The organism is Acetomicrobium mobile (assembly GCF_937920065.1).
In genome coordinates this window covers 1-56,390 of sequence record NZ_CALETC010000067.1, presented here as the reverse complement: position 1 = coordinate 56,390, position 56,390 = coordinate 1, and the positions used below count along the sequence as shown (strand labels likewise).

65 protein-coding genes (1 of these 65 running past the window's edge) are annotated in these 56,390 nt (G+C 47.0%); 55 read left to right on the top strand and 10 right to left on the bottom strand.

Features of this window, described 5'->3' with window-relative positions:
- The 4 genes in view from Q7P41_RS02690 to Q7P41_RS02675 are tightly spaced (at most 38 nt apart) and all read right to left on the bottom strand, a layout consistent with a single transcriptional unit that may run on beyond the window.
- On the bottom strand, window positions 1-193 hold the 5' portion of the coding sequence (locus Q7P41_RS02690; RefSeq protein ID WP_303881930.1) for a 1-(5-phosphoribosyl)-5-[(5-phosphoribosylamino)methylideneamino] imidazole-4-carboxamide isomerase. It extends 521 nt beyond the left edge of the window; only the first 193 of its 714 coding nucleotides appear in the window; it begins with the start codon at window positions 191-193; the stop codon falls past the left edge of the window.
- Window positions 194-231: 38 nt separating this feature from the next.
- Window positions 232-798: an imidazoleglycerol-phosphate dehydratase gene (locus Q7P41_RS02685; protein WP_303881928.1), complete on the bottom strand. Its 567-nt coding sequence runs from the start codon at window positions 796-798 to the stop codon at window positions 232-234.
- On the bottom strand, window positions 791-1,438 hold the full coding sequence (gene hisG / locus Q7P41_RS02680; protein ID WP_303881926.1) for an ATP phosphoribosyltransferase: 648 nt from the start codon (window positions 1,436-1,438) through the stop codon (window positions 791-793). The genes Q7P41_RS02685 and hisG overlap by 8 nt, the downstream gene beginning before the upstream one ends.
- Window positions 1,431-2,639: an ATP phosphoribosyltransferase regulatory subunit gene (locus tag Q7P41_RS02675; RefSeq protein ID WP_303881924.1), complete on the bottom strand. Its 1,209-nt coding sequence runs from the start codon at window positions 2,637-2,639 to the stop codon at window positions 1,431-1,433. The genes hisG and Q7P41_RS02675 overlap by 8 nt, the downstream gene beginning before the upstream one ends.
- Window positions 2,640-2,905: 266 nt before the next feature.
- Here Q7P41_RS02675 and radA point away from each other — a divergent pair, with 266 nt between their 5' ends.
- The 5 genes from radA (at window position 2,906) to Q7P41_RS02650 (ending at window position 9,834) form a co-directional block, all read left to right on the top strand.
- Entirely contained in the window at window positions 2,906-4,246 is a 1,341-nt protein-coding gene (gene radA, locus Q7P41_RS02670) for a DNA repair protein RadA (RefSeq protein ID WP_303881923.1), read from the top strand.
- Window positions 4,243-5,568, top strand: coding sequence for a nodulation protein NfeD (locus tag Q7P41_RS02665; protein WP_303881922.1), 1,326 nt, complete (start codon window positions 4,243-4,245; stop codon window positions 5,566-5,568). The genes radA and Q7P41_RS02665 overlap by 4 nt, the downstream gene beginning before the upstream one ends.
- Window positions 5,549-6,358 carry a slipin family protein gene (locus Q7P41_RS02660; protein ID WP_303881920.1) on the top strand — a complete coding sequence of 270 codons (810 nt, stop codon included), beginning with the start codon at window positions 5,549-5,551 and terminating at the stop codon, window positions 6,356-6,358. The genes Q7P41_RS02665 and Q7P41_RS02660 overlap by 20 nt, the downstream gene beginning before the upstream one ends.
- A gap of 66 nt (window positions 6,359-6,424) precedes the next feature.
- Window positions 6,425-8,899: a leucine--tRNA ligase gene (gene leuS / locus Q7P41_RS02655; RefSeq protein ID WP_303881918.1), complete on the top strand. Its 2,475-nt coding sequence runs from the start codon at window positions 6,425-6,427 to the stop codon at window positions 8,897-8,899.
- Window positions 8,899-9,834 carry a DNA polymerase III subunit delta gene (locus Q7P41_RS02650; protein ID WP_303881917.1) on the top strand — a complete coding sequence of 312 codons (936 nt, stop codon included), beginning with the start codon at window positions 8,899-8,901 and terminating at the stop codon, window positions 9,832-9,834. Before leuS ends, Q7P41_RS02650 begins: the two co-directional genes overlap by 1 nt.
- On the opposite strand, the gene rpsT is transcribed toward Q7P41_RS02650, so the two are convergent.
- Complete coding sequence (rpsT, locus tag Q7P41_RS02645; protein WP_303881916.1) at window positions 9,819-10,121, bottom strand: 30S ribosomal protein S20; 303 nt, start codon at window positions 10,119-10,121, stop codon at window positions 9,819-9,821. The genes Q7P41_RS02650 and rpsT overlap by 16 nt on opposite strands.
- A gap of 151 nt (window positions 10,122-10,272) precedes the next feature.
- Here rpsT and Q7P41_RS02640 point away from each other — a divergent pair, with 151 nt between their 5' ends.
- The 11 genes from Q7P41_RS02640 to coaD all read left to right on the top strand — a co-directional run bounded on the left by Q7P41_RS02640 (window position 10,273) and on the right by coaD (window position 17,757).
- Window positions 10,273-11,205: a DUF445 domain-containing protein gene (locus Q7P41_RS02640; protein WP_303881914.1), complete on the top strand. Its 933-nt coding sequence runs from the start codon at window positions 10,273-10,275 to the stop codon at window positions 11,203-11,205.
- A gap of 128 nt (window positions 11,206-11,333) precedes the next feature.
- Window positions 11,334-11,471, top strand: coding sequence for a 50S ribosomal protein L34 (rpmH, locus tag Q7P41_RS02635; protein WP_303881913.1), 138 nt, complete (start codon window positions 11,334-11,336; stop codon window positions 11,469-11,471).
- A gap of 5 nt (window positions 11,472-11,476) precedes the next feature.
- Window positions 11,477-11,881 (top strand): ribonuclease P protein component, encoded by a 405-nt coding sequence (gene rnpA / locus Q7P41_RS02630; RefSeq protein WP_303881912.1) that lies wholly within the window; start codon window positions 11,477-11,479, stop codon window positions 11,879-11,881.
- Window positions 11,874-12,125: a membrane protein insertion efficiency factor YidD gene (yidD, locus tag Q7P41_RS02625; protein WP_303881910.1), complete on the top strand. Its 252-nt coding sequence runs from the start codon at window positions 11,874-11,876 to the stop codon at window positions 12,123-12,125. Before rnpA ends, yidD begins: the two co-directional genes overlap by 8 nt.
- Window positions 12,126-12,134: 9 nt before the next feature.
- The gene (locus Q7P41_RS02620; RefSeq protein ID WP_303881909.1) at window positions 12,135-12,935 is read left to right on the top strand and encodes a YidC/Oxa1 family membrane protein insertase; all 801 of its coding nucleotides are present in this window, start codon (window positions 12,135-12,137) and stop codon (window positions 12,933-12,935) included.
- A gap of 22 nt (window positions 12,936-12,957) precedes the next feature.
- Window positions 12,958-13,611 (top strand): RNA-binding cell elongation regulator Jag/EloR, encoded by a 654-nt coding sequence (jag, locus tag Q7P41_RS02615; protein WP_303881907.1) that lies wholly within the window; start codon window positions 12,958-12,960, stop codon window positions 13,609-13,611.
- A 133-nt stretch (window positions 13,612-13,744) separates the two neighbouring features.
- The gene (gene rpsO / locus Q7P41_RS02610) at window positions 13,745-14,005 is read left to right on the top strand and encodes a 30S ribosomal protein S15 (protein ID WP_303881906.1); all 261 of its coding nucleotides are present in this window, start codon (window positions 13,745-13,747) and stop codon (window positions 14,003-14,005) included.
- A 41-nt stretch (window positions 14,006-14,046) separates the two neighbouring features.
- Window positions 14,047-16,260 carry a polyribonucleotide nucleotidyltransferase gene (locus Q7P41_RS02605; protein ID WP_303881904.1) on the top strand — a complete coding sequence of 738 codons (2,214 nt, stop codon included), beginning with the start codon at window positions 14,047-14,049 and terminating at the stop codon, window positions 16,258-16,260.
- Between the two features lie 2 nt (window positions 16,261-16,262).
- Window positions 16,263-16,715 carry a dUTP diphosphatase gene (gene dut, locus Q7P41_RS02600; protein ID WP_303881902.1) on the top strand — a complete coding sequence of 151 codons (453 nt, stop codon included), beginning with the start codon at window positions 16,263-16,265 and terminating at the stop codon, window positions 16,713-16,715.
- Between the two features lie 41 nt (window positions 16,716-16,756).
- A complete protein-coding gene (locus Q7P41_RS02595) occupies window positions 16,757-17,263 on the top strand; it encodes an RsmD family RNA methyltransferase (RefSeq protein WP_303881901.1) in 507 nt (168 codons plus the stop codon).
- 2 nt (window positions 17,264-17,265) lie between these two features.
- Window positions 17,266-17,757: a pantetheine-phosphate adenylyltransferase gene (gene coaD, locus Q7P41_RS02590; RefSeq protein ID WP_303881899.1), complete on the top strand. Its 492-nt coding sequence runs from the start codon at window positions 17,266-17,268 to the stop codon at window positions 17,755-17,757.
- On the opposite strand, the gene Q7P41_RS02585 is transcribed toward coaD, so the two are convergent.
- Window positions 17,750-18,958, bottom strand: coding sequence for a nucleotidyltransferase (locus Q7P41_RS02585; RefSeq protein ID WP_303881898.1), 1,209 nt, complete (start codon window positions 18,956-18,958; stop codon window positions 17,750-17,752). The genes coaD and Q7P41_RS02585 overlap by 8 nt on opposite strands.
- A 48-nt stretch (window positions 18,959-19,006) precedes the next feature.
- Here Q7P41_RS02585 and Q7P41_RS02580 point away from each other — a divergent pair, with 48 nt between their 5' ends.
- The 11 genes from Q7P41_RS02580 to fabF all read left to right on the top strand — a co-directional run bounded on the left by Q7P41_RS02580 (window position 19,007) and on the right by fabF (window position 28,137).
- A complete protein-coding gene (locus Q7P41_RS02580) occupies window positions 19,007-20,212 on the top strand; it encodes an acetate/propionate family kinase (RefSeq protein ID WP_303881897.1) in 1,206 nt (401 codons plus the stop codon).
- A 41-nt stretch (window positions 20,213-20,253) separates the two neighbouring features.
- Complete coding sequence (locus Q7P41_RS02575) at window positions 20,254-20,880, top strand: DUF177 domain-containing protein (RefSeq protein ID WP_303881896.1); 627 nt, start codon at window positions 20,254-20,256, stop codon at window positions 20,878-20,880.
- The gene (gene rpmF, locus Q7P41_RS02570; protein ID WP_303881895.1) at window positions 20,837-21,034 is read left to right on the top strand and encodes a 50S ribosomal protein L32; all 198 of its coding nucleotides are present in this window, start codon (window positions 20,837-20,839) and stop codon (window positions 21,032-21,034) included. The genes Q7P41_RS02575 and rpmF overlap by 44 nt, the downstream gene beginning before the upstream one ends.
- Before the next feature lie 207 nt (window positions 21,035-21,241).
- Window positions 21,242-21,808, top strand: coding sequence for a transcription factor FapR (fapR, locus tag Q7P41_RS02565; RefSeq protein WP_303881894.1), 567 nt, complete (start codon window positions 21,242-21,244; stop codon window positions 21,806-21,808).
- 55 nt (window positions 21,809-21,863) lie between these two features.
- Window positions 21,864-22,865, top strand: coding sequence for a phosphate acyltransferase PlsX (plsX, locus tag Q7P41_RS02560; protein WP_303881893.1), 1,002 nt, complete (start codon window positions 21,864-21,866; stop codon window positions 22,863-22,865).
- A gap of 1 nt (window position 22,866) precedes the next feature.
- On the top strand, window positions 22,867-23,865 hold the full coding sequence (locus Q7P41_RS02555; RefSeq protein ID WP_303881891.1) for a 3-oxoacyl-ACP synthase III family protein: 999 nt from the start codon (window positions 22,867-22,869) through the stop codon (window positions 23,863-23,865).
- Between the two features lie 11 nt (window positions 23,866-23,876).
- On the top strand, window positions 23,877-24,833 hold the full coding sequence (gene fabK / locus Q7P41_RS02550; RefSeq protein WP_303881889.1) for an enoyl-[acyl-carrier-protein] reductase FabK: 957 nt from the start codon (window positions 23,877-23,879) through the stop codon (window positions 24,831-24,833).
- Between the two features lie 19 nt (window positions 24,834-24,852).
- Window positions 24,853-25,806, top strand: a complete 954-nt coding sequence (fabD, locus tag Q7P41_RS02545) for an ACP S-malonyltransferase (protein WP_303881888.1) — start codon at window positions 24,853-24,855, stop codon at window positions 25,804-25,806.
- Window positions 25,803-26,549, top strand: a complete 747-nt coding sequence (gene fabG / locus Q7P41_RS02540) for a 3-oxoacyl-[acyl-carrier-protein] reductase (RefSeq protein ID WP_303881886.1) — start codon at window positions 25,803-25,805, stop codon at window positions 26,547-26,549. Before fabD ends, fabG begins: the two co-directional genes overlap by 4 nt.
- A gap of 25 nt (window positions 26,550-26,574) precedes the next feature.
- A complete protein-coding gene (gene acpP / locus Q7P41_RS02535; RefSeq protein ID WP_303881884.1) occupies window positions 26,575-26,826 on the top strand; it encodes an acyl carrier protein in 252 nt (83 codons plus the stop codon).
- A gap of 72 nt (window positions 26,827-26,898) precedes the next feature.
- Complete coding sequence (gene fabF / locus Q7P41_RS02530; protein ID WP_303881882.1) at window positions 26,899-28,137, top strand: beta-ketoacyl-ACP synthase II; 1,239 nt, start codon at window positions 26,899-26,901, stop codon at window positions 28,135-28,137.
- Between the two features lie 157 nt (window positions 28,138-28,294).
- Here the strand turns inward: fabF and Q7P41_RS02525 are convergent, their stop codons facing one another.
- Entirely contained in the window at window positions 28,295-28,450 is a 156-nt protein-coding gene (locus Q7P41_RS02525) for a hypothetical protein (RefSeq protein ID WP_303881881.1), read from the bottom strand.
- Window positions 28,451-28,497: 47 nt separating this feature from the next.
- Here Q7P41_RS02525 and pyrR point away from each other — a divergent pair, with 47 nt between their 5' ends.
- From pyrR to Q7P41_RS02485, 8 genes are all read left to right on the top strand, one after another.
- The gene (pyrR, locus tag Q7P41_RS02520; RefSeq protein ID WP_303881880.1) at window positions 28,498-29,037 is read left to right on the top strand and encodes a bifunctional pyr operon transcriptional regulator/uracil phosphoribosyltransferase PyrR; all 540 of its coding nucleotides are present in this window, start codon (window positions 28,498-28,500) and stop codon (window positions 29,035-29,037) included.
- A 16-nt stretch (window positions 29,038-29,053) separates the two neighbouring features.
- Window positions 29,054-29,983: an aspartate carbamoyltransferase catalytic subunit gene (locus Q7P41_RS02515; RefSeq protein WP_303881879.1), complete on the top strand. Its 930-nt coding sequence runs from the start codon at window positions 29,054-29,056 to the stop codon at window positions 29,981-29,983.
- Window positions 29,980-31,293, top strand: coding sequence for a dihydroorotase (locus tag Q7P41_RS02510; RefSeq protein ID WP_303881877.1), 1,314 nt, complete (start codon window positions 29,980-29,982; stop codon window positions 31,291-31,293). The genes Q7P41_RS02515 and Q7P41_RS02510 overlap by 4 nt, the downstream gene beginning before the upstream one ends.
- A complete protein-coding gene (locus Q7P41_RS02505) occupies window positions 31,283-32,059 on the top strand; it encodes an FAD-binding oxidoreductase (protein WP_303881875.1) in 777 nt (258 codons plus the stop codon). Before Q7P41_RS02510 ends, Q7P41_RS02505 begins: the two co-directional genes overlap by 11 nt.
- Complete coding sequence (locus Q7P41_RS02500) at window positions 32,046-32,996, top strand: dihydroorotate dehydrogenase (protein ID WP_303881874.1); 951 nt, start codon at window positions 32,046-32,048, stop codon at window positions 32,994-32,996. Before Q7P41_RS02505 ends, Q7P41_RS02500 begins: the two co-directional genes overlap by 14 nt.
- Window positions 32,997-33,001: 5 nt before the next feature.
- On the top strand, window positions 33,002-33,673 hold the full coding sequence (pyrF, locus tag Q7P41_RS02495) for an orotidine-5'-phosphate decarboxylase (RefSeq protein ID WP_303881936.1): 672 nt from the start codon (window positions 33,002-33,004) through the stop codon (window positions 33,671-33,673).
- 2 nt (window positions 33,674-33,675) lie between these two features.
- A complete protein-coding gene (gene pyrE, locus Q7P41_RS02490) occupies window positions 33,676-34,257 on the top strand; it encodes an orotate phosphoribosyltransferase (protein ID WP_303881873.1) in 582 nt (193 codons plus the stop codon).
- A 107-nt stretch (window positions 34,258-34,364) separates the two neighbouring features.
- Window positions 34,365-35,150 carry a hypothetical protein gene (locus tag Q7P41_RS02485; protein ID WP_303881872.1) on the top strand — a complete coding sequence of 262 codons (786 nt, stop codon included), beginning with the start codon at window positions 34,365-34,367 and terminating at the stop codon, window positions 35,148-35,150.
- On the opposite strand, the gene selD is transcribed toward Q7P41_RS02485, so the two are convergent.
- Window positions 35,151-36,197, bottom strand: a complete 1,047-nt coding sequence (gene selD / locus Q7P41_RS02480; protein ID WP_303881871.1) for a selenide, water dikinase SelD — start codon at window positions 36,195-36,197, stop codon at window positions 35,151-35,153.
- Window positions 36,194-36,973, bottom strand: a complete 780-nt coding sequence (locus Q7P41_RS02475; protein ID WP_303881869.1) for a biotin--[acetyl-CoA-carboxylase] ligase — start codon at window positions 36,971-36,973, stop codon at window positions 36,194-36,196. The genes selD and Q7P41_RS02475 overlap by 4 nt, the downstream gene beginning before the upstream one ends.
- A 109-nt stretch (window positions 36,974-37,082) precedes the next feature.
- On the opposite strand from Q7P41_RS02475, the gene prfB reads away from it, so the two are divergent.
- The 15 genes from prfB to Q7P41_RS02400 all read left to right on the top strand — a co-directional run bounded on the left by prfB (window position 37,083) and on the right by Q7P41_RS02400 (window position 51,879).
- Window positions 37,083-38,202, top strand: a protein-coding gene (prfB, locus tag Q7P41_RS02470) for a peptide chain release factor 2 (protein WP_303881867.1) whose coding sequence is annotated in 2 segments (ribosomal slippage) — window positions 37,083-37,148 and window positions 37,150-38,202 — 1,119 coding nt in all. Because the reading frame shifts where the segments join, the coding sequence is not laid out codon by codon here.
- 2 nt (window positions 38,203-38,204) lie between these two features.
- Window positions 38,205-39,974 carry a SpoIVB peptidase S55 domain-containing protein gene (locus tag Q7P41_RS02465; RefSeq protein ID WP_303881866.1) on the top strand — a complete coding sequence of 590 codons (1,770 nt, stop codon included), beginning with the start codon at window positions 38,205-38,207 and terminating at the stop codon, window positions 39,972-39,974.
- A 29-nt stretch (window positions 39,975-40,003) separates the two neighbouring features.
- A complete protein-coding gene (locus Q7P41_RS02460) occupies window positions 40,004-40,783 on the top strand; it encodes an ABC transporter permease (protein ID WP_303881865.1) in 780 nt (259 codons plus the stop codon).
- Complete coding sequence (locus Q7P41_RS02455; protein WP_303881863.1) at window positions 40,783-41,550, top strand: ABC transporter ATP-binding protein; 768 nt, start codon at window positions 40,783-40,785, stop codon at window positions 41,548-41,550. The genes Q7P41_RS02460 and Q7P41_RS02455 overlap by 1 nt, the downstream gene beginning before the upstream one ends.
- Window positions 41,547-42,908, top strand: a complete 1,362-nt coding sequence (locus tag Q7P41_RS02450; protein ID WP_303881862.1) for an MlaD family protein — start codon at window positions 41,547-41,549, stop codon at window positions 42,906-42,908. The genes Q7P41_RS02455 and Q7P41_RS02450 overlap by 4 nt, the downstream gene beginning before the upstream one ends.
- Before the next feature lie 2 nt (window positions 42,909-42,910).
- Entirely contained in the window at window positions 42,911-43,525 is a 615-nt protein-coding gene (gene tmk, locus Q7P41_RS02445) for a dTMP kinase (RefSeq protein ID WP_303881935.1), read from the top strand.
- A complete protein-coding gene (locus Q7P41_RS02440) occupies window positions 43,515-43,952 on the top strand; it encodes a DUF327 family protein (RefSeq protein ID WP_303881860.1) in 438 nt (145 codons plus the stop codon). Before tmk ends, Q7P41_RS02440 begins: the two co-directional genes overlap by 11 nt.
- Window positions 43,928-44,692, top strand: coding sequence for a DNA polymerase III subunit delta' (locus tag Q7P41_RS02435; protein WP_303881859.1), 765 nt, complete (start codon window positions 43,928-43,930; stop codon window positions 44,690-44,692). Before Q7P41_RS02440 ends, Q7P41_RS02435 begins: the two co-directional genes overlap by 25 nt.
- Complete coding sequence (locus Q7P41_RS02430; RefSeq protein WP_303881857.1) at window positions 44,667-45,740, top strand: regulatory iron-sulfur-containing complex subunit RicT; 1,074 nt, start codon at window positions 44,667-44,669, stop codon at window positions 45,738-45,740. The genes Q7P41_RS02435 and Q7P41_RS02430 overlap by 26 nt, the downstream gene beginning before the upstream one ends.
- 18 nt (window positions 45,741-45,758) lie before the next feature.
- Window positions 45,759-46,673: a signal recognition particle-docking protein FtsY gene (gene ftsY, locus Q7P41_RS02425; RefSeq protein WP_303881856.1), complete on the top strand. Its 915-nt coding sequence runs from the start codon at window positions 45,759-45,761 to the stop codon at window positions 46,671-46,673.
- Window positions 46,674-46,698: 25 nt separating this feature from the next.
- Window positions 46,699-47,370 carry a hypothetical protein gene (locus Q7P41_RS02420; protein ID WP_303881854.1) on the top strand — a complete coding sequence of 224 codons (672 nt, stop codon included), beginning with the start codon at window positions 46,699-46,701 and terminating at the stop codon, window positions 47,368-47,370.
- Window positions 47,348-47,872, top strand: a complete 525-nt coding sequence (locus tag Q7P41_RS02415) for a DUF4416 family protein (protein WP_303881853.1) — start codon at window positions 47,348-47,350, stop codon at window positions 47,870-47,872. Before Q7P41_RS02420 ends, Q7P41_RS02415 begins: the two co-directional genes overlap by 23 nt.
- On the top strand, window positions 47,869-49,158 hold the full coding sequence (purB, locus tag Q7P41_RS02410; protein WP_303881851.1) for an adenylosuccinate lyase: 1,290 nt from the start codon (window positions 47,869-47,871) through the stop codon (window positions 49,156-49,158). Before Q7P41_RS02415 ends, purB begins: the two co-directional genes overlap by 4 nt.
- 15 nt (window positions 49,159-49,173) lie before the next feature.
- Window positions 49,174-50,175: a class II fructose-bisphosphatase gene (gene glpX, locus Q7P41_RS02405; RefSeq protein ID WP_303881850.1), complete on the top strand. Its 1,002-nt coding sequence runs from the start codon at window positions 49,174-49,176 to the stop codon at window positions 50,173-50,175.
- A gap of 36 nt (window positions 50,176-50,211) precedes the next feature.
- Window positions 50,212-51,879 carry a formate--tetrahydrofolate ligase gene (locus Q7P41_RS02400; RefSeq protein WP_303881849.1) on the top strand — a complete coding sequence of 556 codons (1,668 nt, stop codon included), beginning with the start codon at window positions 50,212-50,214 and terminating at the stop codon, window positions 51,877-51,879.
- 132 nt (window positions 51,880-52,011) lie between these two features.
- Here the strand turns inward: Q7P41_RS02400 and Q7P41_RS02395 are convergent, their stop codons facing one another.
- A complete protein-coding gene (locus Q7P41_RS02395) occupies window positions 52,012-52,977 on the bottom strand; it encodes a TAXI family TRAP transporter solute-binding subunit (RefSeq protein ID WP_303881848.1) in 966 nt (321 codons plus the stop codon).
- 147 nt (window positions 52,978-53,124) lie between these two features.
- On the opposite strand from Q7P41_RS02395, the gene Q7P41_RS02390 reads away from it, so the two are divergent.
- The 5 genes from Q7P41_RS02390 to Q7P41_RS02370 all read left to right on the top strand — a co-directional run.
- Window positions 53,125-53,640, top strand: coding sequence for a HutP family protein (locus Q7P41_RS02390; RefSeq protein WP_303881846.1), 516 nt, complete (start codon window positions 53,125-53,127; stop codon window positions 53,638-53,640).
- 114 nt (window positions 53,641-53,754) lie between these two features.
- Entirely contained in the window at window positions 53,755-53,985 is a 231-nt protein-coding gene (rpmE, locus tag Q7P41_RS02385) for a 50S ribosomal protein L31 (protein ID WP_303881845.1), read from the top strand.
- Window positions 53,975-54,676: an FAD-dependent thymidylate synthase gene (gene thyX, locus Q7P41_RS02380; RefSeq protein ID WP_303881843.1), complete on the top strand. Its 702-nt coding sequence runs from the start codon at window positions 53,975-53,977 to the stop codon at window positions 54,674-54,676. Before rpmE ends, thyX begins: the two co-directional genes overlap by 11 nt.
- Before the next feature lie 36 nt (window positions 54,677-54,712).
- Entirely contained in the window at window positions 54,713-55,789 is a 1,077-nt protein-coding gene (gene prfA, locus Q7P41_RS02375) for a peptide chain release factor 1 (protein WP_303881842.1), read from the top strand.
- A gap of 6 nt (window positions 55,790-55,795) precedes the next feature.
- Window positions 55,796-56,390 (top strand): HemK/PrmC family methyltransferase (locus Q7P41_RS02370; RefSeq protein ID WP_303881841.1); only part of this gene is annotated, 595 nt, incomplete at its 3' end.

Genomic DNA, 56,390 nt, shown 5'->3' with positions numbered 1-56,390 from the left:
CGTGCACGTTGACGGGTTTTCCTTTTTTTGCGCCCTCCAAGTCTACAATATGTATGTACCGTGACCCTGCTTCGGCCAGGGCTTTTGCCACCCTTAGGGGGTCATCGCTTATAGTGGTGGATTTGCCAAAGTCACCCTGGTATAACCTCACTACTTTGTTTTCGTATATGTCGATTGCAGGATAAATCTTCATGATTCATCACACTCGTTTTATAATGCTATTTGTTTTTGTCACGTGACGATCTCTTTGGTGCTTGAAGGTCTTTCAGAAGGTTTTAAAGCCTCTCTTAAAGCTCTGCCGATTCCTTTGAAGCTTGCTTCTGCCAGGTGGTGCGAGTTGTCTACGCAGAGGGCGTGAAGGTGAAGCGTCAAGGCCGCTTCTCGGCTGAAGGCGCGCCAAAATTCCGGTATGAGCTCCGTGTCGAAGTCGCCGCACTTGGGAGTAGGAAAGGTGCCCTTCCAAACCAAACTTCCCCTTCCGCTTAAATCTAAGGCTGCTATGACGAGCGTGTCGTCCATGGGCATGGCGGCCCAACCATATCTTTCCCTGGCTTCGGCCGTCCAAAGGTCTTTTAAGGCCTTGCCTAAAACTATAGCTACGTCTTCTACGATATGGTGGTCATCAACATGTGTGTCGCCTGAGGCATTGATCTGGGCGGAAATTCCTGCGTTAAAGAAAAAAAGCTCCAGCATATGCCTTAAAAATCCCACGGGAACGTCGATTTTTATGTCTTGCTGTTTTGGGGATAAAAAAACTTTTACGCTTGTTTCCTTAGTTCTGCGAAAAGCTTCATACATCTCCGGACCTCCTGACTTGATTTTTTATGCCTTCCGTTATGTTAAGACATTCTCGCCAGTAGGAAGCGCTTCCGTATCTTCGAGAGACGAGCTTCAATGAAACGGGACATACTTCCTCTAAGACGATGAGGTCATTTGCCTCAAGGGTCTTTCCCGTTTGGGTTATGTCTACGATACAGTCGGCTATGTTGAGCTGTGGAGCAAGCTCTACCGAACCGTGAAGCTTTATTATCTCGACGCGAACGCCCTTGGAGGCGAAATGCCTTTCGGCTATGTTTGGGTATTTAGTCGCCACGCGAAGCCACATGAGCTCCTTCTCGTGGCCGTCGAACCTGGATTTTAAGCTCCAAGGCCCTGCAACCACCAACCTGCACCGTCCAAGGCCCGTATCGGCCAGCTCGAGCAAGTTAACCGATACTTCCATCAATACGTCACTTCCCGCCAAGGCCAGATCGGTGGTGCCGTAATAGACGTAAAGTGGCACGTCCATTGGTTTTGCCAGGAAAAACCTGAAATTACCCTCGTCGATGGAAAGTTCCCTTGAGGCCTTTTCTAAGTTGTTCGTGGGAACTCCCGCCGATTTTAAGACCTTGATCGCATCTTTTTGAACTCTACCCGTCGGTAGGGCTATTTTAATCATAAATATCTCCTCCAAGAAAGTCGTCCAGAAAGGTCTCGTCTCCTGAAACTAAGTCGGTAATGCTTTTTTTGTTTAAGTTCAACAGCAGATTGCAACCCCTTTTCCTGGCCAGCTCCGACACCTCGGGAGCCCTTTCGCGCCACAGGATCTCCACGCAATAGCCTAAAGATGTGATCTCCTTAGCACATGCTAAAACCGAAGCCGGTTGGCTTCCCTGCGCCCAAAGAAGTATTTTTTGTGCCTCGGTAGTAGGCTTGGTCGTGTTTAAGGCAAGCACTTCTAAGTCCAGCGCGAAGCCAACAGCTTGGCCCAACATGCCGTGGCGTTCAAGCAGCGTGTCATATCTTCCTCCTCCCCCTATGGGGATGCCCGTATCTTCAAAGTAAACGTCGAATATGGGACCGCTGTAATAATCAAGTTCTCTTACGAGCGAAAGGTCAATGACTATACAGTCCCCGTAACCCATTTTGACAAGTTCCGCGTATATGGATTTGAGCGGTTCTATCGCTTCCTCGACGCCCTTTAAGAGCCGGGAGGCCCTATAAAGTATTTCGGCGTTTCCTTTAAGCCAGGGCAATTCCTCGAAAAAAATCGACAGAGGAGAAGGGGGAAGATCTCGGGCTATCCTTGCGTATTCGTCCATCTTTCCTTCTTCCAGGCAGCCAAGCAATGACATGGCGTAAGCGCGAGGCAAATATTTGATCGCTCGCTGTATTAAAGAAACATCTCCTAGGGCGATCCCTATCTTAGGGCAGTTGAGCTTGTTGAGGTAGGCCAGCAATAAACCTATGAGTTCGACGTCTGCTCCTGCTCCTTCCCACCCTATCAGTTCGGCTCCCATTTGAAGTCTTTCCATGTTTTTGTCAGGGGATTTGGGCCTTCGATATATTCGTTCCGTGTAGCACAACCGCAAGGGCCTTTCGTGAGCCTCAAAATGAGAGGCACAATAATCTACCACGCCTAAGGTGATATCGGCCCTGAGGGCACAGGGTTCTCCGTGAAAGGAGTTTGTGACGACTAATCTGTTTTGCAAGTTCGCGTTTACCTTAGCTGTTATGGCCTCGAGCAGCTGTAGTCCTGCGGGCCAAAAAGGCTTGTATCCGTAGGGTATGAAAGTATCCATGAAGTCCTTCCTTAAATCTTCCGCAACCATGGCTACGTCGCCTCCTACGTTTCTGCATCCCCGCGGAGTTAGCTTCACTTGAAATCCCCACCTTGTGCTGTATTTTTGCAGCAAATGACACTGCAAATTAACATTTTAATATGATATTCAAACGAGGAATTGCCTGACGGCAATGATATCATGGGTTTGACCTTATGTAAAGGGGTTAAAGTTCGAAGAAAGTCGACTTTGTGGGAAGACTTTGCTATTATTTAAAAAAGTAATAGGGCGTAAAAGTTGGGAAAGGCTTGAAAAATAGACTCCGGTCAGCTGCTTTTTGTAGATTTTAAAACAGGAGGATTTTTATGTCTAAGACCTCAAAGATCAAAAGATACAGATGTGCCGATTGCGGCGCTATAAGCCTCACCTGGAGCGGCAGATGTACGGCCTGCGGCGCTTGGGGAACGCTTTTTGAAGAAGTTGAAGTCCACCAAGGGGGTCCTAGATCTGGTTTTCGCGCAAAAAAACTTAGCCTAAAAGAAGTCAGGGAAGTCCTTCGTATTTCGTCCAAGAACAGTGAGCTGGACAGGGTCTTGGGGGGAGGATGGGTTGAGGGTAGCGTAGTGCTTCTTAGCGGTGAACCCGGGGTCGGTAAATCTACATTGCTGCTTCAAAGTGCCATAGCAATTGCCTCTGAAGGAAAAAAGGTCCTTTACGTTTCGGGAGAGGAGTCTCCTTCGCAAGTTGCTTCGAGAGCCAAGCGACTGGGAGCAAAAGACGAATCTTTGTTTTTGCTTTGCACCGATGATATCGATGAGGCCTTAGATGCTGCAGGAGACGTGGAGTTTTTGTTCGTGGACAGCATACAAACCATGAGGGACAAAAATGAAAACGGCTGGCCCGGAAGTCCCTTGCAGGTTAGAGTCACGGCTCAAAAGTGCATTGAATTGGCTAAAACTAGGGACGTACCGGTTGTGATGGTGGGCCACATTACCAAAAGCGGCCAGATAGCCGGGCCCAAGCTTTTAGAGCACATGGTGGACGTCGTATTGTTTTTTGAGGGCGATAAAACTTCGCGCTACAGGATTCTCAGGCCTGAAAAGAACAGGTTTGCAAGCTCCGACGAGATTGGAATATTTGAGATGACGGATGGCGGTTTGGTGCCCGTCTTCGACCCTAGCAAGATGTTTTGGAGTGAAACTCCCATTGCTGAGGCCGGCGTCGCGATGGGGATGGTACTTGAAGGATCGAGGCCTTTGGTGGCAGAATTTCAAGCCCTGGCCTGCTCAACGCCATTTATGTATCCTAAACGCACATCTCGAGGCATAGACGTCAACAAATTACACCTTCTTTTGGCTGTGCTGGAAAAAAGAGCGGGGCTTAGCGCGAGAAATTTTGACGTCTACGTCAACGTCGTGGGAGGCCTTACGACGAAAGATCCAGGGGTTGATTTGGCCCTTTCTATGGCCATAGCTTCATCGATCATAGATCGCCCGATACCTCCGGATGTATGTTTCATAGGCGAGGTGGGATTGGCTGGTGAAGTAAGACCAGTGGCACGGTCTTCTCTGAGGATGAGGGAAGCCGAGAGAATGGGCTTTAAAAAAATTGTCATGAGCAGGTATGAAAGAGTAGGAAAAAGCGGCAGTATAAGGCAAACAGGCGTTGAAAGCCTGAAAGAGGCGGTGAGGATGATGTTTCCATGAAACGCTTATTGTGTTTGCTTTTGTTGGTCGTCGCGTTACTTGCTTGTCAAGCCGGGGCTGCCGAAAAAAGCGCTTTGGTGATGGTTGTGCCCTTGGATGGTACCGTTGGGACCGTAATGGAGACCTACGTTATAGACGTGTTAAATCGCGCTGCAGAGGAGGCTTATCTGGTTGTCTTTGAACTTGATACTCCGGGAGGACTCGTTACGTCAATGACGGAGATAACCAAGCAAATAACGCAGGCTCGGGTTCCGGTGGTCCTGTGGGTTTACCCCAGCGGTGCCAGGGCTGCTTCTGCCGGTGCTTTTTTGGTAATGTCCGCTCACGTTGCTGCCATGGCGCCGGGTACCCGCATGGGAGCTGCTCACCCCGTGCTTGCCTCAGGTGGTGATGTTGATGATACGATGGGAGAAAAAATAACTAACGACCTTGCAGCGCAGATGCGCTCCCTTGCGAGTGCCAGGGGAAGAAACACCCATGTTGCTGAAAAGATGGTTACGGAAAGCCTTTCTTTGACGGCTGAGGAGGCGCTGAAAGCAGGCGTCATAGACTGCGTCGCAGCAGATCTAGAAAGCTTGATGGCCGCGATTGACGGGCGCACCGTAAACCTGGCAACAGGAGACGTTACTTTGGACTTGTCCAATTACAAGGTGTTTTACGAGGAAATGCCGGCACGCTTAAGAGCTCTGGAGTTCATCTCTCGTCCTGATGTAGCTTACCTGCTTTTGGTCCTGGGTATATACGCCATAATATTTGAGGTTCTTTCGCCCGGCGGGTTTGTAATGGGTGCGGCCGGAGCGATCATGGTGTTGCTGGGGGCTTATGGCTTGAGGATGCTGCCCTTAAACTGGGCCGGGGTCATCTTGCTCGTCGCGGGAATCATCGTCATGGTGCTTGATCTGTTTATAGGCGGCATAGGAATTTTAAGTGCCTTCGGAGCTGTGGCTCTTATCGTGGGTAGCCTCATAATATATAGGGCGCCGGGGGGTGAGCTCTTGAGGTTTTCTATGACGTTTTTGGCGGGTGCAATCATAGTTTTGTCCCTTTTCTTTGCCGTGGCAGCTTGGGCAGTTTTAAGGGCCATGAAGCGTAAGGTGGCTTCTGGCCGGGAAGAACTTGTGGGAATGACGGGTAAGGTCGTTCAGGATTTAAACCCAGAGGGCACGGTCTTTTGTCGCGGAGAATATTGGAAGGCCAAAAGCACCGACGGCAGCCTTATAGGCAAGGACGAATGGGTAGTGGTTGAATCCGTCGACGGCTTTGTATTGAAAGTCAAAAGGAATGACGGAGGGAGGAACGAAGATGTTAGACGCAATATTTGAGGCGATATTCAGCCTGGGAGGTTATCTGGGCGCGGTAATCATAATTATCTTAATCCTTACTTCGGCGATTAAGATAATCCCGGAATATCAGAGAGGTGTCGTCTTCAGGCTGGGAAGGGTTATGGATCCCAAAGGACCTGGGATCATAGTCATAATTCCGATAGTCGATAAATTGGTGAGGGTTGACCTTCGCGTGTTTACCATAGATGTCCCGGTGCAGGAAGTTATAACGAGGGATAACGTTCCCATAAGGGTGAACGCAGTCGTATATTTCCGAGTAATGGATCCGATCAAGTCCGTTGTGGCCGTCGAAAACTACATCATGGCCACCAGTTTGCTGTCTCAGACAACTTTGAGGTCCGTGGTTGGGGGATCCGAGTTGGATGAAGTTTTGTCCGAAAGGGAGAGGATCAACGTAGAGCTTCAGCGAATCATAGACGAGAGGACCGATCCCTGGGGCATCAAGGTGTCCGCCGTCGAGGTAAAAGAGCTTGAATTGCCCGATAACATGAAACGCGCTCTGGCCAAACAGGCCGAGGCCGAGCGAGAACGCAGGGCCAAGATAATAAACGCAGAAGGCGAATTTCAGGCCGCGGAAACGTTGTCACAGGCAGCGAAGTTGATGGAAGTTTCTCCAATTACTTTACAGTTGCGCTATTTGCAAACTTTAAAGGAAATGTCGAGCGAAAGAAATGCTACTATAATAGTTCCCTTCCCTGTTGAATTTTTGAATGCCTTTTCCAAGGGAGGCGCAAAAGAAAGTAAAAACAAGGATGAGCGTGAAGTTTAAGTATCCTGAAATTTGAGATCTTGATGTATAATTGTGCTCAGTTTCGCGTTAGAGGAGGTCGAAGATATGCCTTACGATTTTGCTGCTATCGAAGCTAAATGGCAAGAAAAGTGGGAAAGTGAGGGTACCTTTTACGTTAACCCCGATGAGAGTAAGCCTAAATTTTATTGTTTAGAGATGTTTCCGTACCCAAGTGGGGCTTTGCATATGGGTCATTTGAGAAACTATTCCATCGGTGATCTGATGGCCAGGTTCTTGACGATGCGAGGATACAACGTCCTTCATCCTATGGGATTTGACGCCTTTGGCCTTCCTGCGGAAAACGCTGCCATTAAGTATGGAGTGCATCCCTACGAATGGACGTGGAACAACATCGAGAAGATGACGGAGCAATTGAAGAACATGGGATGCAGCTACGATTGGAGGAGGCGAATAACTACTTGTCACCCCAGTTACTACCGTTGGAATCAGTGGTTTTTCCTGAAACTTTACGAGAAAGGATTGGCTTACAGGGCAGAATCTCCAATCAATTGGTGTCCCAGCTGTCGGACCGTGCTTGCTAACGAGCAGGTCATTGAGGGCGGTCACTGCTGGAGATGTGGGAGCGAGGTAACCAAAAGAAAGCTTGAGCAATGGTTTTTTGCCACGACGAAATATGCCCAGGAGCTGTTGGATAGCTTAGACGACCTTCCGGGGTGGCCGGAAAATGTCAAGATAATGCAAAGAAATTGGATAGGGCGCTCCGAGGGCGTGAGGCTTAAATTTGAAGTCCCCGAGCTAGAAGAAACGCTCGAGACATTCACCACCAGGGTAGATACCATATTTGGAGTGACCTATATCGCCCTTTCTCCGGAGCATCCTTTGGTGTCAAAGATCATGGCCTTGAGCCCCCACGAGGATGCTGTAGGATCCTTTGTCCAAAGGGTCACAAACACGAACGTCACATCTGCGCGCTTGCAAGAGACGGAGAAGGAAGGCGTTTTTACCGGGTTTTACGCGATAAACCCCGCTAACGGAAAATCTGTTCCCCTTTGGATAGCTAATTATGTTCTCATGGAGTACGGCACGGGGGCGGTGATGGGAGTTCCTGCGCATGATCAGAGGGATTTCGAGTTTGCTCAAAAGTATGGCATCCCCATAATATGGGTTGTGCGACCGGTTGACGGGGATATTGAAGATATGACGCGTGCCTTTGAGGAAGAAGGCTTGTCTTGCAATTCAGGACAGTTCGACGGTCTCACGACCAGCGAAGCCCTAGAAGCGATGGCCAACTGGGCCGAGGAAAATGGCTTTGGCAAAAAGGAAGTCCAGTACAGGCTTCGCGATTGGCTGGTGTCTCGTCAGCGTTATTGGGGAACGCCCATTCCGGTCGTTTACTGTGATCGCTGCGGCATCGTGGCCATTCCTGAAGAAGACCTTCCCGTCATCCTTCCAACGGATGTCGAAATGCCCAAGGAGGGCAGCAGTCCCTTGCCCCATTTGGAGGAATGGATCAATACGACATGTCCCAAGTGCGGTGGGCCTGCTAGGAGGGAGAGCGATACCCTTGATACTTTCGTATGTTCGTCTTGGTATTTCTTGAGATTTTGTTCTCCTTGGTGCGACGATAAACCCTTTGATGACGAGGTGCACTATTGGATGCCCGTAGATCAGTACATAGGAGGCATTGAGCATGCCTGCCTGCACTTAATATACTCGCGCTTTTTTACCAAGGTTTTGGCAGACATGGGATTGGTTAGCTTCAGGGAGCCATTTATCAACCTGCTCACGCAGGGCATGGTGATAAAAGATGGTGCAAAGATGTCAAAGTCCAGGGGAAATGTTGTCGACCCGGATGACATAATCAAGCGCTATGGAGCCGATACGGCACGGCTTTTTATACTTTTTGCCTCTCCACCGGACAAGGACTTGGAGTGGTCCGATCGGGGCGTTGAAGGTGCACATAGGTTCTTGTCGAGACTATGGCGTTACATGGAGGAAAACATTGAAAGCTTAAACAATGCCGATCCCACGCCCATTGCCATGGATTCATTGGTTGAGCCCGATAAGAGAAACTTAAAACGAAGGATTCATAAGACAATAGAACTTGTGACCAGGGATATAGAAGTAGAAAGGCAGTTTAACACGGCAGTTGCCAGGTTTATGGAGCTATTCAATGAGATGAACTCCTACGAGCCTAAGGACGAGACTGATTGGTCCCTCTTGCGCGAGGCTGCGGAAACTCTGGTGGTATGTCTTTCTCCCTTCGTGCCCCACATTTGCGAGGAGCTTTGGGATATGTTGGGACATAAAGGTATGGTCGCAAAGCAGTCATGGCCCGAGGTTGATCCGGAAGCCTTAAAGGAAGACGAGATCACCATAGTTGTACAGATAAATGGAAAGGTTCGCGAAAGGCTCGTCCTTCCTGCCGGGTTGTCCGAGGATGAGATGGTGAGAAGGGTATTTGAGGATCCGAAGGTTCAAAGGAGGATAGAGGGGCTGGATGTGGTAAAGACCATAGTGGTACCCGACAAGTTGATAAATCTGGTGGTGAAGCGTTAGTGCCTCATTTTGTTGCGGTGGAATTGGGCTCGCCTCACCAACGAAGTGTAGTAACGCACGTCCTGGAGAAGATAAAGGCCCATGGTTACGAACTGGCGGGCAAGCTTGACGGATCGATGACATGGGATGAGCTTCTTGCCATGACTTCTACGCGGGGCCTTTTTATGGACCGGTTGGCTTATCTTGTTGACGATGCCGAGGCCTTAGGGCCATTCCCAAGCAAGTTCGAGGGCTGGCTTGAAGGAAAGGGCGCCTTAAATGTGGTTTTACTTGTATATGGGAACAGGTGCAACGCCTTTCCAAAGAAAATGATGGAGAAGGTGACATTAATCCCGTCCAGGAAGCCGCCTCACCGCAAAAAAGATCGCATCAAGCATATCATGGATATGGCGGCGGAAAAAGGCATGACTATGACACAGGAAGCAGCCATTTTGCTCGATGAATGGATCGAAGATCCTGAAGAGATGGCCACTGAGATCGAAAAGCTTCTCTTGGCTGAGAGTAAGACCGTAACTTTGGATCTCGTAAAGGAATTGTCAAAGGATGAAGGATCGCGCGCGCTGTTTCGTCTCTTGGATGACCTGTGTTTTAAAGACGAAAAAGCTGTGATACTTGCCCTAAAGCAAGTACAAAAAGGTGCGGAACTTCTGATGGTCATTGCAGCCATCTACAACAGGCTTCGATTGGCTTCTTTCTTGGCTTCCTTCGGAGAAAAATCCTTGGATGCTTTGGGTGCGAGGTTTTACCAAAGCAAGATGGCTCGGGTTGCGGCGAAACTTTACGATAAAAAAACTCTTTGGAAGGCTGTTGCATCCTTGGCATTGCTGTCGGGAGCGGAAAAAATGGGGATGGGAAGAGGCTGGTTGGGCCTGGAGTTGATCCTTTTGGAGATGATCCGGACCCAACCTCCTTTTTCCCATCAGTCGTTTTCCTGAGTGGGGGGTTTTATCTCGGGTGTTTCCTTGAGGTTGGCAATCAATCTGGCAAGCCTGGCTTTGCGTCGAGCAGCTGTGTTTTTGTGTATGACTCCCTTAATGACTGCTTTATCGATGACGGATTGAGCCTCGTTGAAAAGCTGGACTGCCAGGTCTAAATTTTTCTCCTCGACTGCCGCAGCGACTTTCTTCACGGCAGTTTTGGTCCTTGTCTTCCAGGCGCGATTATACATCCTGTCTCTTTCTCCAACGCGTATCCTTTTGGTTGCCGACTTTGTATTGGGCATCTTTTGTTATTCACCTCCCCGTCGATCCTATTCAAGCGCTGCTCATTCTACCATGGTTTTATGTCTCAAGGCAACATTTTTGCCCTTGACGATATATTTTAATCTAAGGCGCGTTTTTCTAAAAAGTGTGTGCAAGCTTGGGGGTTGAAGCATGATTCATATTGGTGATGATGAAAGAGGGTCCAAGGTGTTGGACTTCATAAGAAACTTGACGTCCGCCTGCTTCGTGATTGCTGCCGCAGCAGGAATTTATTTGAGCATAAGGGGATATCCGTGGGGTCAATTGATAAGCGCCGTAGGGGTATCGGGTGGCGTTGGAATATTTACGAACATATTGGCGGTCAAGATGCTTTTTCGTCCAATGTATATCCCCTTAATTGGCATAGCTGTCCCGGGAAGCGGCGTCATAGCAAAAAACAGGGAACGCATACTCAACACCTTTGCCGACGAGCTGAGAAACAGGCTCCTCACGCCCGAAGCTTTAAGGCAAGCCGTGAGCGACGAGACCCTATTTCAGTCGGTAAGTCCAGTACTTCAAAGAGAGGTAATGCGGCTTTATTTGAGAAAAGACAACCTGAGGGCGTTGCTTAAGGTTCTTGAAGAACCTCTGACCGATTTCTTTGACAGCCCTGGATTTGAGCAAATGGTAAGAGAAAGGTTGATCGAGGTTGAGCAATCCCACTTTATACTTTCCTTAGCCTCCAAGGTAGGCTTGTTTCGAGTGGAGAATTTGACGCGATGGATAGTTTCTCTCGTCAAGGACAGATGGAGGTATTTTTTGCAGGGAGAAGAGGGGCTAAAAGAAATTCAAAGACAAGTAGCTGCCATGCTTTCTAAGATATCATGGGAAGAAGAAGAAGTGTTAAATATTTTTAGGGAAACCTTTGAAAGGATTATTCAAAAGGTGCTGACAAAGATAGACCTTGGGGAATTAGCCAAAAGATCCTTAGGTGAGGTGGAAGAAGGAGACGTCGAACTTTACCTCGAGAAGTTGGCACACAGATATCTGTTTTGGATCGAAATGTGGGGCGGCATAGTTGGTTCGCTGATAGGCTTATGCATGGGGATTTGGTTCGTCCTTTAAAACCTTTTTTCTTGGATCCCACGAAACAAGGTGTTGCTACCCGAACGCCGCTTATGATATAGTATCCTGGCTCCTTTATTGGTAAAGTTTCGTATAATTTCTTAGTGTCGAGATTGGAGGTGCTGTACGTGCCCAAGAGGACCTTGCAACCACATGTCAGGCCTCGCAAGCGCAAAATGGGGTTTCTGGCTCGTTCCAGTTCTCCAAGCGGCCGACGCATTCTTCGCAACAGGAGGCGCAAAGGACGTCAAAGGTTGACAGTTTAAGGGCGATGTCTTTTGGTTATCCAAAATCAGCTAGGTTGCGTCGCAGGGAAGAGTTTAATTACGTGTTTAGTAGGGGCAAAAAGGCTCGCGGCAAATACGTCAAGGTGTTATATGTCGCATCTCCTGACGGGGAAACTCGCATCGGCGTTGCCGTTGGGAAAAAACAAGCCAAGTCGTGGGCGCGAAACAGGGGTAGACGCATGCTTAAGGAAGCAGCGAGGCGTCTCCTGCCCTGGTTAAAAGAGGGATATTGGATAGTATTTTTACTCTCAACTTCAGGTTTGGAAAAGGGAGCGCGAGAGATCTATTTTGATATGGCAAGTTTGTGTAAGCAAGAAGGCCTCATGCGGATAGAATGGCCAGGCATCGATTTTACCCCATGGGAGAATAAGGACGAAAAAAATGGGTAAAGCATCTGCTTTATCTGTAAAAATGCTGATAGGCTTGATCAAGTTTTATCAGCATTTCATATCGCCCTTGTTGGGGCGGAACTGTCGTTATTACCCGACGTGTTCTCAATACGCCATTGAAGCGGTCGAACGGTGGGGTATAATTCGAGGGGGCTGGTTGGCCGCAAAGAGGTTATGTCGTTGTGGTCCATGGCAGCCGGGAGGATATGATCCCGTTCCCGGAACAGATCGAGAAACAGGGTAGGTGAAAATATTGGGTTCTTTGTGGCAATTGGGTACTGATTTGCTTTTGGGAGTGCTTAACTTCTTTTATAGTATCAGTCATTCTTATGGAGTAGCTATAATACTTCTAACCATCTTGATAAGAGTGCTGCTGTACCCTCTCTCGCACAAGCAGCTCGTCAGCATGAAGAAAATGCAGCAGATTCAGCCTCGTATTATTACTTTGCAGGAAAAGTATAAAGATGACAAGCAAAAATTAAACCAAGAGATAATGAAGCTTTACAGGGAATACGGGGTTAATCCTGCCGCGGGTTGCTTGCCCTTGTTGGTGCAGTTGCCGATTTTGATCCTTCTTTTTAGGGTGATAATGAATTACGACTTTGGAGGCGAGTTTTTCCTTGGCATATCGCTGGAACATTCTCTTTTGGCACTGTTGGGTCAAGCCTTAGGTTCAACGGCCCCCAAGGTCGGCATAACGACAGTTATAAATGCCATTTCTTCAAACCCGGCAGGTCTTTTGAACTTCAGCGTGTACGGAGGGACGCTGATTCTTTGGCTTGGTATAGGCTTTGTCATGTGGTTTCAACAAAGGATAACTGCCGGAGCTGCCGCTACCGAGCAAGCTGCCTTTATGGGTTGGTTCATGCCTCTGTTTATGATGTTTATATGCCTCAATCTTCCCGGAGGTGTTATGCTGTATTGGGGAGTGTCTTCCTTGATAGGCGTGGTGCAGCAGGTGTGGGTGCAGCGTAAAACTTCTGATGAGGCGACCAAGAAACCCGCCTTGTACAAGGAGAAACCGCGATCGGCCGAAAAATCAAAGGACATTTAGAGAAAGGTGGGGCGATTATCCCTTGAGCGAAAAGGAAGTTATTGTCGTGGAAGCTTCTTCCCTGGAGGAAGCAAAAATGATTGCTGCGCAGGAGTGGGGAATAAGCTCGAGCGATGTGATCGTAAACTTGTTGGAGGAGGAAAAAAAGCTTTTTGGCATTTTGGGCAAGCGCTTGAAAGTGGAAGCCAGGCCCGCCTGCTCTCTGGGTTTGCTAAGGGCGCGAAAAATACTATCAGAGTTGCTGGAAAAGATGGATTTAAATGTGTCTTTGTCCCTGAAGGATGACCACACTATAAATATAAGCGGCGACGATGTGGGCATCGCCATCGGAAGGTATGGCGAGACCTTGATGGCCTTGGAACGCTTGGTTAACCTTATGCTCAATCGAAGCGCTGGAGTAAATTTTAGAGTGCGCTTGGATAGCAATGGCTATCGCGATAGGCGGGAAGAAAGCATCAGGCGGATAGCTGCATCCGCTGCAAAAAAAGCTATTGACAAAAACAAGCCTGTAGGGCTTCAACCCATGTCAAACTGGGAGCGAAGGATCGTTCATATGACGTTGCAGTCAATGGATGGCGTAGAAACGCGTTCGGTGGGGCAAGAGCCCCGCAGACGTGTGTTAGTTTGTCCGAAGCCAACTGCGAAGGTTAGAAAAGAAGGCGCCAGAAGAGATTAAAGCAGAATTTAATAGAGCAAGAGGTGCTTGCGTCGCTTTAGTTGTGATGTTAATATTGACACATACCCTCGACTAGGTGGTTCGGTTAACGTCCTTCTTGGTCAAGGGATTTTTTTGACGAGGTGATTGTGTGATGGAAGAGTGGAAGCAGAAGATTATCGAGGAGTACAGAATTCACAGCGCCGACACGGGTTCGCCCGAAGTGCAGGTAGCTATTCTTACTTATCGCATTCGCTACCTTACAGAGCACTTGAAGGTCCATAAAAAGGACTTTCACTCAAGAAGAGGGCTGCTCAAAATGGTGGGAAAAAGAAGAAAGCTCCTTAAATACCTGCAGGAGAAAGATTTTAACAGGTATAAAACTTTAATCGAAAAATTAGGACTGCGTCGTTAAAGATGGAGAATTTGATGGAAAATTTAATGAGGAGAAATTGCATGCGTTTTGAGATAGAGGTAGGAGGGGCTGCGTTCGCTTTCTCGACGGGATATCTTGCTAAGCAGGCTAACGGTGCTGTTTATGCTCGTCATGGCGATACGGCCGTTTTGGTTACATCGTGCATGGAAGATACGCCGCGAGAGGATGTGGACTTTTTCCCGCTGCTCGTAGATTACGAAGAGCGTTTCTACGCTGCTGGAAAGATACCTGGCGGTTTCATAAAGCGGGAGGGAAAGCCCTCCGATGCGGCCATCTTGAGCGCCAGGCTCATAGACAGGTCAATAAGATCGCTATTTCCTGAGCACATGAAAAATGACGTTCATGTTGTCGCTACAGTATTGTCGGTGGATCAGGCTAACCCCCCTGATATTTTGGCCATAAACGCAGCTTCGGTGGCGCTCGTCATTTCTGACATACCATGGAATGGTCCGGTCGGGGCTGTTCGCATTGGCTATATAGACGGACGTTTAGCTGTAAACCCACAGGAAGAAGACATGCTAAGAAGCGAGCTCGACCTAGTGGTGGCCGGTCACAAGGAAGGAATTACCATGGTCGAAGGCGGTGCCAACGAGGTGTCGGAAGAGGTATTGATCGATGCATTGGAATTGGCTCAGCAGGAAATTAAACGTTTTGTGGATTTTCAGTTAAAAATGAAAGAAGAGGTCGGAAAGGCCAAGTACGAATTGCCCGCTCCATTAAAGGTGCAGGAAATAGAGGAATTCGTGGAGACAAAGCTTTATGGCGAAATATACGAAGCCGTTAAAATACATGCCAAGAAAGAACGCAGCAACGCCATTAAGGCCATAGAAGAAAAAGCATGGGAAGAGTTTAAAGAGACCTACCCCGAACATGAGGGTTACATTTCTGAAGTCGTGACGAAATTCGTCAAAAAGGCAATGCGGTCTCTCATTCTGGACGAAGGAATGAGGGCAGATGGCAGGGCCATGGATGAGCTCAGGCCCATCACGTGCGAAGTTGGCTTTTTGCCCAGAGTTCATGGCTCTGCGGTGTTTACCAGAGGCGAAACGCAGGCACTGGTGGCCACGACGCTTGGAATGTTTGGCGAGGACGAACAGATATTAGACGGGCTTAAGCTGGATGAACCGCCAAAGCTCTTCATGTTGCACTATAACTTTCCGCCCTTTTCCGTTGGAGAGGTTAGGCCCATGCGTGGACCCGGCAGGCGCGAGATCGGACATGGCGCTCTTGCCGAGAGAGCGGTAAAACCTCTAATTCCGCCTGAATCCGAGTTTCCCTACATAATAAGAGTTGTATCCGACATTTTAGAGTCCAACGGCTCGAGTTCCATGGCAAGCGTTTGTGGAGCTTCCATGTCCCTCATGGATGCCGGTGTCCCAATCAAAAAAAGCGTAGCCGGAATTGCCATGGGGTTGATAAAAGAAGAAGAAAAGTGTGCCATCTTGACCGATATTCAGGGGCTTGAGGATCATTACGGCGATATGGATTTTAAGGTGGCGGGAACTTGTGACGGCGTTACGGCGCTCCAGATGGATAATAAGGCGGGCGGGATTACTAGGGAAATATTGGTCCAAGCCTTAGGACAAGCCAAAAGGGGAAGACTTCAAATTTTGGAGATAATGGACAGTGTCATCGAGCGGCCAAGAGATGAGCTGTCTCAATATGCCCCGCGCATATATACGATGAACATTGATCCCGAAAAGATCAGAGACGTCATAGGGCCCGGTGGCAAGACGATCAGAAGTATCGTCCAAAAAACGGGCGTCAAGATCGATATCGAAGACGAGGGCATCGCGTACATTGCTGCTTCATCCGAAGCTGCAGCAAATGAGGCCATGTCCATAATCAAGTCCTTGACGAAGGAAGTTGAGCCCGGAGAGGTGTACATCGGCAAGGTGACGAGGTTGGTGAACTTTGGGGCCTTCGTCGAATTGCTTCCGGGTAAAGAAGGATTGCTTCACATAAGTGAGGTCAGCTCCGCTCATGTGCCAAAGATTGAGGACTTTTTCAAGGTGGGTGACCCTGTTTTGGTGGTGGTCAAGGAGATCGACGAGCTCGGTCGAGTAAATTTGAGCAGGAGAAAGATCTTGGAAAGGCCGGACGATTTCCCCTTGAGCCCCGAGATGTTAGCCTTTTTAGAGGAAGAAAAAAAGAGGGATTCTTCTTTGAACAAGAATTTGCCAAAGAAGAGAGAGACAGAAAGAGGCCGTCGCCCCAGACCGAAAAGGGAGTAACCATGAAAGTTAATCAAGTAAAGGTGAAAATCCTCAGAAAGGGCAATGCCTTAGAATTTGACATTCCTGCTTATATGACTCCTTCATCTTCCGGAGTTGACTTGAGGGCAGCCGAGGAAAAACGTCTCGAGCCCGGCTGTTGGGCTATCGTGGGGACAGGGCTTTACCTTGAAATTCCTTCTGGCTTCGAGGCCCAGATAAGACCTCGCAGCGGTCTTGCCTTAAAACACGGCGTAACCGTATTGAACGCTCCCGGTACCATCGATGCCGACTACAGAGGAGAGGTAGGCGTGATCTTGATAAACTTGGGCAAAAAACCCTTCGAGGTCAAGGCGGGCGATCGCATCGCGCAATTGGTGGTCTCGGCCGTTTCGAGGGCTGAATTCGAAGAAGTTGGTGATCTAAGCGAAACGAGTCGAGGTGCCGGAGGTTTTGGCAGTACGGGTCTTAAATAAGAAGGTCAACCCTTGCAAATTGTTAGGGAGATCAAAACACTTTGAGAAAGACTTCTAACAAGGTTCTTTTGGCCCTTTTTAACATAATAGGTGATGTAGAAGGAAAAGCCTTTTTGGATCTTTTTTCAGGCAGCGGGCAAATTGCTGAAGAGGCGTGGAAAAGGGGCGCAAGGCCTGTCGTGGCAGTCGAAAGCGACCGCATGTTATGTACCAAACTGCGAAGATTGGCTGAGGACAAAGAGAGCTTTGAGGTTTTCTGCATGGACGTGAGGCGAGCCTTGCCGAGCCTTTCAAAGCGAGGATATAAATTTTCTTTAATCTTCGCCGACCCACCTTACGAACATGGTTGGATAAAAAGACTGCTGTTGCTTTTAGCCAAATATGAAGCTCTTTTGATGCACGATGCGTTGTTGGTGTTTGAGCGATCAAGGAGGGAAAAATTGCCCTTGCATTGCAAGGCCTGGAAGCTGCTTAAGGAAAGATCTTATGGAGATACGGTATTGTCCTTATTTAAGTTGGATTTAGGACCCCGAGCGGAGGTGGAATAGTCTTGCTCAAAGCCGTTTATCCCGGTTCTTTTGATCCCATCACCAACGGACACTTATATGTCGCTGAAAGGGCGGCCGCATTGTTTGACGAGTTAATATTGGCCGTATTGATTAATCCTCAAAAGAGATCTACATTTACCGTTGAAGAGAGAAAAACCATGGCTCGTGAGGCTTTGAGCCATGTCTCCAACGTTAGGGTCAAAAGCTTTGAAGGCCTTTTGGTGGACTTTATGAGGCGGGAACGTTGCCGTGTTATCGTGAGGGGAATGAGGGCGTTGTCCGATTTTGAATACGAATTCCAGATGGCCCTCATGAACCGTGAGCTGGCACCCGAGATTGAGACAATATTCATCGTGACGGATGCTCAATATTCCTACCTTTCAAGCAGTGCCGTAAAGGAGGTCTTTCAGTTCGGAGGCTCAATCCAGGGAATGGTACCTCCAGGGGTGTATAGGAGGCTAAGGGAAAGGTTTCCCCCAAAAGATCTCATGTGACGACGGGCTTTTGGCGGATTTCCTTTCTTCTTTGAGGATTTGAACAAAGGATTTCCCAAAGTTCCGAGGCCCTATACTCTAAAGCCATTATGGTTTCGCCGTAAGGTGACGGTAGGGTTTTGAATCTACTCAAGACCGGGAGTTTAGCTTCGGTTTTCATTTTTTTTAGAAGCGTACGCCCTTTATCGTCGAAGCCTAAAATTCGAATGTAGGGGACGGATAGCCTTTGAACCGCCTTGTTGGTCCAGTGATCATAGGAAAGCAAAATATGCATTAAGTGGCGTTGTACCCGAGACTTTGGATATCTTTTGGTAGCTATCATGTCGATCAGTTCTTGCCAGTTACGTGCCTCCTTGGCGGCCTTAATGATCCTATTTTCGATGCCCTCACTAACTTCCGCATAATTTGCGAGCTTGCCCGGTGAGTCCCTCAGGCAGGAGGTCACCACTACCTTAAATAGCAAGTCGTCGTTTATGGCGCATCTTCCTTCTTTCATGGCCTTTTTCAAGATCGAAAAGGTCTCACTGGGAACGAAAGGAAGGATCTCTTCGATGTCTTTTGCTCTGATCGCTTCCCTTATCGCTGTCGCGCTTGCTATATCTGACAATGCCTCGTCCAGATATCCTTTGCCTATCCTTTTTATGGGTACGGGAATCAAGGGATACTTTTTTTGGGCGATCCTCATCATATAACCTACGGCCAAGATGTTGTTTGAGCATGAAAGCAGCCTTCCTGCACCCGGTATAAGTTCGTCCAAGGCTCGCGAGCGAGCTTCTGCGAAGGAGTAGCCCTTATTTAGGTAATTACGAAGTTTTTTCTTGAAAGAAAGGGGTTCCTCGATTAATATATCGATGGTTCCTTTAAGTGAATGGAAGTACGTTTCTTCCATTCCAAAGGAGATATGCGTGACCATGCCCGTGCCGGCAAGCAGATCGACTCCGGCAGAACAAAAGATGCCTGCGTTGTGGCATGAGAAGGCCGAGGGAATTTCTATTACCAGGTTTGCGCCCTGCGTCAAAGCCATCTTTGCGCGCTCCCATTTGTCCACTATGGAGGGCTTTCCTCTCTGGACAAAATTGGACGAGAGTGAAACGACGACGCAGCTTGCCTTAGTGATCTCCAGGGCTTTGTTTATGTGGTAGAGATGTCCATTATGGAAGGGGTTGTATTCGGCTATTATCCCTAAAACGGTTTCTTTCATCGAATCGACCTCTTTATCATTAATAATTTTTTAGGGGGGTTCTGTAAAGTGAAAATTTTGGTGCTTAATTGCGGTAGTTCTTCGCTGAAATATCAGTTATTCGATATGCCTAAAGAGATGGTGACGGCAAAGGGCTTGGTCGAAAGGATTGGCATCGAGGGCTCGAGGATCAAGCACACTAAAGTGGGATCAAATGCCGTTGTAAAGGACGTCGATATCGCAAATCACAAAGTTGCCCTTAAATACGTCGTCGATCTACTTTTAGACGAGAACAATGGAGTCTTAGAAAATTTGAGCGAATTGGCCGCGGCAGGGCATAGGGTCGTTCACGGCGGAGAAAAGTTCGCTTCTTCAGTGGTCATAGATGACGAGGTAATTGAAGCCATAGAAGAATGCGTTCCCCTTGCCCCCTTACATAATCCGGCGAACCTCATGGGTATAAGGGCGATGAAAGAACTTCTCCCTGATTTGCCGCAGATTGCCGTCTTCGATACTGCCTTTCACCAGACAATGCCGCCTAAGGCTTATATATATGGCCTCCCCTATCGATATTATACGACCTATAAGGGGCGTAGATACGGATTTCACGGCACTAGCCATTATTATGTAGCTCATAGGGCTGCACAGCTTTTAGAAAAGCCAATAGAAGACCTCAAAATCGTTACCTGTCATTTGGGGAACGGAAGCTCGATAACAGCCGTTGATGGTGGCGTCTCCGTCGACACTTCCTTGGGTTTTGGCACTGTTCCAGGCGTCATAATGGGCACTAGGAGTGGCAATGTTGATCCAACGCTTATACTTCATATTATGGAACAGGAAGGGTTAAATCCTGCCCAGATGAGCCACGTTTTGCATAAGGAAAGCGGCTTTTGGGGCTTAACTGGCATAAGCAGCGATCTGCGTGATATAGAGGAAGCCATGGAAAAAGGAAATGAACGGGCTACTTTGGTCGTGGAGATATTGGCTTATGGCATTGCAAAGTTCATCGGTGCTTACGCGGCGGCGATGAAGGGGTTGGATGCGATCGTATTTACTGCAGGAATAGGGGAAAATAGCGCCCTTATAAGGAACAAGGTCTGCGATTATCTCGGTTTTTTGGGAGTGCATTGCGATCCAGGTAAAAACGATGAGATGACGGGTGGCAAAGAAGGAGATATCAGTAAAGACGATTCGTCCGTGAAGGTGCTGGTGGTTCCGACCAACGAAGAGCTGGTGATCGCCAAAGACACTTATCAGTTGGTCAGCCAAAGTTAGCTTAGGATAACATATAAATTTTTCTTAGGGGGCAAGGTATTTTGTATCATAGGTTCGATTTGCATTACCTCTTGAACCTTGAAGAAGTGAAAAAAGAAGAAATTTACAACGCCTCTTGTTCGTTCAGGCGTCCTGATGGCATCGTCGATTACTGGGGACAGGAATATCTTCTGAAATTTCCTTTAGATTTTGAGATATGTGCCTATTGGGCCAACGAGGACCTAAAGCTCGATATGGGCCTTTCTTTTAAGGTTGAGGTTGCCTGTGCTAGGTGTCTTAAGCCTGTTTTGCTCGATATTTCGGGACAATACAATTACATCTACACTTTGCGACCTCCGAACTTAGAGCCCGATCATCAGTTGTCGAAAGAAGAGATGTCCATGGTCCATATGGATTTTTGGCCCACTAGTCTTGACTTAGCACCTCAATTATGGGAAAGTATTATCTTGTCTTTGCCGTCGATTGCTTTGTGCTCGCCGAATTGTCGGGGTTTGTGTCCCCATTGCGGCAGGGACTTAAACGAGGAATCCTGTAGTTGTGCTTCCATGGAGGTTGATCCTCGCTTGGAAGTGTTAAAGAAAGCGATGGCGATGTTAGGCGATTCGGAAAGGGGGAAGAAAAGTCATGGCCGTTCCAAAAAGAAGGGTCTCTCACGCAAGGGCCGCTAGGCGACATGCCCAGTGGATTAAAAGATTAAAAGGGTCCGAGCTCACTACATGTCCTCATTGCTCTGAAGTTGTGATGACTTATAGGGCATGCCCCGAATGTGGGTACTATCGAGGTCGTCCTGTAGGAAGACTTGCCGGAAAAGAAGAAAAGTAAGAGCCTATTGCTGACAAACTAACAGGGGAAAACTAGTTTTCCCCTGTTAGTTTGTTTTTAAGTGATTTTCAATGATACTTTGGGGAAAAGTTGATAAGTTTTTACATGGTTTTTTTGAGTATGTCTTGACCGCTTCGAAAGGTTGGCATATACTTGCCAATAATACCTGTTATTAAGACCAGGTGATAATATTTGGAGGTTGATTATGTGTCAACTTCGAATAATAGGAAGCGTCGACATCAAAAGATGCTGAAGCTCTTAGGTGAGAATCCCCTGCTTACCGATGAAGACTTGGCGAAGGCGTTGAGCGTGTCTTTAAGCACCATTCGGTTGGATAGGACCCTTCTGGGGATACCTGAGCTTAGAGAGAGAATGAGAAGGATGGCCGAAGAGGCGACCAGTCACCTGCGTTCCCTGAGATATGAGGAAGTTGTGGGAGAACTGCTTGAGCTTCAGCCGAACAAATGGGCTTTGTCAGTGCTTAAAACCGCTAAGGATATGGCGTTTCGTCATACCGATCTTGTTGCAGACCATCACATTTATGCTCAAGCAACGTCCTTAGCTGTAGCCGTGATAGAAGCTGATTACGTCATCACTGCCTCTGCACACATTAGGTATAAGATCCCTGCACACGTGGGAGATGTATTAGTGGCAAGAGCCAAGGTTGGCACACACAAACAGAACAAATATGTTGTGAGCGTCAGGACTAAAGTAGAAGGCAAAGAAATTTTTGTTGGCAGATTTATAGTTGTTGCCCTTGAAAGTTTTCCCTAAAAGAGGGTAAAAAGAAACCTAGTGCGGAGAGTACAGCTGATAGAGGTGAATTGCTTTGATCTTAGCTTTGGATGCCATGGGAGGAGATTTCGCTCCCGGCGAGATATGCCTGGGGGCGATGGTGGCCTGCTCTAAGTATCCCGATCTGGAAGTGATCCTGGTTGGAAATGGCAGTCTTATAGAAAAGGCAATAGAGGGCGCGGAGCCCTTTGTTTCAAAAAGAATTCATGTAGTGCATACTGACGAATATATAGCCATGAACGAATCCCCAATGGTTGCTTTTAGGAAAAAGAAAAAAGCGAGCATCAGGATGGCCATGGAGATGGTAAAGAGCGGTGATGCGCAGGGATGCATATCAGCGGGAAACACGGGAGCCGTCGTGGCGGGAGGCGTTTTGATCCTGGGCCGGATACCGGGCATAGATAGGCCCGGATTGGGCGTGCCCATACCCCTTCCCAACAGGATTACGCTTCTTATCGATGTAGGCGCTACTATCCGGTGCAAACCCATCAATTTATACCAATTTGCCATCATGGGCGAGATCTATATGAGAAATACCTTGGGCGTGAAGTCTCCTAGCGTTGCCTTACTTTCCAACGGTGAGGAAGAAATCAAAGGAGACGAGGTTGTGTGTGAGGCAAGAAATATGCTTGCCAAAGCGGACATTGACTTTATGGGATACATCGAAGGAAAAGATATACCCCTCGGTGTGGCGGATGTGGTCGTCTGCGATGGATTCACCGGAAACGTCTTGCTCAAGTTCGTGGAAGGCATTGGTGACGCACTTTATAAGCTTTTAAAGGATGAGATGGAACAAAGAATCCTGCCCAAGGTTGGGTTTCTCTTTTTTCTGCCCATGCTTAAGGAACTTTGGGGGCGGTTCGACTACGAAAAGTACGGAGGGACACCCCTCCTTGGAGTAAATGGAGTGGTCATAAAGGCACATGGAAGGTCCAAGGCCAAAGCAATTGATAGTGCTTTAAAAGTTGCCAGGGATTTCGTAGTGCATCGTGGCGTCGATTTGATCAGAGATGGCTTAGATCGAGGAGGGATATAATGTGACTATTTTTAAGGGAAGGCCGGTGTCCCTTTTGGGTAGCGGTATTTACGTTCCCGAAAAAGTTCTAACTAACTACGATCTCGAAAAGATGGTTGACACCAGCGATGAGTGGATTCGCACTCGCACTGGCATAGTTGAACGAAGGATTGCTGCAGAAGATCAGGTTACGAGCGACCTGGCTTATTTAGCCGCGGTTGAGGCCTTAAAGTCGGCTTCCACGAGCCCTGAGGAAATTGACATGGTCATTGTTGCCACTAATACGCCTGATACCATATTTCCCTCTGTGGCTGCCAAGGTACAGGGGAGGTTGGAGGCAATAAATGCCGGGGCGAGCGACATACAATCGGGTTGTACTAGCAGCGTTTACGCCCTGTCCTTTGCGGCAGCTGGCATCGCGTCATCTATTTGGGACAAGGTACTGGTGATTGGAGCCGAAGTCTTGACCAAGTTGCTTAATTGGGAAGACAGGGCTACTTGCGTCTTGTTTGGCGATGGTGCGGGCGCGATGGTATTGGGGGTAAGTCCTGACGGCAAGAATAATGTAATATCTACTTCTCTTAAAAGCGATGGCACCAAAAGCGACCTGATCATTCTCCCTGGTGGTTTAGTAGAGTGTCCGGCTTCGGTGGAGATGATTCAAAAGAAACTTCATACTATCCACATGAAGGGAAGTGAGGTTTTTAAATTCGTAAACAAAGTGTTGCCTCTTTTTCTCGAGCAGTTTTGTGAGGAATCGGATCTTTCACTTGATGACGTAACTTGGTGGATCTTTCACCAAGCAAACTATAGGATTATAGAAAGTGTTTTAAGGCGTCTGGAGGTTCCTGTGGAAAGGGCAATACTGAACGTAGATAAATATGGAAATACCTCTGCGGCTTCAGTTTTTTTGGCATTTCATGAAGCATTGGTTGATGGAAAGGTGAAAAAGGGCGACAAAGTCATTTTCGTGAGCTTTGGATCAGGGATGACTTACGGAGCCACTTTGATGGAGATATGAGGTGGTTGGCCATGTTGAAGAGGACTAGAGTTCAAGATTTACTTGGCATAGAGTATCCTATAACGCAGGGAGGGATGGCGTGGGTTGCAAACGCCAACCTGGCTGCTGCTGTCAGCAATGGTGGCGGCCTTGGAGTTGTAGCGGCCGGGAGCATGCCTCCGGAACTATTGGATGCCGAGATAAAACGGGTCAGGAGGATGACGAACAAACCCTTTGCAGTAAACATAATGCTAATGTCTCCCACGGCAGAAGCAGCGATAGAGGTGGTCGCCGAAAATCGCGTTCCCATCGTGACTACCGGAGCTGGCAGTCCGGGGAAGGTGATAGATAGGCTGAAACCCTTGGGAACCATCGTAATTCCGGTCATAGCGTCCGTTGCTCACGCAAGAAGGGTCGAAAGACAGGGAGCTGACGCCGTCATCGCCGAAGGCATAGAAGCAGGCGGACATGTAGGAGAGATCACTACCATGGTCTTAGTTCCGCAAGTCGTCGATGCCGTTGATATACCAGTCATAGCAGCCGGAGGGGTAGCGGACGGAAGAGGTGTCATTGCCGCCTTCGCGCTTGGAGCTGAGGGCGTGCAGGTCGGTACGCGTTTTGTTTGTGCCACTGAAAGTCCGGCGCATGAAGCTTACAAGGAGGCCATCATCAAAGCCACAGATAGATCCACGGTCATAACGGGACGAACTACGGGTCATCCCGTCAGGTGCATAAAGAACAAGCTTACGAAGAAATTCGATGAACTCGAGAGCAAAGGCGCTTCTATAGAAGAGCTAGAGGCATTGGGGACTGGCAGGCTAAGAGCAGCAGTAATTGAAGGCGACATTGAATGGGGATCTGTCATGGCGGGCCAATCGGCTGGCATGGTCAAAAAAATTCAGCCTGCGGCCGAGATAATAAAGGATCTTTTTAGCGATGCCGAAAGGGTTCTCCGCCAGATGCAGTCTTATTTATTAAATGAAAAGTGACGAATAGAGGTGAAGTCAATTGACCTATGCATTTGTTTTCCCCGGTCAGGGAGTTCAAGAAGTAGGCATGGGAAAGGACTTCTATGACGAATTCTCCGTTTCAAGGGATGTATTTTTGCGTGTTGATGAAGCGCTCGGGTTTCCTTTGAGCAAGATTATTTTTGAGGGACCCGAGGAGGAGTTGACGAAGACAGAGTACGCTCAACCCGCTATTCTGACCGTCTCAATTGCTGCCTTTGAAGCGCTAAAAGCGATGTCCGAAGATTTAGGCCCTTCCTTTGTGGCGGGTCACAGCCTGGGGGAGTATACGGCGCTGGTGGCTTCTGAAGCGTTGAAGCTTGAAGATGGGGTCAGGCTAGTAAACATCCGCGGGAAGCTGATGCAGCAGGCCGTTCCTCTTGGCGTCGGTGCCATGGCAGCTATTATCGGCCTAGATAAAGAGGCTGTAGAAGAGCTGTGTCAGTTTGTTTCGACTGCTGAATGTATTTGTGAACCGGTGAATTACAACTCGCCACAACAGATTGTGGTCTCGGGTCACGCAGAAGCTGTAAAGCGCGTTGCGGAGCTCGCAAAGGAAAGAGGTGCAAGAAGGGCTTTGATGCTCAATGTAAGTGCCCCTTTTCATTCCAGTTTAATGCGACCGGTTGCGGAAGGTCTGGCTGAAGCTTTTAAGAGTTGTGAGTGGCGTAGGCCAAAGTGGCCCGTAGTGGCAAACGTGAATGCCAAACCTCTTGAAAGCGTTGAGGAAATACAGAATGCCCTGCTTCTTCAAAGTTATAATCCGGTGCTGTGGACTCAATCGGTTGTTTTTATGAAAGCCTCGAGCGTTGACGCCTTTCTTGAGATCGGGCCTGGGAACGTGTTGGCAGGATTAATCAAAAAAACTATCAAAGACGCGAAGGTGTATTCTTTGGATTGTTCCGATAAACTAAAAGAAGCCCTTGATTTTATAGGGGGTGCTAAAGTAGAATGACTTCGGTTTCTAAGGTGGTCTTAGTGACAGGTGCTAGCAGGGGCATAGGTCGTGCCATAGCGCTTAAAATGGGAAGCTTGGGTTACACAGTAGCTTTAAATTGCAGGACCTCAGTAGAACAAGCCCAAGAAGTTGCTGCCGAGATCAAGCGGCAGGGCGCTGAGGCTGATGTATTCGTCGCCGACGTCGGGAATGCAGAAGATGTCAAAAATATGTTAGATGCAATACGAAATAAATTAGGTTCCCTTTCCGTTTTGGTGAATAATGCCGGCGTGGTCAGAGACAATATCTTGCTGAGGATGAAAGACGATGAATGGGAAGACGTTTTAAAATCTGACCTTTCATCTGCTTTTTATTGCACGCGAGAAGCGATTCGCGATATGACGAGGGCTAAATGGGGGAGGGTTATATGTATCAGCTCCGTCGTTGGTCTAATTGGAAATGCGGGACAATCCAACTATGCGGCTGCAAAGGCCGGCCTTATAGGGTTTGCTAAAAGCGTCGCCAGAGAATACGGGGCCAAAGGGATAACGGCCAACGTTGTTGCACCTGGTTTCATAGAGACCGATATGACCAGGCAGTTGGGTGATCGATACAGAGAAGAATTCCTGCGCCAGGTACCCCTAAAGCGTGCCGGCAAGCCTGAGGATATTGCAAACTTAGTGGCTTTTTTAGCGTCAGACGAAGCAAGCTACATCACCGGTCAGGTAATAGCAGTAGACGGCGGAATGGTAATGCAGTAACTTTTGGGAAGGAGGTGAAGCTATAATGCAAATAGAGGAAATAAAAGACAAACTTAAACAGATAGTTATTGATAGGCTGGACGTCGATGAGGATCAGATCACCCCGGATGCCTCATTTGTCGAGGACCTTGGTGCCGATTCGCTTGATATAGTTGAGCTGATCATGGGCATCGAGGAGGAATTCGACATTGAGATCCCCGACGAGGACGCTGAGAAACTTACAACTGTTGGAGGAGCATTGGAGTATATTAAGTCCAAGCTTGGCATGGAAGAATAGGGGACTCTTGTAGGGGGGATCTCCCCCCTTTTTTAAGAGTCTTTACTCCACTATACTGAAGGAGTGAACATTTTGAGAAGAGTGGTGATAACAGGAATTGGCGTCGTTAGCCCCATCGGACTTGGCAAAGAAGTGTATTGGAAGGCCTTGGAAGATGGGAAAAACGGAGTAGGGCTTATTACGCTTTTCGATGCCTCTGATTTTCCGGTGAGGATTGCTGCTGAGGTTAAAGATTTTGAACCAGGGCAATGGCTGGACAAAAAGGAAATACGAAGGACAGACAGAGTCATTCATTTCGCTGTTGCTGCATCCGATATGGCCGTCGAAGATGGCGCATTGGATTTAAACGAGGAAGATCCGACCAAGGTAGGGGTCTATTTGGGAAGCGGTGAAGGTGGAATAGGCACTAGCTTCCAAAGTATTAAAACGTTGTTAGAAAAAGGCCCGAATAAAGTAAGCCCCTTTTTCATTCCCATGATGATAAGCAACATGTCCGCGGCTTATGTCGCCATAAGGCATAACGCTAAAGGCCCGAGCCTTTGTGCTGTCACCGCTTGTGCTACAGCAACCCATACCGTAGGAGAAGCGATGTATGCTATAAAGCGCGGAGAAGCCGATGTGATTTTGGCAGGCGGCTCCGAAGCCGCAATTACACCCGTCGGAGTGGCGGGTTTTGCTGCCATGAAGGCCCTTTCGTCCAGGAACGAAGACCCCGAACATGCCTCTCGTCCATTTGATGTGGATCGCGATGGGTTTGTTTTGGGGGAGGGCGCCGGCGTACTCGTGCTTGAAGAACTTGAACATGCAAAAAAAAGGAACGCAAAAATATATGCTGAACTTGTTGGTTATGGAAACACCACGGATGCCTATCATATAACAGCGCCGGATCCTGAAGGAGTTGGAGCCGTAAGGGCCATGAAGATGGCCATTTCCATGGCCGGTTGGGACTTTGCCGACGTGGAGTTAATTAACGCTCACGGAACATCTACGCCTTTAAATGACATCATGGAAGCCAAGGCCATCAGGTCTCTTTTTGGGCAACATACCGATAACATATTAGTTCATTCTACTAAGTCCATGATAGGACATGGCTTGGGGGCCGCCGGTGTTTTAGAGCTGATAGCCTTGCTTTTGGCTTTCGAAAGAGGTGTCGTTCACCCCACCATTAACCTTGAAAGACTGGACGAGGAATGTCCCATCAGGGTAGTAGACAGTTCCCCGGTTTATAAAAAGATCAATCGCGCTATTTCTAATAGCTTCGGTTTTGGGGGACATAACGCGGTTTTGGCTTTACAACGTTATGAGAGCTAGAAAAACGATTAAAATTTGGCCGGGTGTCTTGAAGAACCTTACGCTCTTTTCCGGCTTTAACAATAGGGCAATCGAAGGGGGAGACCCAGTTTTGAGCGAGCATGCAAAGGGGTCTTCCCTTTATATTTTATTAAGTCGGGATATTCCTGCTTAAATTTTATGCAACCGGTTGCATAAAATTTAAGCTTTTGATATACTCTTTTAAAATCGCCATTTGGCTTTTTGCGGAGAGATCGATTTCTATGATGTCGAGGGAAAATATTAAAACTAAGATCTGCAAAAAAGGCATGCAAAAAGTAAACGTAGCTTCCATGAGGCTATCCTCATGGAAGCTTTTTTTAATGAAAGGAGGGTAGCAAAATGAAAGTCAAGGCAATTGTGATGGACGAGCAAGAAATGGATCTTACGATAAGAAGGATAGCTCATGAAATTTTAGAGAAGCTTCGTGGTGCCAAAGGGGCTGTATTGATAGGCATCCAAAGAAGGGGGGTTCACCTTTCGCATAGGATAAGAGATGTGCTTAAATCATCAGGTTACGGCGAATTGCCGTGCGGGGAACTCGATATAACCTTTTACAGGGATGACCTTTCATTAATGGCCGACCACCCCATGGTCCACAGCACTTCGATTCCTGTCGATATAACGGGAAAGGATATTGTCTTGGTAGATGATGTGTTGTTTACGGGAAGGACTGTCAGAGCGGCCTTGGATGCATTGATGGATATGGGTAGGCCAAGGAAGGTTTTGTTGGCGGTTTTGATAGACCGCGGTCATAGGGAACTTCCCATACATCCCGATATAGTGGGAAGGGTTGTTCCCACGTCCAGGGACGAATCGATCGAGGTCTTTGTCAAGGAACTTGACGGCAAAGACGAGATTGTCATCGTGGCCAAGGAATAGAGAGGAGGCGTTTGATGTGGCGTGGAAACATCGACATCTCGTTGACGTGGATGTCTTTAGCGACGATGACTTTTATACTGTCTTAGAGGAAGCTCGTCACATGGAAGAGGTCATGGAAAGGCCTCTAAAAAAGGTCCCTGCATTAAGAGGGAAGGTCATAGCAAATTTGTTTTTCGAACCATCCACCAGAACCCGAACCTCCTTTGAGTTGGCAGAAAAATACTTGAGCGCTGATGTGATAAACTGGTCATCTTCTGGTTCTAGCACTGCGAAAGGAGAGAGCTTGCAAGATACGGCCAAGACAATTGAAGCGATGGGAGTAGACGCCGTTGTCATTCGAAATCGGGAGGTTGGCACGCCTGAGTATCTCATAAAAAAACTCAACGGAGCATGTGTCATAAATGCAGGAGATGGTGCAAGAGCTCATCCCACGCAGGCATTGCTAGATCTTTATACGGCTTGGAAGCACTTCGGCTCTTTAAAGGGGCGCAAAATGACGATAGTGGGCGACGTGCTTCACAGCAGGGTAGCACGTAGCAATATTCATGCCTTCACAAAAGTTGGCGTGCATGTGGTGGTATCTGGTCCCAGGTCTCTCATACCGCTTCACGTCTTTGATCTAGCCGAGTATGAACCTGACACTAAAAAGGCCGCAAGTGGGGCAGATATCGTTTATGCTTTGAGGATTCAGCGTGAAAGGCAGGAAGAAGGGTTGTTTCCAAGCATCGATGAATATCACAGCCGATGGGGAATAACTGCGAGTGTTCTTTCCTGTGCGAATAAGCAAGCGATTGTAATGCACCCCGGTCCCATGAACAGGGGCGTTGAGATAGAAAGTTTCATTGCCGACGGAGAGAGATGCTTGGTGCTGAATCAGGTTAAAAGCGGTGTAGCTGTGAGGATGGCCCTGCTTTTTTTATACTTGACCGGAGGTGCTGGCAGATGATCTGGTTGTGCAATGCTACGTTGTACGACGGAAAGGACTTGAGGGATGGGAAATGGGACATCTGCGTAGAAAGCGGCAAGGTAGTCGAAATAACTCCTTCGAGGGGAAAAAAATCGAATTTTCAGGACGATATTTATGATTTAGAGGGACACATTGTCTGTCCGGGCTTCATAGATCTTCACGTCCATCTAAGGGATCCCGGTCAAACGTGGAGAGAAGACATAGATAGCGGTTCTCTGGCAGCAGCTGCAGGCGGGTTTACCCACGTAGTTGCCATGCCAAACACCACTCCTCCCATTGATGACCCTTCAGGCGTGCGCTACGTGCGCGAGAAGGGCAGAAAGGCCAAAGGGGCAATTGTGTTGCCCGCGGGGGCTGTCACTGTAAACAGAGAGGGAAAGATGATCACTGAGATGATTGGCATGGTGGATGAAGGGGCGGTGCTTTTTACCGATGACGGCTCCCCTGTCATTTTAGCAAAGGTCATGCGAATTGCCCTTCTTTATTTGAGAGATCTTGGCATTCCGCTCATGGAACATCCGGAAGAACTGACCCTTTCGGAAGGGGGGCATATGAACGAGGGAAGAGCGAGCGCTCTTTGCGGTCTAAAAGGCATACCGCGTAGCTCCGAAATCATAGGCGTTGAAAGGGCAATTGCCCTGTGCAGAGAAACGATGGGTCGCGTTCATCTAACTCATATAAGCACTAAAGAGGCCCTGGAATCAATAAGAAGAGCCAAGCAGGAAGGGTTGCCCTTGACCTGTGACGTCACGCCACACCATCTGGTTTTCGATGAAGAAATGATCATAAAATCATATTATTCGTCCGCCTTCAAGGTTAACCCACCCCTAAGGGCCAGGGAAGACGTAGAGGCCCTTTTCAAAGGTTTAAGGGATGGAACCATAGATGCTATAGCCACCGATCATGCTCCCTATCACGTAGACGAAAAAGATTTACCCTTCGAGGAGGCGTCCTTTGGCATAGCTTCGCTTGAATGTGCGGTGGCGGCGGTGTTAGATCTATGGTACAAAAGAGGAAAGCCCTTTTCCTTAAAAAAATTGCTCGAGCTTCTTACGACAGGACCAGGCAGCATAATTGGTATCGATAGAACGCTAAAGCCCGGCTCAAGAGCAGATATAACAGTTCTCAATTTGGAAAAAGAGGAAAGAGTGGATGCTGAAAAATGGAACAGCAAAGCGCGGATAACACCTTACGATGGCTTGACCTTAAGAGGCTGGCCGGTTATGACCCTATTGGGCGGCAGGATAGTTTATGATAGCCTAAGGCAAGAGGTATGTCATGAGGTATAGCGGTGGGCTTGAAAGAGAAGGTCGTTTAATTGAAAATGCCAGGGTTGGAGAAGATGTTCATTTACTTCGTTTTGAGGTAGAAGAAACCTTGCCTCACTCATTGCCGGGACAGTTTTTTATGGTCAGGCCTTCTCGGTGGGAGAGAGACCCCTTTTTACTGCGTCCCTTTGCTGTTGTCGATCAGTCAGATAAAACTGTCGATTTTTTGGTTAAAGTAGTTGGTAGGGGAACGAAGGATATATCGGTAAGTGATATTGGCGTTTCCTTTCGATTGCGAGGTCCGCTGGGAGGGAGGGGTTTTACCCCCTCCTGCGACAGCGTTGTTCTGGTTGCAGGAGGCATTGGCATAGCTCCCTTGCTTTATGCGTGGAAGTTGCATTCAAAGTTTGTCGTAAGATTTATTTTTGGAGTGCCGGACAAAGGGTGGACAGATATAGTAAATTGGATTAAATCCCAAGTTTCCGGTGCAGAGGTAGCTTGCGAGGATGGATCGCTTGGTGTCAAGGGAACGGCCGTCGATTTCCTTTTAAGCGAACAAGCGTATGCTGAAGAAATATGGGCTTGCGGCCCCGTCCCCATGCTTAAGGCGATATGTGATGCATTTAAAGATAAGATACGTATCTTGGGGTCCTTTGAATCCAGAATGGGTTGTGGCATTGGGGGATGTCATTCTTGCGCAATTCCAACGCGGAGTGGAATGCTTAAAGTTTGCCACGATGGCCCGGTTTTTGATCTGTCGGAGGTTTATTTAGATGAACTTCTCTAAGTTTTCGGAAAAGTTGCCCGATATGAGCGTTTCCGTAGGAAATTTAACTTTATCTTCCCCTTTGATAATAGCTTCGGGCGTTTGGCCACATGAGGCCAAATTTTGGAGAGAACCTTACACCAATGGCGTTGGTGCGATCTGCAGCAAAGGCTTGACGCGTCACCCCAGGTCTGGTAACAAGGGAACGAGGATATGGGAGACTTCCTCGGGCTTACTAAACAGCATTGGCCTTCAAAACAGTGGTATTGAAGCTTTTGTTGCAGAAGAGTTGCCCGAGATATCCGGAAACCAGGTTCCGGTTGTGGTCAATTTGGCTATCGAGACATTAGAGGAAGCTGAAGAAGGCCTTATCTTGCTTAAATCCGCAAAAGAGCATATCGCGGCGATAGAGCTTAACGTTTCCTGCCCTAACGTAGATTTTGGGGGCATGGCTTGGGGCGTGAGCGAGGAGGGCATAGCTCAGGTCCTTGGCGCGGCAAGGCCCCTTTGGGAAGGAGAACTTTGGGTGAAGCTGACGCCACAGGTTAGTAACTTGGTAGACGTTGCCAAGGTTGCCCAGGAAATGGGCGCTGATGCCCTGGTGGTGGCCAACACCTGGCTGGGCATGGCGATTGATGTGGATCGCAAGAAACCCGTTTTTGAGCGAGTTGTGGCAGGTTTATCCGGGCCTGCTGTGTTTCCTTTAGCGCTTAAATGTGTTTATGAAGCGGCAGGTGCAGTTTCGATTCCAGTAATAGGGTGCGGTGGGGTTAGTTGCGGTAATGACGCGTTGGCCATGTTGCTTGCTGGAGCTGTTGCAGTTGAGGTGGGCAGCATGCTGTTGCATGATTTGCTGTGCATGGCCGAGATCCACGATCAGGTAAGAAGAAAGCTGACGGATTGGAATGCTTCTTCTGTAAGGGATATCATAGGAAAGGGAAGGAGTGAAGGTTTTTGAGCGAAGTGGTGCTAGCCTTAGATACCGAAGATTTGACTTCAGCCAATGAGATTTTAGAATTGTTGGGAACAGAGCTTAAATACGTTAAAATCGGGCCTCGACTTCTTTATCTCGGAGGTAAGGAGTTTATATTTTCCCTGATGAAGTGTTGGAACGTCTTTTTGGACGTCAAGTTGCACGATATCCCAAACACCGTTCGAGGAGCGGTTTCTGCACTTGCAGGTATGGGAATATTTGGGCTTACGCTTCATGTCGCGGGAGGAGAGAGGATGTTGCGGGAAGCAGTGAAAATGCGCGACGAGACGAACCCAGAGATGAAGATTTTTGGAGTTACCGTGCTTACCAGTATTGATGACGAGGAATGGAAATCACTGGCCCCTGGGTCCATGCTTGAAGACGCCGTAAAGTCCAGGACGAAGTTGGCAGAGAAAGCGGGTATAGATGGAGTAGTTTGTTCCCCAAAGGATTTGGACGCAGTCAAAGGTACATCCAAGAGGTTACTGACCTTGGTTCCGGGAGTAAGGCCTAAAGGCGTTTCTTACGATGATCAAGCAAGGGTCATGACGCCGGCTGAGGCCAAGGAAAGGGGAGCGGATTTCATAGTCATAGGAAGGCCAGTTCTTGCCGCACCGGATCCGCTGGAAGCTTTGATTGGGATAAAAAAAGAGGTTGGCTAAGAATGAGCGGCGCTGAAGTAAAAGATAGATTGGAAAAGATGCTATACGACAGCGGGGCTTTGCTCGAGGGACATTTCCTTCTCACCTCGGGGCTACATAGCGGATATTATTTGCAATGTTCCTTGCTTCTGCGATTTCCTTGGTATGCTGCTTTTGTGGGAGAAAAATTGGCTAAATTAGTCGAGCCCTTCGATCCGCAAATAATAGCGAGCCCGGCTTTAGGGGGCATAATAGTAGGCCATGAAGTAGCAAGAGCTTTAGGCGTGCCTTTTATATTTTGTGAACGAGAGGAAGGACAAATGAGGTTGCGCAGGTTTCCTGCGCCGGAAGGCATGAGGTTCGCAGTGATCGAAGACGTGGTGACGACAGGAGGATCTGTGAGGGAAGTTGGCGAGGTGCTGGAAATCTTAGGAGGAAAATGGGAGGCCTCAGGATGTATAGTGGACAGAACAACACAGGATGTCCAATTGCCCGTAGAGCTTTTGAGCCTAACAAAGAAGACCTTCCCCGTCTATAAACCGGAAGAATGTCCATTTTGTAAGAAGGGATACCCCTTAGTAAAACCGGGCAGCAGAAAGCGTTGATCAGGCCAGGCCAATCTTTGGAAGATATGAAACAGAAGAGATTTGTGACAAGATGCAATAACTTTAGGACGAAAGGACACCAAATTAAGGGAGCTTTAATTTCTTTAGTGTTTTTAATAATTTGTTTTTATCCTTACATTGCCCTGTCCGCTGAGAAAAAGGTTGCTACCATAATAGCGGTGCCTCCCGAGGTGGCATTACTGACCCGATTCATCGGCGGGCCCGTTGTGGAGGTGTTATCTTACCTGGATTGGACAGAGGATGGGACGCTTGTTGTCCACACAAAGACTTTTCCTAAAGATACCATCCTCATTGCTTTGACGCCTAAGGAAAAGAAAATTCCCAAAGGTATATCCCAGGTAAAGTACTTGTACGAATTTTTGCCCCAAGGAAGAGAGGAGTTCGATAAGTATTTTTTTGATCCTGCCTCGTTGTCTTTTATGGCAAGCCGCGTTTTGATCGCTTTGACGGAGTTGGACCCGTCAATGTACGATTACTTTCAAAGGCGGTTGGCCGAATTTCAAAGCAGATTGGACAGCGTAGTTAACGTAGGCAGAGAAATCTTATCGGGCGTTTCCATGCTCGATTTATCAGGTAGGATGGAATTTTTGTTAAAGGCGAGTAGCGCTAGGGTAAAAAGGCCGTCGCAAGAGTGGTTTGATCTGTGGGAAAAGGGCGAGGGAAGCGAAGAGCTGGTTAAGTGCATGGAAAGAGCCAAATCACAAAATACCCTTGTTGTTGCCGATGCGTGGTCGCCCAAAATAATAAAAGATGAAGTCTCTAACCTTTCGTGTGGAATCCTGCTTCCGGCACCAAAGCTTGACGATATGTGGACTTCCTATCTGCATGATCTTTATTTGGCTCTATGGAATCGTTTTAAAGCGGTTCCATAGTCATACGATCTCTATCTTTCCCGTACCTTGCACAACCTCTGCTATGAGTCTGCTTTCTTCAAAGCCTTCCTCCTTTAGCAGGTCAAGTGCTCTTCTTACGGTTGATGGGTCAAAGGCCAAAAGCAATCCGCCCGATGTTTGCGGGTCGAATAAAATATCTTGAAGATCTTCATGTAGCAATTCTAAGCCCTTTATTTTACCCGCTTCTGTGTAGCAAGCCTTGTTGCGATAAGTGCCTGCGGGGACCAGGCCCATGGAAACCTTCTCTAACGCTCCTTTTAAGAGGGGGATATTTTTTACATTTAGTTTGATGTCTATATTTTCATCTAACATATCTAACAAGTGTCCCATCAACCCAAAACCCGTGACGTCTGTACAAGCATGAACTTGGAGGCGCATTTCCCTGGGCAGTCGCAAAGGAAGATCGTTTAATTGAACCATGGCTGAGGTCATGGTCGCTTCTTCTTCCTCACTCAGCATGGCTGCCTTAAAAGCCGCGACGAGCGCGCCAGTTCCCAATGGCTTAGTCAGAATAATCTTATCACCCGGCTTTGCCCCCTTTGTATACCATATCTCGGTCAATGGGACTTCGCCATAAACCACCAACCCAAATTTAGGCTCCTCATCCTCTATCGTGTGACCCCCTGCAACGATTGCTCCCGCTCTTGTCGTCCTTTCCATACTTCCTTCTAAAATTGATGAAAGCACCTCCAGGGGCATGCAGTTTATTGGAAACCCAACGACGTTTAAGGTGAGCAGGGGTCTTCCTCCCATGGCGAAGACATCGCTCAGGGAGTTGGCCGCTGCAATTTGTCCCCAAATATAAGGGTCGTCGACGACGGGAGTAATGATGTCCACCGTTAAAATGGCGGCTCTCTCATCCGTCAGCACCCAAAGGGCCGCATCTTCTCCTCCTTTCCATGAGGAGAGCAACCTTGGGTGATCTTGCGGGGTAAGTCTTTTAAGCAGCTTATCAAGGTCCGCCGGACCCAGCTTAGCCGCTCAGCCACTGGTTTTAGCCAGTTCAGTCAAACGAAACTTTGTCATATGTCATCCCTTCTTATATGAACTACATCTCCGGTGGCAAACAAAAGAGTTTCGCCTGCTGCAAGGACTTGCAATGCGCCCTCTTCAGTAATATCCACCGCCAGACCGCTTATTGTCTCATTATCTAAATATACGGTCACTTGCGAACCCAAAGTTACGCAATGGTTTTTATAACTTTCGATGACCTTCTTTTGACCATTATCCGTTTTCAAGAACGAAAGCCACTTGAAGACTTCTTCTGCTGATACTGAAAGCAGTTCATTTAAGTCTAACTCTAGCCCAATTATATCCTTTAAGGATGTAGCTTTATCCCTCACCTCGCATGGTAGTTCGGAAATGTCTGTGTTGACATTTATGCCTACGCCTACTATCGCGTAGTGAATCTTTTGGTCGTAAATGGCTGATTCACTCAATATACCACATAGCTTTCTTTCTTGGTATAATACATCATTTGGCCATTTTAGTTCGCAAGATATGTTACAAAATTGCTTTAGCCCGTTTCGAATCGCCATTCCTGCTGCCAAGCTTACCAACTGAGGAGAGCGTAGATCTCCTAAGTCTTTCTGAAACAGCGAGAAATACAATCCGCCTTTCGGCGAATGCCAACGCCTTTCCCTTCTGCCCCTCCCCTCAAGCTGCCTTTCGGCCCAGACTACGAAGGTATCGTAGCTGTATCGGCGGTAAAGCTCTTTGGCCATAGTTTGTGTTGATTCCACGCAATTAAACTTGAAGATCGAAAACTTTCCGACCTCTGTGGTTATCTTAATTTCTTTCACTATCGATGACACTCCTGCTCTTTAAAATCTATGTCGATGATATAATAAATTTTACCTTAGGTGCAAAAAGGTGCAAAAAAAGATTATAAATAGTAGGAGGAGTACTTATATGGAATTACACCCTGTTTCCACGGTGTTGGAGGAACTGCACTCATCGATGGGTGAGTTGCGGGAAAGCCTTTGACATAGATTCTTTAAAAGAAGATGCGAAAATCCTGCTTAAAAAGGCCTCGTCTCCCGATTTTTGGACATCCCAGGAGGCTCAAAAGGTTACACAGAGGCTTTCTCGCCTGCAAAACCTTTTAGATCGGTGGCAAAAAATGGAACACGAACTGGAAGAGTTAACCATTTTAGCAGAGTTGCTTGAAGAGACTAACGATCAAGAATTACAGGCGGAGTTTTACGACAGGGCTTTACGCCTGCGAAAAGAGATCGACTCGATGGAAATGGAACTTTTGCTCGACGAGGAATATGACGAATCTAACGCGATTTTGACTGTTCATGCGGGTGCAGGTGGCCTTGATGCGCAGGATTGGGCGGAAATTCTGTCTCGAATGTACTTGCGGTGGGCAGAAAGGCATGGCTATGAAACTGAAATAATAGATATTCTACCTGATGACGAGGCAGGAATTAAATATGTAACTATATTAATAAAGGGATTTTGTTCATATGGCTACCTCAAAGCCGAGAAGGGTATCCACAGGCTTGTAAGGATCTCACCCTTTGACTCGTCTAAGCGAAGGCATACGAGTTTTGCTTCCGTTGAAGTGATACCCGAGTTGCCAGAAGACGTTGATGTTGAAATCAGGCCGGAGGAAATAAAAATGGAAACCTTTCGAGCCAGTGGTGCAGGTGGCCAGCACGTAAATATGACCGATTCTGCCGTGAGGTTGACACATATCCCTACGGGCATAGTCGTTACATGTCAAAACGAAAGGTCGCAACATATGAATAGACAGACGGCCTTGCGATTTTTGAAGGCGAAGTTATACGAAAAATACCAGCAGGAGAAGCAAAAAAAGATAGAAGACTTGCATGGGGAGAAAAAGGAAATAGGATGGGGCAGTCAAATAAGATCCTATGTGCTGCATCCTTATACGATGGTCAAAGATCACCGCACAGGATATACGTCTTATAATGTTGATTCTGTCTTGGATGGAGACATAGACGATTTCATAATAACTTACCTTAGGATGCGCAAAAATACCATAAAAGCCAAGGGGGCTTAACGATGTATCAATTTATTTCATTCAAAGGCATCTCAATCAAGATGAAGAATTTTTTCACAATAGTGGCGGTGTTAGTCATTGCTTTTATATTATCTTTCTTCGCTGATATAGCTTGTGCTGACTCTTTTACACCAAACATCGATGTCTTTCCTTTGAGCGATCTTCGTCCGGGAATGCAAGGAGAAGTGTTTACCGTGGTGAAAGGTCTGGAGCGGGTTTCCTTTCCGGCAGAAGTGATCAGCATAATACCAAGTCCTAGTGAACCCAAAAGGCTCATCTTAATACGTGCTCGAGGACCTTTGGTGGAAAAAATAGGTGGCATAGCTGCCGGAATGAGCGGAAGCCCTTTCTTCATAAATGGGCGCCTTGTCGGAGCTATCGGATATGGTTGGGACTTCAGTGATCATAATTTAGGTTTAGTGACGCCCATAGAAGAGATGAGCAAAGCCTGGGATTGGCAGGCTAAAAAGGGGATCGAGGGGGGCAAGGTCAAGTTTCACGAAAGCAAAAACGCGCCCTTGATCGTTTCGGGCATCAGTTCCAGGGGTGCTGAAAAGATATCTCGTGACTTCAAAGGCGAGGTAGAAGTTTTGCCCTTTGACTTGCCCGTGGGCGGAATTGGCGTAGATTATGATGCCGAATTACAACCCGGAGACTCCGTTGGGGTGCTCCTTGCTTGGGGGGATGTCAGCGTCGGCTCGACGGGAACTTTAACGGCTGTAGACGTCGAAGGTAACTTTTTAGCTTATGCGCACCCTTTTTTAAATCGGGGAGATGTTTCCTTTCCCTTGACTCGCTCGTGGGTTCACGAAGTTATTCCCAGCATTAAAAGTCCCTTTAAGTTGGGAAGTCCTGTTTCAATTGTTGGTGTTGTGCGCCAAGACAGACCTCAAGCCATCGCCGGGAAAATAGGTCACTTTCCTAAGGGCGTTGAGGTATCCGTCAAGTTCACCGATGATTCCGAAATGACTGTCTTTAAACGCTTTCAAGTAATAAACGATCCTTTTTTGATGAACCAGGTGCTTCCGGGAGCCTTGCTTGGCTTGTTTGATGATCTGTGGGGGAGGGCTGGCGAAGGAACCGGGTTTGTCACCGTAAAGATCGAAGGCAAGGGATTTGTTGAAGGTATTTCAAGAAAAAATGTCTATTTCTCTGATAGTGATCTAATCGGGCAAATTGTAAGCCGTGAGATTATGGCACTTGTACCCCTGTTTTCTTTAAACAGATTTAAGGAAATTGATCCCTTGGGAATACACATTGAATTGCAGGTGACAAAAGAGCCGAAAGTCGTATATATAGAAAAGCTTGAAGTTCCCAATAAGGACAACGTCAAGAAAGGTGAAGATTTGGATGTTGAGGTTACGCTGAGAAACTTTCGTGGTGATCCCGAAGTTAAAAAACTTTCGTTGAAGGTCCCCGATAATGCGTCGGGGTTGTGTGAAGTGGTGGTCAGAGGAGGAGGCATAGCCGAACCGTCGCAAGTATCGCTGATGTCCGGATGGAGAGCGATATCGTCCTTTGAAGAGTTTTTAAATGAGATCGAGGCCGGGGAATCAAATAATCAGGTAATCGTGGAGTTGCTTTACGGACCCTTGCTTAAAGAAGAAGATGAAGAATTTTCGTTAGATGATGAATATGAATTAGTATCTGAAATGAAAAAACGCAGAATGGAAGAAGGCACACTTCGTATCTTCGAGACGGACCATTATGTGGAAGGATTGCTTAGACGTTGCCTCACCATCATCGACGAAGGAATGAATAAAAGTCGATAACTAGAGGAGATAGTTGGAAAGGGTAAGTTATGCTTAAATGGTTCGAGCTCATAGGTAAGGCAATTATGTCTTTTCTCGATTTGTTGGGTTGGATAGCTTCATTGGCTATTCATTTACTACTTCACTGGCCTCGGGCCAAATGGGATGTTCGCTCAATTGTAGACCAACTGGAGCGAGTTGGTGTCCAGTCGGTCTTCATGGTTTCCGTGATAAGTGCCTTCACGGGCATGGTAATGGCGGTTCAGACCTTGGATCAATTTCTAAAGTTTGGTGCCTCGCGGTACATAGGTGGGGTTATCGCCTTAAGCATGGTTAGAGAGATGTCGCCAGTACTCACGGGCATAGTGGTTGCAGGAAGAGTCGGGTCTTCCATGGCGGCTGAAATAGGGACTATGAAGGTCACGGAGCAGTTAGACGCACTCAGGGCCTTTGGGCTGGACGAGTATGTATTTGTCGGATTGCCCAGAATTTTGGCCAGCCTGGTGATGGTCCCCATTTTAACGATCTATTCGATGGTTGTCGGTACCTTGGGCGGTTATTTCTACGTTGTGGTTCGCGGCGTGCATTCTTTGATATTCAAGGATTCCATAAGGTTGTTAGTCGACACCTACGACATCAACGGTGGATTGATAAAATCGGTGGTGTTCGGCTTTGTGGTGTCAATAGTTGCCTGTGCGTGTGGTTTTAGAGCGCAAGGAGGAGCCAAGGGCGTTGGAGAGACGACAACCCTGGCTGTCGTATGGAGCAACATGCTCATCTTGGTACTGAATTATATACTTTCGACAATACTTTTTGGAGGAAAGGTTTAGTGGCGGAGGAAGTCTTACGTCTCGAGGAAGTTATAAAGTCTTTCGGCAATAATGTGGTACTAAAAAACCTTTCCTTTTCGGTAGAAAAAGGCGAGATTATAGCTTTAATGGGTCCGTCGGGCTGCGGGAAGACGACGGTCTTGAGGCTTGTCTTGAGGTTAATTGAAGCCGACGAGGGTAGAGTGTGGCTTTATGGAAGGGACATAGCTCATCTTCCCGAGAGGGACCTGATAGACATAAGAAAGAAGGTCGGCATCGTATTTCAAGGTGGAGCCTTGTTCGATTCCATGACAGTGTTTGAAAATGTGGCGTTTCCGCTTCGTTACTGTCTTGGCATTAAAGACGAAGAAAAGATGCGCGACATGGTCGCCGTGATGTTGGAATCCGTTGAGCTGCCTGGTATCGAAGATTTGATGCCCGCCGATTTGTCAGGTGGGATGAGAAAGCGAGTTGCACTCGCCCGTGCGCTTGTATACAATCCATCTTTTCTGTTGCTTGACGAGCCAACAACGGGGCTTGATCCTCAAACGGCCAGACACATCGATCGCCTTGTAGTTAATTTGAGCAAAAAATATAACGTATCAGCCATGGCCGTAACTCATGATGTGGTATCCGCATTAGGCATTGCAGATCGCATTCTTTTAATGAAGGATGGAAGGATAGCATGGCTAGGTACGCCCGAGGAGTGGGAAACTGCGACGGATCCGGAGGTCGTTTCCTTTCTCCAAGGTACTAAATCCATTCGTCATTGGGGGTGTGCCCCGTGAAACGTGAGATAAAAATCGGTCTCGTCGTCTTTTTGGGATTGGCATTGCTCGGCGGCTTAGTTTTCCTTTCGGGTGGTCGTTTGATACGTGAAAGGGGTAATGTTTTATATGTCTTATTGCCTGAGGCAAGGGGATTGCCCCCGGGTGCTCCCATTTACATATCTGGAGTGGAATCAGGATACGTGAAAGACGTACTTTTGACCAAAGAGGGAGTGAAAATCCTTGCCTTTATAAAGGATGGGCTAAACATTCCCATCGATAGCGAGTTTATTGTACAAGGAGGGGGGCTTTTGGGAGAGGCATCCCTTCAGATAAGGCGAGGGACGAGCGATACCTTCATTGAACCCCCCGGCCCTGTAGAGGGAACGGTTGCGCCCGATGTGTGGAGCGTGCTCGAGGAGGTGGAGCAGAATCTGAGCTCCATGCGTTCTTTTTTGGATAACATCAGCGGAATCATGGGGGATGAAGAGATCGAAGATCTTAAAGAAGCTATAAAGGAAATCCCTTCTTTTTTGAAAGAGGCAAAGGAAGCTTCCTTTCGCATAGGAAAATTGGCAGATGAAGGAAGCGCCTTTTTGACTGATACAGGCAAACGCATGGATGCCTTTTTTAATAACACTAACGAGCTCATCTCGAACGCGAATGAAATAATGACAGAAAACAGACAAGATCTTCGAGAGGCGATAGCATCGACGAAAAACCTTGTCTCTAAATTAAGCACAATAGTTGAACAGCTTGACGAAGACAGCCCCTTTGCCAGGGATATAAAACAGGTAGTAAAAAGCATTCAAGATGCGGCAGTCTCTGTCGAGCGATTTGTAAATGAGCTTGATACAACCCTTTTTGGTGAAAACGAGGTTGAAAGTAAAAAGGGAAACCTCCCTGAATTATTGCAAGATGTGAGGGAAACCCAGGAAGTTGCTAAAAAGACATTAAAAACCATGCAGGAAATCGAGATCAAAGGAGATGTCTCTTTAAGGGGAAAGACCTTCGGTCGTGGGGATGATGCCTATATGGATGTTAACGTAGTAGTTGGCATGAAAGATAGGCCAAGCTTTTTTCTCCTTGGCGTCGATGACATTGGCGATGGCAGTGATTTTTCCTTAAGTTACGGCTACAGATGGCGCTGGATTTCTCTTTGGGGAGGATTGGTCAGGGACGACCTCGGCGTAGGGTTTAAGTGGGGCGATCCGGAGGCTTTCCCCCTGCAATTGATTGGCAAGTGGTGGGATGATGGATCAGGCGCATGGTCTCTGGAAGGACGCCTCGGGTTGGATGATCGGTATGGTTTGCTTTTCCGCCATGACGAACTTGATGACGAGAGGCGCGAATCGATCGGGGTATACTACAATTTTTGAAGGTGATAGGTTTGTTTATTACTTTTGAGGGAATAGATGGCTCCGGAAAGTCTACGCATGCGGTAAAATTATATGAGCATTTTTCGCATAAATTTGGCAGAAATGGTGTTCTTTTGACGTGGGAGCCCGGGGGGTGGAGCGGGGGCGATTTAATGCGCGAACTTTTGCTTCATCACGAATGGCGCCCGTGGAGCGAATTCTTCCTTTTTATGGCAGACAGGTACGAACACGTTTCCGAGAAGATTCAACCGGCCTTATCGGAAGGTCGAATTGTAATATGTGAGCGTTACACCGATTCTACTTTGGCCTATCAGGGATGGGGCAAGGGGTTGCCCATAGAGGAAATGGAAAGGCTTTTTTCGCTTTTAGCGTTACCTCAGCCAGACTTAACGATATGGTTGGATGTGTCGGTTGAAAAAGCTATGGAGCGAATAAAATCCAGGAAGGTCTTGGATCGTCTCGAAGAGGAAAATTTTCTTTACAAGGTTCGCAATGGATATGAAGAGCTTTTCCTGACAAACTCTGAGAGGATAAAGCGCGTTTCTTCCGAGGTCAGCGAGGAAGAAGTTTTCCTGGAAATTTTAAAAGTGGTGGGGGTCTTCATGGATGAAAGTTGAAAGTGGCGATGTTAAGGAAAGACGCTACAGGATAACTCCATCGCTGAATGGCATTACCGCTTTCGATCATAAAGCCGATATCGAAAAAGATAGTTCTTTTAGAGAGTGTTACGACAGAGAAGCAATTAGTATGTTGCTCAAGGAGTTAGATGAAGTTGGCATCGCGTTATCGAGGTACCCTTCAAAGGGATTGATAAATAAATATAAATCTTTGGTTCGTCAAGTCATAGGGATGATCTTGGAAAATATGCGAGTAAAAAAGGAGTTTGCCTTTTCTTTGCACAGCAATAAAATGTATACGATAATCGAAAGGACGGAAAAATCCATTGCAGAGCTCGAGGAAGCTTTGGACAAAGAACGGGAGAAGATTGTAATATTAAATATAGTCGAGGAGATAAAGGGATGTCTGATCTCGTTGCTGCTATAAAGGAAAGCGAAGCCTACGAATGCATTATCGCAGCTTTCGCTTCCTCGCGTGTGCCTCATGCCCTTTTGATCGAAGCTCCTTCTTTGTTTCATGGGTCAATTGCAATTGAGATTGCGCGACTTTATCTTTGCGAAAACGGGCTTGGAGACGATGGATGCGCTTCTTGTCACAGCTGGAAATATGACGAACATCCAGATCTCGTAAGGCCTATTACGTTGGATCAGCCCCCGGGAATAAGCGATTGCCGCAAATTAATGGCGGAATTGTATTTAGCCCCGGTGGTGGCGCCAAGGCGCTTTTTGGTAATACCCCAAGCGGGGAGGCTTTCGCTGCCAGCGGCGAATAGTTTGCTGAAAATCACTGAAGAGCCACCTTCGTGGGCGGCGATTTTACTTCTTTGCGAAGGAAGCGGTGTGCCGCCAACGCTTAAAAGCAGAACATGGAATTTAACCTTTAACTTAAAAGAAGAGTTGAGTATTTTGGCCCCACCCGAAACAAAGGATGAATGGCTGTCAGCCATTGTTCGCGCCTCTAAGATGACATCACAAGAGGCCTTCGCGATGCTTGAGGGATGGATTAACTGGTGTTTAGGTAATGGTGAACTGGGTAAGGCTGCCAAGTTGGAAAAAATTAGATTGATTTCTGAGAAGGGGCATTTACCTGTTTATATGGTTTTTGATCTCCTTTATGGTTTTTTGGAGGAGGATTTGTCCGATGAACTATTTGGTCATTTTCGGTAAGCCCCGTTTTTTGGGATTGCTTACCGATTTAGAACAAGAAATAGATAGGGGCACAAATGTAGTCATCGAAAGTGCCAGAGGGCTTGAGATTGCCGATGTAGTTGGAATTTTAAGCGAAGAGCAGTTGTGTAAGTATAAAGAAAGATTTGAGCTTCCAAAAGAAAGTGAAGCTAGCGACAACGACCAGTTGAAGTCGACTGAACCCCCGTTGCAATACGTCAAATTAATGCGATTTGCCGATGAACTGGATGTGAGCGACGCTAAATGGCAAAGACAAGAAGAGGATGAAGCTCTTCCGATGGTGCGAAAAATGCTAAAAAACCACTCTCTTCCCATGAAAATAGTGGATATGGAGTATCTTTTGGATCGGAAAAAACTGTATTTTTACTTTACCTCTGAACAAAGGGTTGATTTCAGGTGCTTTGTAAAAGAGTTGGCCAAGGAATTTAAAACCCGGATCGAGCTGCGGCAGATTGGCGCCAGAGATGAGGCGAAAATTTTAGGTGGACTGGCTCCTTGTGGAAATCCTTGCTGCTGCAGTTATTGGATGCTGGAGTTTCTTCCCATATGCATAAGGATGGTTAAGGAGCAAAATTTGGCCTTGAACCCCTCTAAGATATCTGGTCTATGCGGCAGGCTGATGTGTTGTATGAGCTATGAATATGACACGTATAGTGAATTGTGGAAGGACTTACCAAATCCAGGGACAAAAATAAAGACTTCTTCTGGGAATTATCAAATTGCCGGCGTCGACATAGTTAGCAAATCGGTAAGGATTAAAAGCCCCGAGGGTGTGGAGTTTTTGGTGCCTATAAGTGAGTTCAAGCTTTTTAAGAAAACGGTTGAAGGTGGAGAAAAGTGGAACTTGCATGTTAACTTGGCAGATCAGGCCGAGGCGCATAACCTTTTTGGCAAAGAAGTTTTTGCCCTGAAGGGCAGCTGTTCAGAGTTAGATGAATCCCTCGAAAAAGATTGTGACGAATGTAGTGCTCATAGACCTAAGGCAAAAGGGAAGAATTCCGGCAGAGGACGAAGTTTTAGAAAATAAATTAAATGAGGTGAGATAGTGGCATTAATCAATGCTTTCAAGGATAAATTACAAAAAGTTAAAGAACAATGGTTTGGGCTGGGGTCAATTTTTTCTCCAGGCAAGAGGGTAGACGAGTCATTTTGGGATGCGCTTGAGGAGCAACTTCTTTTAGGAGATGTTGGGGTAGATCTTTCGGAGGAATTAATTTCAAAGTTGCGCTATGTAGCCAAAGAGTCCAACATCAGGGATGCTTTAGCTTTGAAGGCGACATTCATTGATTTGATCGTAAGTGAGCTTGAAAAAATTCCAGGCATGGGAAAGCCTATAGAGGTTAAAAATAAGCCAACCCTGGTGCTGATCGTGGGTGTGAACGGAAGCGGAAAGACCACAACGGCAGCTAAGCTGGCGTATAGATATAAAGAAGATGGTCAGAAGGTCCTGCTCGCTGCTGCAGATACTTATAGGGCTGCGGCGATTGATCAGCTGAAGGCTTGGGGAGACAAAATAAACGCACGCGTCATAGCGCATGACGTTGGGGGAGATCCTGCAGCTGTCATATACGATGCCATCGAAAGCGCTATTGCTTCTGATACTGACATGGTTATCGTTGATACTGCTGGCCGACTTCACACCAAGCACAACTTGATGGAAGAATTAAAAAAGGTCAAAAGAGTAATAGAGAGGAAATTGCCTGGTGAGCCTTCCGAATCCCTGCTAGTTTTGGATGCCGTAATGGGACAAAATGCCTTTCATCAGGCGGAAGTTTTTAACGAAGCTTTAAACCTAACGGGGGTAATTTTGGCTAAATACGATAATACTGCGAAAGGTGGTATAATTCTCGCGGTTGCCCAAAGGATGTCTCTCCCAATTCGCTACGTAGGTTTAGGCGAGGGAATCGAAGACCTAGAACTTTTTGAGCCTCGCGCATTTGTTGAGGCTTTGTTATCCTAAATGAGAGAATGTCAGGGGGATCGCCATGGTAGATGATGCTTCTGGGCTTGTGGTTTTGAGCGGGGAATCCACTGTCAGGGATTCCTTGCGTATTCTTTACCGTACCGCCTTTAAGGTTGCTAAATTGGTCATCGACGAAGAGGCGCGTCTTATTTCAAAAGATGAATTGGTCGCTGCTTTAGAAAAGGGATTTGGAGATATGCCACTTAGAGAAGTGCTTTGGCCTAAGGGATCGCAATCGATTGGCACTATGGGCGAAGTAACTCCTCCCTTTCCTTTACTTCGGATAGAAGATGGCTTCATATTTGCCAACGAAGCTGCTAGGGAATTGATTGGGCAAAGCTCGATCGAGAAATTGGGATTAAAAGAAGATACATCTGAATGTGCTATGTTAAATTTAGAAAGTGGCGAGTTTGCCCTGGTAGAACCCTTAGGCTATGGCTTTTTTATCGTTAAAAAGTTAGATAAGAAGGAAGTGGAGGAAATACTAGAAACGGCAAGATGGGCTGCCATAGGCAAAACTCTTTGGCGTTATCTCGAAGATCGTGGATTGACTATAAAAGTGGAAGAGCAGAGCAAAAAAGGTAATATTCCTTTAAGCTGGAAGGGATTAGAGTTTGGTTTTTTAATGTGCAGAAAGACAAGAAAAAACCAGGGGCGAACAAAAAAGAAAAATGACAATTCCTCCGTTAGTTAAACTGATAGTTGGTTTTTTGTTCCCTAATACTCAGCTTTATCAATGGACTATAAGGAAACTTTCTTCCCTTTGGGGCGGTATAGAAAGAAAAAGTCCCATATATCCTTTCGATCATACCGATTATTATCGTGATATAGCGCCAGTTCTTTATAAGGCTTTCGTAAGTTTCAAAGGACTATATCCAGCGGATCAGCTAGTACGTTGGAAACTCCAGGCTGTTGCACTGGAGGCTGAAAGCGGACCCAAGCGCAGTGTCAACATTGACCCCGGATACCTTGACGGGGCAAGGTTGATTTTAGCCTCAACTAAAGATCACGCCCACAGGATATACATCTCGGATGGCATATTTGCCGAAGTTACCTTACGATTTATGTTTGGCAAATGGATTTCCTATGATCATACTTTTCCCGATTTTAAGAGCGGTTGCTACGATGATTTTTTGAGCCTGGTTAGAAATGACTGGCTATCTGATAGGAGAAGAAAAAGGAGGACTTCTGCGTGATAGAACGTTATGAGACTGCGGCCATGCGTGACATATGGAGCGAGGAAAATAAGTACCGTACTTGGCTGGATGTGGAGTTGGCCGTGTGTCATGCCTGGGCAGAGGAAGGGCTCATTCCGATTGAGGCTTACGAGTCGATCAGAAAAAAGGCCTTCTTTGATATCGACCGCATAAAAGAAGTAGAGTCTAAAGTACATCACGATGTCATAGCCTTCGTTTCCTGTGTCGCTGCAAGCGTAGGCGAATGGGGGAGATTCATTCATTTGGGCTTGACTAGTAGCGATGTCTTAGATACAGCTTCTGCTTTGCTTTTAAGACAATCACTTGGCATTATATTAGAAGAATTGGCCATTTTATACGAAGAGGTGTTAAAAAAAGCTTTTCTCTACAAGTACACCCCCTGCATTGGGCGCACTCATGGGGTTCACGCCGAGCCCATGAGCTTTGGTTTGAAACTGCTTAATTGGCATTCGCAGTTAAAACGTTCCGAGGAGCGTCTTATCTTAGCAAAAAAGCAGATAAGTTACGGAAAAATATCGGGAGCTGTCGGGACATATGCTCACTGTCCGCCTTCAATAGAAGAGAAAGCTTGCGCCTTTTTAGGTTTAAAACCGGCTCCCATATCAAACCAAATCCTGCAAAGGGACAGACACGCTTTTCTCATCCTTTCTCTTGCCCTGCTTGGATCCACCTTGGAAAATATAGCCCAAGAAATACGGCATTTGCAGCGAACCGAGGTTTTGGAAGTCATGGAACCCTTTGCCAGCGGTCAAAAGGGATCGTCTGCCATGCCACATAAGAGAAACCCTATTTTGTGCGAGCGAATATGTGGTATGGCTCGGTTGCTCAGGGGTTACGCCTTGAGCGCTATGGAGAACGTTGCCCTCTGGCACGAGCGCGATATAAGCCACTCTTCCGTAGAACGCATTATATGGCCTGACGTCTTCCACATCCTTCACTATATGATTGCGTTGCTAATCAACATCGTAGGGCATATGGAAGTCAACGCGGAAAAGATGATCAAAAATATCGAACTTACCAAGGGCTTGATTTTTAGCCAAAGGGTGTTATTGGCTCTAGTTGAAAAGGGCATGGATAGAGATGAAGCTTACGAAGTGGTTCAAAAGTATGCCCTTGAGTGTTGGAATGAAAAAGGCACATTCAAGGATATGCTGACTAGTGATCCTATCGTGTCTTCCCTTTTGTCGGCCGAAGAACTGCAAGGTTTTTTTGACGTTAGTTATTATTTGAGGTTTGTTGACGATATATTTGACAGATTTAAATAGCTGGAGGTGTGTGTCTTGAGCGTTCCCGACAGGAACATGGCCTTGGAGCTTGTTAGGGCAACGGAGGCAGCCGCCATGGCTGCAGGGCGTTGGATGGGGCGGGGTGATAAAAACGCTGTAGATAAGGCAGCCGTCAATGCCATGAGGTATATGTTAAATACAGTTTCAATGGACGGCATCGTTGTTATAGGAGAGGGAGAAAAAGACCAAGCTCCCATGTTGTTTAACGGTGAAAAATTGGGCTTAGGCTGCGAACCCAAGGTGGATATAGCCGTAGATCCCGTAGACGGTACCACGCTCACAGCTTTAGGAAGGCCCAATGCCGTGAGCGTGGTAGCTGTAGCTGAAAGTGGTGCACTTTACAGTCCAAAACATATCTTTTACACGAACAAAATAGCAACAGGCCCTGAAGCTGCCGGCGTAATCGATATCGAACTATCAGCCACTGAAAATATAAAACGAGTTGCCAAAGCAAAGAAGAAGGCAGTAGAAGATGTTACAGTAGTTGTACTTGATAGGCCTCGTCATGAGAAGTTGATTCAGGAAATAAGGGCCATTGGAGCCAGGATAAGACTAATTCCCGACGGGGATGTGGCTGGTGCGTTAATGACATGCAAGGAAGACAGCGGGGTCGATTTGCTATTGGGGATAGGAGGTTCACCTGAAGCCGTCATATCAGCATGTGCTATTAAATGCATAGGCGGAAATTTTCAATGTAAACTATGGCCCAGAAACCAAGAAGAGAGAAACCGCTGCCTGGAATTGGGGATGGACGTGGATAGGGTTCTATATATTGATGATTTAGTTAAGGGCGAAAATGTCTTTTTTGCTGCCACGGGTGTCACCGATGGAGAGCTTTTGAAAGGGGTTCGATATGGTGGCGAGACTATTTTTACTCATTCTTTGGTAATGAGATCAAAAAGCGGGACTATTCGATATGTGGAGGCCATGCATCGCAGCAGGAAATTATATGAGTTTAGCGATGTAGATTACCTTCCGCGCATGTCGAAAGAGTAAATTTTTTAAACCTTAATCTATTTTAGGAGGGATAGCATGTTATCTGATATCGAAATTGCCCGAAACGCCAATCTTAAACACATATCTGAAATAGCAAGGGAGCTTGAGATACCCGACGAATATCTCTTTCCCTACGGCCACTATAAGGCCAAGGTGGACATCAACTTCTTCAAGGAACTTGAAAATCGCCCTGATGGGAAGCTTGTCTTAGTAACTGCCACAACGCCAACTCCTGCGGGGGAAGGCAAGACGACCATAACCGTGGGGTTGACAGAGGCCTTGGTAAAGCTTGGTAAAAAGGCAATGCTTTGCTTGCGCGAGCCCTCGCTTGGGCCTTGTTTTGGTGTAAAGGGCGGCGCAGCTGGAGGCGGTTACTCTCAAGTGCTTCCCATGGAAGAGATAAATCTTCATTTTACCGGAGACATACACGCAGTGGAATCGGCTCACAATTTGCTTGCAGCAATGCTCGATAACCACTTGCATCAAGGAAACGACCTCGGTATTGATCCTAGAGAAGTGACGTGGCGACGTGCCATGGACATGAACGAAAGGGCATTAAGAAACATCGTAGTGGGCTTGGGAGGAAGGACAAACGGAGTGCCAAGGGAAACCGGTTTTGATATAACTGTGGCCTCTGAAATCATGGCAATACTGTGCTTGTCTGAAAATTTGGCAGATTTGAAGGAAAGGTTATCTAAGGTCATTGTGGGTTATACGACCAAAGGAAAGGTGGTAAAGGCGGGTGACTTAAAAGCACAGGGAGCTATGGCGGCACTCTTAAAGGAAGCCATTAATCCAAATCTCGTTCAGACTGTAAAGCACGTTCCCGCCTTTGTCCATGGAGGGCCCTTTGCTAACATAGCCCACGGCACCAACTCCATAGTTGCTACCAGGATGGCCTTGAAACTCCGCGATTATGCCATAGTAGAAGCGGGTTTTGCCTCAGACCTGGGAGCTGAGAAGTTCTTCGACATAGTATGCAGGTTATCGGGCCTTTCTCCTTCAGCCGTTGTGCTTGTTACGACCGTTCGATCCTTAAAACACCACGGAGGAGTTAAAAAAGAAGAACTATCTAAGGAAAACTTGGATGCCTTGTCTTCTGGTATAAGCAACCTAGAAGCTCATTTAGACATACTTTCAAACTTTGGCCTTCCAGTCGTTGTTGCCCTAAACAAATTCAATACTGACACGAAGGAAGAGCTGGACATGGTAATGGAAGCAGCCAAGAAACGCAATGCAAGGATAGCCCTCTCTGAGGTTTGGGAAAAAGGAGGCGAGGGCGGGATTGATCTTGCAAAAGAGGTCCTTGAAGCGATAGGAGAAGGTAAAACCTACAGGACCCTTTACGATTTGGATATGTCATTGAAAGAGAAGATAAAGACCATAGCCACTAGGATCTACGGAGCAGATGACGTTGAATACGTGCCTCAAGCCTTGGCCATGTTAGAGGATTTGGAACAAAGGGGCTTTGGAAGTCTCCCAGTGTGCATGGCAAAAACGCAGCTTTCCTTGTCAGATGATCCCAAAAAGCTTGGAAGGCCCAAGGATTATAGAGTAACAGTCAGAGAAGTAAGATTGTCAGCCGGTGCCGGCTTTGTCGTTGCCATATGCGGCAGTATAATGACCATGCCCGGGCTTCCCAAAAAACCTGCCGCTGAGTCTATAGATATAGACGAAAAGGGAAATATAACTGGTCTTTTTTAAGGGACACTGTTAAGGTTACTTTTAAGGCAATACAATCAATAAAGGGAAAAGCGAGCTCGCTTTTCCCTTTATTGATTGTAGATTGTGCTTGTTGAGATTTTAATAGCTAGAAAAAATCAAGCAATTTAACTACTATTTGATTTCGGGGATTTCTAAGCCGATTTCCTTGTAGTAACGGGCAGCTCCATCATGAAGGGGAACAGGTAGTCCATCGAAGGCTGTTTCCAGAGTAATAAGCTGAGCCTTGGCGTGGGTGCGCTGAACCTCGTCGATATGATCCCACATTGCTTTAGTAAACTGATATACTACTTCTTCTGGGACATCTGCATCAACAACAATCATCGCCATTACGGCAGGGGCAACGACATCGTGATCTATACCCCTGTACGTGCCTGCAGGTACTACGTCTTTTACGAAGAAGGGATACTTTTTCTGAAGTTTGGCGAGGAATTCGTCATCAAAACTCACGAGGTCCACATCGTGAGTGGTAGCAAGATCCATGATTGCTGCGACTGGCCAGCCTGCAACGACGAAACCGGCGTCTAATTGGCCATCTTTCATACGGTCAACCGTGTTGTTGAAGTCCAGGAAGTCTACTTTCTTCATGTCAGGATAATCCAATCCGGCAATTTCCAGCAAACAGCGCATGTCAGCTTCTGTGCCGGATCCAGGAGCACCTACTGAAATCCTCTTGCCTTTGAGGTCATGAATGGTTTTTATGTTTGCTTTCCTCATTGCGATCAAATGGTTTGTTTCCGGATATAGCGTGGCAACCGCCCTGACGTTTGGATAGGCCTTTTCAAACATTATCTCGCCTTTGGCTGCCCACCAAGCTGTATCATTTTGTACGAGCGCAAATTCTATGCTGTGAGTCCCAATGAGGTTTAAGTTAGCCACGGACGCATTTCCGGTTTCAGCAGTTGCCTGAACATCCTTGGCATATCGACTTACCACATCGGCAATGCCTCCACCGATCGGATAGTAAGTTCCTCCGGTGCCGCCAGTAGCTATCGACACGAAGGTTTTCGCCTGCGCAACGCCAGCAAATAGGGAGAAACAAACAACCAATGCCAGTACTAAAACCCTTCGAACCCTCATTTTCATCCCTCCGTTTGAAAATATTTATGTCGCCACTTTACGCAAAACCCCTATGTTGTTTTAAAATATAAATGATAACGCGGGATATTTCAAGTAGTAGTTTGCCTAAAGCGGCAAGGGGAAATAATATTAAGGAGTGATAGACTGATGTTAGAGAAGAGAGAGGGAGCCGAAATACTCGATAGCGAACTTGAAGAAATCGAAGAAGAAGATGACGAAATGTTGGGAACGATCGAAGTATCTTTTGATATAAGGCAAGAAAGCCAAGTAGGCAGGGTGGCTGTTTTGCTTGCTGCAACCACTAGCAAAACCGAAGAAGAGTATTTAAAAGAACAGATAAAAAAGTTGAGATGGAGAGCTGTTGCTACCGAGGTTGGCGGATTAGCCGGTAATATTTCCGGAAAATTAACCAGAGCTTTGGTGGGGGCAGCATTGAACGGCAATGTGATCAAAAAAACGGGTGCTGAAATGCATGCCCTCATGCATGCGTCAATGGAGGCCATAAACAGTTTTTTGCCACTTTGTTTGCTGGAAGCAAGCGTCGGTGCCAAGCTCGCGATCGTGAGAAGCAAAAGATGGATTGGCGTTGCTATAATTGGAGACAGCGCTTATCACGCTGCTGCTCATCATGATAGATGTGGTTTGGGCGTAATGCACATATAAAAATGTGGGAAAATGCGAGAAACGGATATAGAAAGCTTGCAGGTCGAGGGCGAGTGTGGTAAATTGCTCTTTGCCTTATAATTATGAAGTAACTATAAAGATGGAGGGATTTTCGTGAAGAAAGATATACATCCAAAATACCAGACGTGTCGCGTGACTTGTGCCTGCGGCAATACCTTTGAGACAAGGTCTACTAAACCGGAAATCAGGGTATCGGTTTGCAGCAATTGCCATCCTTTCTACACAGGCAAGCGAGGTATATTGGTGACAGAGGCGGGCCAGCTTGAAAAATTCCGCAGGAGGTACGGCGATACGGATTATGGTTATGCAAACGATGAAAAGTAACGTGAGGGTAAAGTTACTAGCCTTTACCCCATTACCCGAAAGTGTCGTTGCTGCCGCGGCTAGGCTATGTTACAGTGCCTCATCGGCGGAAGATTTAATCGTTATGCTTCATGACGATAAGGAGCAGAGGGACAAATTCATAAAAAACCTCGCAAGGTCAGGTCATCTTTCTCCTTTTGAACACGTTTCGTTTACCTTTGCCGTTGATGGTATCAGCAGGGCATGTTCGCATCAGTTGGTGCGGCATCGTATTGCAAGCTATAGCCAGCAAAGCCAAAGATATGTCTCCATGATTGATGCAAATTATATCGTGCCTGATTCCATCATGGAGAACGAAAAGGCTTTAACATTATTCAAAGATATGATGCGTCAGTCTCACGAGGCATATAAATCTTTGGCGGAGTGGGGAATCCCGCTGGAAGACGCCAGATATGTTTTGCCTAATGCATGGGAAACCAAGATAGTGGTAACAATGAATGCCAGAGAGCTACATCACTTTTTTAGCCTTAGGCTATGTAAGAGGGCCCAGTGGGAAATACGAAGGCTGGCTAAATTAATGCTCATAGAAGTTAGAAAGGTTGCGGGTGTTATATTTGACGTTGCAGGTCCACCATGTGTGACGAAGGGTAAATGCGAAGAGGCTAAGCCCTGCGGCAAGCCTTATTCATCAATAGAGGAACTGCTAAGTTAAAAAAGCTCTTCCCCTTGGGGGAGGTGATGATTATAGATGGAGAATATCGGCGTAAAATTAGATGAATTAGAAAAGAAATTCAAAGATCTGGAGCTGAAACTCAGCGATCCTGAGGTCATTTCAAATCCAGCCGAATTGCAGCGTTTAGCGAAAGAACACGCGGAACTGTCTAAAATAGTTGAAAAGTACAGGGAGTACAAAGAAGTGCTCAGGCGAATGGAAGATGCCATGTCGCTGTGCGATGATGATGACGAAGAGCTTAGAGAATTAGCTAAGGAAGAAGTAGCTCAGTTAAAGCAAGTTCTGGAGACGCTGGAGGAGGAATTAGCGTTTCTTTTATTGCCAAAAGATCCGGATGATGATAAAAGCGTCATTGTCGAAATAAGAGCAGGGGCTGGAGGCGAAGAGGCAGCACTTTTTGCCGCTGACCTTTATAGAATGTACGTACGTTACGCTGAGCGTAAGGGCTGGAAGGTTGAACTCATTACGGCCAACGAAACGGGCATTGGCGGTTATAAAGAAATTGTCTTTCGCGTCGAAGGCCGGGGTGCCTATAGTGTATTGAAGTACGAAAGTGGAGTTCATCGTGTCCAACGTGTTCCGATAACAGAAGCAGGTGGCCGTATTCATACGTCCACTGCAACTGTCGCCGTATTGCCGGAGCCCGATGAAGTTGACGTTGAAATACGTCCCGAAGACCTGAGGATAGACACATATAGAGCCAGCGGAGCAGGTGGCCAGCATGTTAATATGACCGACTCAGCCGTGAGGATTACTCATATACCAACGGGCATAGTAGTGACATGCCAGGATGAAAGATCACAAATTAAAAATAGAGCAAAGGCAATGCAGTTACTAAGGGCTAAATTGTACGATCTCGAGTTGCGGCTTCAGCATGAAGAAATGGCTATGGAACGCAGGGGGCAGATAGGTAGCGGCGATCGATCGGAACGAATTCGAACGTATAATTTTCCGCAAGGTCGTGTTACCGATCATAGAATTGGCCTAACATTGTATAACCTCGAGGAGATATTGGACGGAGATTTGGATGAGTTAATTTTCGCTCTGGCCACGGCAGACCAAATGGAAAGGCTTAAATTAATGGGAGCGTAGTCTCTGGTGACCCTCATTGAGGCAAAAGATTATGCAGCGCGTAAATTAAGGGGAGCTGGAGTTTTAGATTACCTTCTGGAAAGCGATCTCATTTTATGCAAAGTTTTGGGATGTGACAGGGCCTGGATGATGGCCCATAAGGAGCGTTCTATATTTGATTATGAGCTGGAATACCTGGAAACTTTGCTCGAGCGTAGATGCAAAAGGGAGCCTTTGGCTTATGTTTTCGGTGAGGCATACTTTTACGGGAGAAGTTTTTTCATCGGAGAGGGTGTTTTGATCCCCAGGCCGGAGACGGAAATTTTGGTTGAAACAGCGTTATCTTTCGTCGAAGAGGGCGTGATATTGGATTGGGGCACGGGCAGCGGCTGTGTGGTGATATCTTTATTGCTGGAAAACCCAAAGTTAAGTGGAGTTGCTCTGGACATTAGCCCAAAAGCGCTTTCTTGGACGTGGCGCAACGTTAGGAAGTTTGATTTATTTGCTCGGATGCTTCTTTGGCATGAAAGTGTGCGCTTGCCCCAAAAGTACGGTAATCACAGTTTCGATATGATAGTGAGTAATCCGCCCTATATTCCAACAAAAGAGATTTCATGCTTGA

Excerpts from the sequence above, each read along its gene's own strand:
- Q7P41_RS02510 (WP_303881877.1), top strand. The coding sequence starts at position 29,980 with ATGATCTGGTTGTGCAATGCTACGTTGTACGACGGAAAGGACTTGAGG.
- Q7P41_RS02430 (WP_303881857.1), top strand. The coding sequence starts at position 44,667 with ATGAACTATTTGGTCATTTTCGGTAAGCCCCGTTTTTTGGGATTGCTT.
- hisG (WP_303881926.1), bottom strand. The coding sequence starts at position 1,438 with ATGATTAAAATAGCCCTACCGACGGGTAGAGTTCAAAAAGATGCGATC.
- Q7P41_RS02435 (WP_303881859.1), top strand. The coding sequence starts at position 43,928 with ATGTCTGATCTCGTTGCTGCTATAAAGGAAAGCGAAGCCTACGAATGC.
- fabK (WP_303881889.1), top strand. The coding sequence starts at position 23,877 with ATGTTGAAGAGGACTAGAGTTCAAGATTTACTTGGCATAGAGTATCCT.
- yidD (WP_303881910.1), top strand. The coding sequence starts at position 11,874 with ATGGGTAAAGCATCTGCTTTATCTGTAAAAATGCTGATAGGCTTGATC.
- fabG (WP_303881886.1), top strand. The coding sequence starts at position 25,803 with ATGACTTCGGTTTCTAAGGTGGTCTTAGTGACAGGTGCTAGCAGGGGC.
- Q7P41_RS02420 (WP_303881854.1), top strand. The coding sequence starts at position 46,699 with ATGGTAGATGATGCTTCTGGGCTTGTGGTTTTGAGCGGGGAATCCACT.
- Q7P41_RS02500 (WP_303881874.1), top strand. The coding sequence starts at position 32,046 with ATGAACTTCTCTAAGTTTTCGGAAAAGTTGCCCGATATGAGCGTTTCC.
- rpsT (WP_303881916.1), bottom strand. The coding sequence starts at position 10,121 with ATGCCCAATACAAAGTCGGCAACCAAAAGGATACGCGTTGGAGAAAGA.
- acpP (WP_303881884.1), top strand. The coding sequence starts at position 26,575 with ATGCAAATAGAGGAAATAAAAGACAAACTTAAACAGATAGTTATTGAT.
- radA (WP_303881923.1), top strand. The coding sequence starts at position 2,906 with ATGTCTAAGACCTCAAAGATCAAAAGATACAGATGTGCCGATTGCGGC.
- pyrR (WP_303881880.1), top strand. The coding sequence starts at position 28,498 with ATGAAAGTCAAGGCAATTGTGATGGACGAGCAAGAAATGGATCTTACG.
- pyrE (WP_303881873.1), top strand. The coding sequence starts at position 33,676 with ATGAGCGGCGCTGAAGTAAAAGATAGATTGGAAAAGATGCTATACGAC.
- prfA (WP_303881842.1), top strand. The coding sequence starts at position 54,713 with ATGGAGAATATCGGCGTAAAATTAGATGAATTAGAAAAGAAATTCAAA.
- rpsO (WP_303881906.1), top strand. The coding sequence starts at position 13,745 with ATGGAAGAGTGGAAGCAGAAGATTATCGAGGAGTACAGAATTCACAGC.
- Q7P41_RS02605 (WP_303881904.1), top strand. The coding sequence starts at position 14,047 with ATGCGTTTTGAGATAGAGGTAGGAGGGGCTGCGTTCGCTTTCTCGACG.
- Q7P41_RS02415 (WP_303881853.1), top strand. The coding sequence starts at position 47,348 with ATGACAATTCCTCCGTTAGTTAAACTGATAGTTGGTTTTTTGTTCCCT.
- Q7P41_RS02395 (WP_303881848.1), bottom strand. The coding sequence starts at position 52,977 with ATGAGGGTTCGAAGGGTTTTAGTACTGGCATTGGTTGTTTGTTTCTCC.
- Q7P41_RS02685 (WP_303881928.1), bottom strand. The coding sequence starts at position 798 with ATGTATGAAGCTTTTCGCAGAACTAAGGAAACAAGCGTAAAAGTTTTT.
- Q7P41_RS02525 (WP_303881881.1), bottom strand. The coding sequence starts at position 28,450 with ATGGAAGCTACGTTTACTTTTTGCATGCCTTTTTTGCAGATCTTAGTT.
- Q7P41_RS02390 (WP_303881846.1), top strand. The coding sequence starts at position 53,125 with ATGTTAGAGAAGAGAGAGGGAGCCGAAATACTCGATAGCGAACTTGAA.
- Q7P41_RS02585 (WP_303881898.1), bottom strand. The coding sequence starts at position 18,958 with ATGAAAGAAACCGTTTTAGGGATAATAGCCGAATACAACCCCTTCCAT.
- Q7P41_RS02460 (WP_303881865.1), top strand. The coding sequence starts at position 40,004 with ATGCTTAAATGGTTCGAGCTCATAGGTAAGGCAATTATGTCTTTTCTC.
- leuS (WP_303881918.1), top strand. The coding sequence starts at position 6,425 with ATGCCTTACGATTTTGCTGCTATCGAAGCTAAATGGCAAGAAAAGTGG.
- thyX (WP_303881843.1), top strand. The coding sequence starts at position 53,975 with ATGAAAAGTAACGTGAGGGTAAAGTTACTAGCCTTTACCCCATTACCC.
- Q7P41_RS02440 (WP_303881860.1), top strand. The coding sequence starts at position 43,515 with ATGAAAGTTGAAAGTGGCGATGTTAAGGAAAGACGCTACAGGATAACT.
- rnpA (WP_303881912.1), top strand. The coding sequence starts at position 11,477 with ATGTCTTTTGGTTATCCAAAATCAGCTAGGTTGCGTCGCAGGGAAGAG.
- Q7P41_RS02400 (WP_303881849.1), top strand. The coding sequence starts at position 50,212 with ATGTTATCTGATATCGAAATTGCCCGAAACGCCAATCTTAAACACATA.
- Q7P41_RS02505 (WP_303881875.1), top strand. The coding sequence starts at position 31,283 with ATGAGGTATAGCGGTGGGCTTGAAAGAGAAGGTCGTTTAATTGAAAAT.
- dut (WP_303881902.1), top strand. The coding sequence starts at position 16,263 with ATGAAAGTTAATCAAGTAAAGGTGAAAATCCTCAGAAAGGGCAATGCC.
- Q7P41_RS02640 (WP_303881914.1), top strand. The coding sequence starts at position 10,273 with ATGATTCATATTGGTGATGATGAAAGAGGGTCCAAGGTGTTGGACTTC.
- Q7P41_RS02465 (WP_303881866.1), top strand. The coding sequence starts at position 38,205 with ATGTATCAATTTATTTCATTCAAAGGCATCTCAATCAAGATGAAGAAT.
- Q7P41_RS02665 (WP_303881922.1), top strand. The coding sequence starts at position 4,243 with ATGAAACGCTTATTGTGTTTGCTTTTGTTGGTCGTCGCGTTACTTGCT.
- Q7P41_RS02660 (WP_303881920.1), top strand. The coding sequence starts at position 5,549 with ATGTTAGACGCAATATTTGAGGCGATATTCAGCCTGGGAGGTTATCTG.
- rpmF (WP_303881895.1), top strand. The coding sequence starts at position 20,837 with ATGGCCGTTCCAAAAAGAAGGGTCTCTCACGCAAGGGCCGCTAGGCGA.